Source organism: Zoogloea sp. LCSB751 (assembly GCF_002028455.1).
Lineage (GTDB): Bacteria > Pseudomonadota > Gammaproteobacteria > Burkholderiales > Rhodocyclaceae > Zoogloea.
In genome coordinates this window covers 57,268-109,826 of sequence record NZ_MWUM01000018.1, presented here as the reverse complement: position 1 = coordinate 109,826, position 52,559 = coordinate 57,268, and the positions used below count along the sequence as shown (strand labels likewise).

The following is a 52,559-nucleotide window of genomic DNA, read 5'->3' as shown; positions in this document are numbered from 1 at the left end:
CGGGAGTTCAAGAAGGGGGACACACCGCGGGGCGGGATTCTGGAGAGCGTGCGCTGGGTGGAGAGCTACGAGCGGATTGTATTGACCCAGCAAATCCTGCACAGGTCATGCAGCTAAAGCGAATGCCTCAGCCGGGGTCTTCATCTCCAGCGCCTGATGCGGCCGCCGGTGGTTGTAGAACTGGATCCAGTCGCCAATGACGCGGCTGGCGTGTTGCAGGGTTTCAAAGCGGTGGCGATGGATGCATTGCTCCTTCAACGTTCGGATCATCCGCTCCACCAGGCCGTTCTGCTGCGGGGTGTAGGGCGTGATGAACTCCTGCTTCAGGCCGTAGCTCTTGACCAGCGCCGTGTAGCTGCGGCTGGTGAAGACCAGGCCATTGTCCGAGCGCAGCAGAAACGGCGCCTTCACGCGCCCCAGCGTACCGAAGCGAGCAATCAGGGCCTGTTCCAGCGCACTTTCGGCGGTACGGGACTTGCCGCTGCGTGAGACATGCCAGCCCAGCAGCTCTCGGCTGAAGCAGTCGATCACCAGCGCCAGCGTGGCCCAGCCGTCCCTCCCTGCCCAGACACGGCACAGATCCGTCGCCCAACGCTCGTTGGGTTGGGATGCCCTTGAGCGCCGCGCCTCGATCCGCGGCCGGAAACCGACCGGGCGCTTCCTCACCTGCCAGCCCTGCAGCTGGAACACCCGCTGCACGGTGTTCTTGTTGAACCCAAGCAGATGCGCCACCGTCCGGTAGCCAAAGGACGGGTTGTCCTCAATCATCGCCTTGATCGGTTCGGCAAAGCGGGGCTGCACCTTCGGTGGGGCCTTCACCGACTGGTAGTAAAAGGTGCGGCGGGGCACTTCAAACCACCGGCACAGCTGGCTGATCGAGACGACGACACCTTCTTCCTGCAGTCCCTGGCGGATCGTCTCGATCACTTCTCGTCCTCACCCAGCAGGGACTGCAATTTTTTTCGGGCACGCAGCTCCAGCATCGCTTCCCCGTAGGCTTCCTGGAGTTGCTTGATCTGCTTCTCGTACTGCTCCCGGATGTCCAGCGGGTTGGCACGCAGCGCGTTCTCCATGCCCCGCTTCGCCTCATCGATCCAGGTCTCGATCTCTGAAGGGGGCAGATCGTACGAACGGCTGGCCTCCGCCACCGTCGTCTTCCCTTGCAGGATTTCCATCACCAGCGCGCTCTTGCGCTTGGCTGTCCAACGCTTGATTTCGTCTTCCATCGCCGTACTCATGTGTCGTTCCTTTCAAGGTTAACACCTGAGCAGGGATTTACTGGGTCAATACAGGCCGGAGTTCGCCGGCTGGATCTGGGCGCTGGTCGAAATCGATCCGGCCATGCTCGATGATCAGATCGAACGGGTGAACAGCACCCTGCCACGACGGGTGCTCTCCCGTCTCGATTTACCGGCATGGGCAGGGTAAAACTACCGGTGCCAAGCCGGGCAACGTGGATGCTCAGGTCTTGAATCGCGAAATGCTTGCACGAATCTGCGTTGTCAGCACCTCCATTTCACGTGCCGCATCGGAGGTGGAGCGGGCCTGAACATGGTTGTGCCCCGCTTGCTCGGCAATGGTTTCCACGTTTCGGGCGATTTCCCGATTGGCTGCACTTTGTTCGCGCAGGGCGTCCGAAATCCCAATCACGGCATCGCTTACCTGTATTGCCCCGGTCTTGATATCTGCAATGCGGCCACCGGCTTCAGCAGCAAGGGAAACACCTTGCTGGACTTGTCCTTCCCCCCGGGTCATGCTTTCAACGGCCTTCTCTGCGCCTGTCTGGATATCGTCAACCATCCGGGTGATCTCGGTTGTTGACAGGCTGGTTCTCTCCGCAAGCTTGCGCACCTCATCGGCAACCACAGCGAACCCACGGCCAGCTTCGCCTGCACGCGCGGCTTCGATGGCTGCATTCAAAGCCAGCAGGTTGGTCTGATCCGCTATCTCCCTGATCACGTTCACGATCTGCGAAATCTCCTTGGATTCATTGCCCAGATGCAGCACCGCCTCGGCGGATTTATTGACGGTATCGGCGATCATGGCCATGCTCGAGATGGCCTGATTGATAACCTCACTGCCGGAGTCGGAAACAGTCCCCGAGTTTTCGGCCAGACTGCGACACGATTGTGCATGCTCGGCCACCTGCTGAATACTCGCTGTCATCTGTTCCACCGCGCTGGCCATTAACGTGGCTGACTGACTCTGCGTCCCAGAACTGGCAGCAACGGCATCGGAAGCCATCGAGAGCTTGTGAGCGCTTTCGGCCAGCCCACGAATGCCTGCATCAATTTCCGCGATCATGCTTCTGAGGTGAGTGCTCATGCCATCGACGGAGCGGAGCAATTCACCCACTTCATCCGAAGACTCAGCCTGAATGTGTTGGGTCAGATCACCATCGGCCACGCGCTGGGTCACGGCTAGGGCGCAGCGCAGCGGGTGCGTGATCCAGCGCCGTGTAGCGATCATCATTGTCACCACCAAGATCAGCGTTACGGCAATTGCCGCGATCGCTATCTGAACTTGAAGTGCTCGCACCTCAGAGACAAACTCATCCGAATAGGCACTGGTGGCAACCAACCAACCCCATTTCTCGAAGGGTTGGACCACAACGAGTTTTTCTCGCGCCTCCTTCTCTCCTGCGTTCTGCCACCAGTAGCGGGTGACTCCGTTACCTTTCTCTATGAGGGTACGAGCGACAGGTACTCCGTACTTGTCCTTTACGTCCATCAGGTTCTTTCCTTCGGCGGTGGGATGAATCACCGCCATACCGGGTACGACCGAGGCGTCCAGCACAAAGGCGTAGCCTGTTTCGCCCACTTTTACTGACCTTACTTTTTCCTTCAGGGCTTTGATGCTTTCTGTGAGATCCAGACCCACGAAAGCGATTCCAATCACTTTGCCCGCATCGTCGTTGATGGGCAGATAGCGCGTCATGTAATCCTTGCCGAACAGCGTTGCTTTGCCTACGTAAGGTTTGCCGTCGATTAACAGTCGGTAAGCCGGATGCTTCACATCCAGAGCAGAGCCTGTGACACGCTCTCCTTCCTTGTTCTTCACTGAAGTGGCTACACGGAAGAAGTTATCGCCTTCACGAACGAAGAGGGTCGCGACACCGCCCGTGACGCGGGAGAACTCATCAACCTGAGCGAAGTTGTTGTTGAAGACAACATCCCCTCCCTTCAGAGCTGGCAGGGCTTTGTCGCCTGAGGTGACAGGATGTGCTGAATCAACGCTCATCCTTTTGGGCAGGCTGGCTGAAAATGAGGCGCCCAAGAGGTTGGCGCTTTCCTCAAGGGAACTGGCGTAGGCGCCCATCATGTCGGCAATCTGCTGGTTCGTTAGCCGCAGTTCCTTGATGCCCCGTTGCTCCAGGCTGTCGCCGAGCCAGTAGGTCAGTAGGCTACCCGCGATAACGAAGACGATTGAGATGATGATCGTGAGGGCTGCATTGAGCTTGCCCGCAATGCTTGATCCGAACCCATTGCGAATTGCATTCATGGTTTTCTTTCTATTTTCGATGAACCGACGGTTTCTCATCGGCACCCTAATGCCTGTCTTGAGCGCAGGCTAGAGGGCTTTGGGCCCCAGCTTGGACTGTGTTTGACTTCAATCAAACGGAATCATCTTCATCGATTGCCGGCAACCAGTGCTGGCGGCCGTGGATGGAGATGTGCTCGGCGAGCATTGTCAGCGAGAATTGGGGAGGCTTCGCGTTAGAGCTTGTTGCAGATACCGCATCACGATGCCTGGGGCGCAGAAAGACGGTCAATGACTCGGCAGTGGTTGCCTGGCGTGCGGAGAGCTCAGCAAGTATCAAGGCGACCGCTGAGCTCTTTGGAATCTCTGTGGCGAGTGTGAAGCGGGCTTGTTCGAAGGATTGACGCCGGGGTTCAACTGATGACCTGGGCGGACCGGGCCGGCGGGCCCAGCAGCAGTATTCCTTGGACTTCCGCTCCCCCGCGCCATATAAAAAGAAATGACGCATCGGATTCGAGGCCGTGATTGCCATGAAGCATCGGGATCTGCTCGTTTTGCTTATGACTTTTGCCACGGGGCTGCTGTTGCCCGGGAGCGCCGCTGGATATTGCACGACGCGGGAGCGGATCCAGTTGCGCAACGAGGGGGTGTCGCCGCAGGAGATCGATCGCCTGTGCGGCGTGCCGCCGCAGCAGCAGACGGTGCCCCAGGCTCCGATGCGTTCGCTGCCGCCGGTTCAGCAACGCCTGCCGATGGCTACCGTCTGTGCGACCAGTGCGGGGCCGTGCCCGATGATGGTCGGCATGCCGGTCGGCTCGGCCTGCGCCTGTTACACCCCCTGGGGTGCCGTCCCCGGCATCGCGCGCTAGGGGGCAGAGATCATGGCTGACATCTTCCTGAGCTACGCGCATCCCGACCGGGCACGGGTCGAGGCCCTGGGCAAGGTGCTGTCCGAGCATTTCTCGGTGTGGTGGGACGCGGACCTTGACGCGGCGAGTACCTGGCGTAGCGAGCTGGAGGAACAGATCGACGGCGCGCGCTGCGTCGTCGTGTTATGGACCGAGGCGGCGCGGACCAGCGATTTCGTGCGTTCCGAGGCGAGCCGGGCGGCCCAGCGGCGCACCTTGCTGCAGGTATGCCTGGATGGGGACGGCGTGCCCCTCGGCTTCACCGAATCCCAATGGCTGGACCTGCGCGCGTGGACTGGCGATCCGGCCGACCCGCTGCTGCGCGACAACTTCGTGGTGCCCATCGAGAAGCGTGTGCGCGGCGCCCGCTCTGCGCTGCTGGTCGGCCTGGACGCCTACGCCCACGCCGCCGGCTTCCAGGTGTCGGCCAGCGCATCGGCCAATGTGGATGCACTGCACGACGCGCTCGGCCAGGAGGATGCCCATTTCGAGATCGAGTGCCTGCTCAACCCGGAAAAAACCGCGCTGATGAAGAGCCTGCAGAAGGTCTTCAAGGACGCGCTGCCCAACGACACGGTACTGTTCTACTACTGCGGCCACGCCAAGCTGTCGGCGCGTGGCGACCTGTATCTGTGCCCCAACGATTCGGAGCTGGATTACCTGGACGCCACCGCGATCTCGATGGAGTGGATCGCCAAGCGGGCCCTCAACGAGAGCGCCGCCGGTCAGCTGGTGATCATGCTCGACTGCATTTTCAGCCTGACGCCGGAGGCCAGCGGGCAGGTGGACATCCCGTCGATCCTGGTAGCCAACCTGGGCCAGGGGCAGGGCAAGTACCTGCTGTCCGGCTGCACGGTGACGGACCGGGACGTGGCCGAGAAGGGCGCGCAGGTGTCGCGCATGGTGCGCTGGTTCGTGCACGGCGTGACCACCTTCGAGGCCGACGACGGCGACAGCATCCTCACTGCAGACGAGATCTGCCGCTATGTGCAGGCCCGCATCGACGCCGAGGCGCCCGACCTGAAGGCGATCAGCAAGGGCTTCAACACCAATTCGAGTCGCGGCGAGATCGCCCGCCGCACCGCCGCGGCGCCGACAGCCACCGCGCTGCGCGGCAACCGGGAGTTCTTCCTGGCCATCCGCGGCTGCTTGGACGAGGGGCGGCTGGTGCCGCTGGTCGGCGACGGGGTGTTCGGCAGCGGCCCGCTGAGTTCCTTCCGGCTGGTCAGCGCGCTGATCCAGACCGCCGGGCTCGAGGCCGGCATGCGCATCGACGAGCGCTACCCGCTGGCGACCGCCGCCGAGTACCTGTTGCTGGTCTTCGGCGGTGAGCGCGGCGCCTTCCTCAAACGCCTCACCACGGTGTTGCAGGAGCAGAGCCAGAGCCTGGTGATGACCGGCACGCACCGTTTCCTGGCCGCCATGACGAGCCCTTGGATCGTCGTGTCGGCGAGTTACGACTGGGTCTTCGAGAACCTCCTGGAGCAGTCGGGGCTGCCCTTCACGGTGGTGACCCACATCCTCGGTGCCGAGGACGACGAACTGGATGGCCGCTTGCTGGTGATCCGCCGCGGCGGGCAGGCGCCCGGCGTGGAGGTGAAGCTGGCCGACAACTGGCTGCTGTCCGACCTCGGCGAGTACGGCGACCGCATCATCTACAAGATCGTCGGCTCGCCGTTCGCCAACGCGCTGGCCGATCCGCGCTCGGGCATCGATACGGTGGTGATCACCGAGAGCGACCACGTGACCTTCCTCGGCCGCCTGGAAAACGAGCACACCAAGCCGCCGAGCGCCTTCTCGCGGCGGCTGCAGAAGAGCGCGCTGCTGTTCCTCGGCTACAACCTGGACGTGTGGCATTACCGCCTCGTCGGGCACATCTTCAGCAACGAAGGGCAGGTCAGGCCGCGGCGGCGCTACGCGGTGCGCACGGCGGTGTCGCCGATCGAGGAGCGCTTCTGGGCCCAGCTGGTGGCTGCCGAGGATCGCCTGCAGTCCGACTGTGACGCCTTCGTGCAGACCCTCGGCCAGTTCAAGTAGGAGACGACGCCATGTCCAGCAGGCCGCATGGTGCTGTTCCCGATGATGAGGTCGAACCCTACGTCGGGCTGAAGCCCTACACCGAGGCCGAGCGGGACCGCTTCTTCGGCCGCGAGCGGGACGCGCAGCTGCTCATCAACAAGCTGTTCTCCCATCCGCTGACTTTGCTCTACGCGCCGTCCGGGGTCGGCAAAACCTCCCTGCTGCGGGCGCTGGTGGTCCCCGAGCTGGCCGCCGAGGAGGCTCAGGTGGTCTATGTGGACCGCTGGAGCGGCGCCGACTCCTGCCGAACGGTCGCCGAGGCCATTGCGCCGATCGATGGGGACCTGGGGAGCGCGCAATTGACCGAGGCTGCCAAGCAGCGCCTGGAGCAGGACAGCCGCACGCTGGTCCTGATCCTCGACCAGTTCGAGGAATACCTGCAGCGCTACGCCGGCGGTCTGGGGCAGCTTCCGGCGGCCATCGGCGCGCTGCTGCGGGCTTCCCTCGACGTGCGCGTGGTACTGGCCTTCCGCGAGGAGTTCCTGGCCAGCGTCGATGCCTGCCTGCGCGACCACGTGCTGTCCCTGTTCGCGTCCACCTATCACCTGGAACACCTGGGCAGGGAGCAGGCCGCTGAGGCGATCCGCGCTCCGGTGCTGAAGTGCGGTGGCAGCTGCGACGAGCTGCTGGTGAGCCAGCTGCTCGACGACCTGATGCCCCGCGACATGCCCCGCGCGGGCCGGCGCCTCTTCGACGGCGGGATCGAGCTGCCGATCCTGCAGCTGATCTGCCGACGCCTGTGGCTGGTGGCCCGGGCTGTGGGCGTGCGTGGCCTGCGTTTGCAGGACTACCGGGCGCTCGGCGGGCGGAGCGGCATCATCGCGGTCTATCTGGAGGAGGTCGTACACAACTTCGGCCTCTTCCAGTTTCACGACGCAGCCAAGGTCCTCAAGGCGCTGGCACCGCGCAGTGGCGTGAAGATCGCCTACCCGGTCGAAGCCCTGCAGGCCCAGGCGCGGATCTCGGTGGCGCGGGTCCGGCGCGTGCTCGTGGTGCTGGAGCGGCATCGCATCGTGCGTACCCGGGAAGGCAGCGGTGGGGTGAGCTACGAGCTGCAGCACGACGCCTTCATCGACATCATCCGGCCGTGGGTGGATCGCTACTTCTTGCGGCGAAGGCGGCTTTTCGGGGGGCTGGCGGCTTGTGTGATGGTGTTGGGCTTCGGCATCAACGCATGGCTGTGGCGCCAGGAGCTGCGCCGCGGCGATGCCCGGCGGGAGGCCGCCGAGCTGATCGACCGGATCGATGTGGATACCCGCCAGACGCTGGAGGCGGCCCTCACGCTGGCGCGGAAGGTGGATGACCGCAATGTGCGCAACACCCTGCGCCTGGCCGTCGCCAACTTCCTGCAGAGTCCGGCGCTGCTGCCCCATCAGGGGGTGGCCAACGGGGTGGTCTACAGCCGCGATGGGCGCTGGGTCTTGAGCGCCGGCGACGATGGCGAGGCGCATCTGGTGAACCGGCTCACGCTGGCTGTGGCGGCGCGGGTGAAGCACGGCGGCCCGGTGGTGGCGGTGGCGGCGAGTGCCGATGGGCGGCGGTTCCTGTCCGCCGGGCGCGACGGTGTGCTGCGGGTGTGGGACGAGGCCGGCCGCGACCTGATGCGCTGCGGCGGAGCCGGAGGCGCCGCGTGGGTGGATGCCGACCTCAGCCGGGACGGCACGCGGGTGATCGCCATCCGCGAGCGCGGTGGCGGAGCGCCAGAGCTGTTGCTGGCCCCGGTGGCGGAACCCTGTGCGATGACGAGTTTGTCGGGGCATTTCGGCAACGTCGGGTCGGCGTCCTTCGACGAGCGCGGCGAGCGCGTGCTGTCCTTCGGCAACAACGACAACACGGCCCGTCTGTGGAATGCCACCAGCGGCACGCTGCTGGCCACCCTGACCCATCCGGACGAGGTGCTGTCGGCGAGCTTCTCGGCCGATGGGCGCGAGGTGGCGGTGGCGGTGGCGAACGGGGAGATCTACCGGTGGACCACCCATGGTCATGTAATCGGCCGGCCATTGGAGATCCCGGTGATCGCCGGTCAGCCGCCGGTGCTGCCGACGGCGGCGCGCCACAGTCCCGATGGCAAGCGCCTGGCGGTAGCCGGTTCGGACGGGCAGATTTACCTGTGGACACTGGGGGAGGGCGAGGCGCCGCCGTCCCGGCCACCGTTGCGCCTCGAAGGCATCCACGCGGGCGGTGCGCTCGGGGTGGCCTTCACTGCCGATGGTTCGCGCCTGCTGTCCTTCGGGGTGGACGACACCGTGCGCGTGTGGGACGACCCCTTCGAATTCCGGGCGCGGGAGTTTCGCGGCCATAGCCAGGGCGTGCGTGCCGCGGCGTTCGCTCCGGACGGCCAGCAACTGGCGAGTGCCGGCGCCGACGGTGCGGTGCGTCTGTGGCGCCTGCAGGCCGTGGATTTCCTGACGCCGTCGGGTAACGGCCTGATTCTCAGCAGCGCCGGCAAATACAGCTTCCGGGTGGCCAGCGGACAGTTGTTCGAAACCTCGGTGCCGGAGCAGCTGCGCAGCCTGCTGGGCAAGGGCGAGAACGTACGCACCGCGATCTTCAGCGGGGACGAGTCGCTGCTGGCGCTCGGGCTGACCGACGGCCGCCTGCGCCTGATACGCAGTGCCGATGGGCAGCGCCTGTTCGAGAGTGACGACGCGGACGGACCGATCTTCGCGCTGGCCTTCGACCGGGACGGCCGTCGCTTGGCCAGCGGTGGTTCCGACGGGCACCTGCGCCGCTACGATGTGCGTGCGCTGCGTGCCGACCACGGCGCCATCCCGGCCCACGCCGGGCCGGTGCTGAGCGTGGATATCAGCCCGGACGGTGCGCTGCTGGTCAGCACCGGTGCCGACGGTGCGGCACGGGTGTGGGCCTGGAACGGCGGCAAGCAGCCCCTCAGCACGTTGGAAGGCGAGACCGACCGGGTGCGGGATGCCCGCTTCAGCGCTGACGGCAAGCGCATCATCAAGCGCAACGGCGACCGCATCACCCCCTTCGATGGCGAGGCGTGGGCGCGCTCCGACACGGAGCTGACCGGCTTTGCGTTGAAGCTGCTCGGATCGGGTTCGCCGTGAGCGGGGCGAGGCATCCGGTCATATTCCACAAGGATTTGAAAAAATCTGTTTTGAGATTTAATTAAAATAACAAAAACAACAAAAACGCGTTTAGAATTGGGGCCAGTGAGTTCCCCATGAGACCCGTGACGCGTGATGACTGCCGAGACGATTTCGACACAGACCTGTTCGACCCGCGATGCGGCCCATCTACTCGGCATCAGTGTGCGTACGGCCCAGCTTTGGGTGGAGGAGGGGCGCCTGCAAGCCTGGAAAACGCCGGGAGGACACCGGCGAATCCTGGTTGAGTCCGTTGACCGGCTGCTGCTCGAGCAACGCTGTGCCGGTATCCATACCGCCGTGCCTTTCGGCATGCTGCTGGTGATGGACGACGAAGCGGAGCGCAACGCGCTGCAGGGCCTGCTCGGCAAGCTGTTGCCGGACTGCCTGGTGACGTCCACGTCCTGCCCGTGCGACGGCCTGCTCCGCGTCGGAGAAATGGCACCGGAGATCTTCGTGGTGGATTGGCGTGTCGGCGGGCTGGACGCCGGGAGGATCGCCCACGCATTGCTCGGCCGGGTGCGCAGGCAGCCGATGCTGGTGGTGGTGCTGGTGGAGTCGGATAGGGAGAGGGAGGAGGCTCAGGAGCGTTTGCCGGGGGCTGCGGTGCTGGTGGATGTGCCGGTAGATGGCGACGGTCTGGCCGCGATCGTTCGTACTTTCCTGGGTATCGGGGGACGGCGGCGGCGGCCATCTGCCACCCGCCGGCCGGAGGCCGTGCAATAGCGACGACCGCCACGCCTCCACCCTGCAGTCCGACAATTCTTATGTCATGAATCCGACATCGCCACAGGCCGTCGGCGGCTTTCCTACATGGATTGGCGGCCGCTTCGACCTTTTTCGGGCGTGCGCGGTGGTGGCCCCCCTCTTGCTTCGGGCTCTCCTTTGCCGTGCTTAGTGCGCGTGGCGCGGCGCCATCGCCCGAGGAACATTGTCCATGAAGTTCTATATGACACCCGGCTCGTGCTCGACCGGCATTCATATTCTGCTCGAAGAGGTGGGGGCCGTCTTCGAGGTCTATATCGTCAATCTGCCGGCTGGCGGGCATCTCGAGCCCGACTACGTGGCGATCAATCCCAAGTCGACCATCCCGACGCTGGTGCGCAAGGACGGCAGCCCGGTCACCGAGTTCCAGGCCATCGCCTGGTGGCTGGCCCGTCAGTACCCCAAGCATCGCCTGCTGCCCGAAGGCGCAGACGGCGAGGTGAAGGTGCTGGAAGCGATGGACTACGTGGTCGGCACGATCCACGGCCAGGGTTTCACGCGGATCTTCACGACGCCCAATTTCACGCCCAATCCGGCCGACCACGACGTGGTACGCGCCCGGGGCCGCGAGATCGTCGAGCGGGGCTTTGCGGTGATGGACGCCCAGCTGGCCGGGCGCGAATTCGTCGCCGGTAGCTTCTCGATTGCCGATGCGGCGCTGTTCTACACGGAGTTCTGGGCCGACAAGCTGAAAATGAACCTGCCGCCCAACTGCCGTGAGCACTATCTGCGCATGCTCGAGCGGCCGTCGGTACGCCAGGTGCTGCGCGAGGAGGGCTACCGCGTGTGATGACGCGGCAGCCGGGGCTCACGGCGGCCGTCAATCCGGCCAGTGCCAGGAAGAGACCTGCCGCCAGTCCTCGCCGCGTTGGTGGTCGAGGCCCTGCGCTACCGCGCCTGATGCGCTGCGCACGCATTCCCTATTCTGGTTAATCGTCCTGTCATCTGGGGGCTGCAGCATCGCCGGCGGGGCGGTCTTGCAACGCTCCGCCCGGCCCGCTTCGGGGCCGAGGCATTCGACAAGAACAGGACAGAACAATCATGCGGAAATTCGTAGGGCCGATCATGTGTTCGGCGGCAGCGTTGGCGATGTACGGGTGCGGTGGTAGCGGCGGCAGCGATGTGCCGGCCAAGACCACTTTGGCGGTGATCGGGGATGTGCCTTACGGCGCAACGGCGACGGACACCTCGCAAACCACGGCTCTGCCGGCCTTCCTGAAGGCGCTGGATACCGATGCGGATGTCTCGCTGGTGCTGCACGTCGGCGACATCCATTCCGGCTCCCAGTACTGTACCCAGGCCTACGACGTGACTGTCGCCACCGACTGGAAGGCCCTGAAGAACCCGCTGGTCTATACGCCGGGCGACAACGAGTGGACCGACTGCCACAAGGCCAAGCAGGGCGGCGGCAGCTACAACGCCACCACCGGGCAGATCGACTACAAGGTGGACGCCGGCGGCAATCTGCTGAGCTACGCGGGCGGCGATCCGCTGGCCAACCTGGACCTGGTCCGCTCGATCTTCTTCGCCAAGCCGGGCAAGACCCTCGGCGGCGCAATGGACGTGCATTCCCAGGCCCTCGAATACGACGCCAACTACCCGACCGACAGCGGCTACGTGGAGAACGTGTGGTTCCAGAAGGCCGGCGTGCTGTTCGTGACCGTCAACATGCCCGGCGGCTCCAACAACGACACCGATCCCTGGTATGGCGCCCCGACGATGAGTCCGGCCCAGGCCCAGGAAGTGGCCAACCGATCGGCCGCCAACAAGCGCTGGCTGGATACCGCCTTCAACCGGGCGGTGAGTGACAACGCCATCGCGGTGGTGATCCAGCTGCAGGCCGACATGTGGGATGCGGATGGCAAGTCTGCCAGCCACATCGCCCAGTACAAGCAGTTCATCGACCTAATCGCCACCCGCGCCAAGGCCTTCGGCAAGCCGGTGTTGCTGCTCAACGGGGATTCTCACGTCTATCGCTCTGACAATCCGCTGGTGCAGGGCGCGGCGTGCCTCGTCGAGCCGAGTTCCGGCGCGGCGGCCGTCGCCTGTTCCGACGATGCCTACGCCAACCAGCCGAACGGCTACAACGTGCCGAACTTCCACCGCATCGTGGTGCATGGCAGCACCGTTCCGCTGGAGTGGCTCAAGCTGAACATCGACCCGAACTACGACAGCAAGGCCGCCGCGACGGCGACCCGCTTCGGCCCCTTCAGCTGGCAGCGCATGCAGCCGGCGCTGTAAGCCGGCAAGGCGAGAGCGCCCGCGGAAGGCGCTCTCGCCATCAAGGGCTATTTGGCCGTCGTGCTCGGGGCGACGGTCACGTACTGCCGGTCGCCGCCACGTTGCACCAGCAGGGCCACGGTGCCTGTGACGGTCTTGACGATGGCGCGGGCCTGATCCAGCGAGCTGACCGGTTTGCCGTTGATCGACAGCACCACGTCGCCAGCCTGCATGCCGGCGGCGCGCGCAGGGCCCGTGGCGGATTCGACCAGCAGCCCGGTGGCCGAACCGATGGCCAGGTGTTCGACGGCCTGCAGCGGGCGCAGCTGAAGGCCGAACTGGTGCAGCGTGCTGGTGTCCGGTGCGGGTGCCGGCGGCGGGCTGGAGCTTGCTTTGCCCGCCTCGCCGAGGATCACCGGCAGGCGACGGGCCTGGCCATCGCGCCATACTTCGAACTGCAGACGCTGGCCGGGCCGGGCCATGGTGACCAGGGTCTGCACGTCGCCGGCTGCCGTGATCGGCGTGTCGTCCACGCCGAGAATCACGTCGCTGGGCAGCAGTCCGGCCTTGGCGCCCGGGCTGCCGGGTATCACGTCGAGGATGATGGCGCCTGCCGGCGCCGGCAGGCGGAAGGCGTCGGCCAGCGACTGGTTCACCTCTTGCACGGTGACGCCCAGCATGCCGTGGGTGGCGTGGCCGGTGGCGGCGATCTGCTGCTGGATTTTCAGCGCCAGGTCGATGGGGATCGCGAAGCTGAGGCCCTGGAAGCCGCCGGTGCGGCTGTAGATCTGCGAGTTGATGCCGACCACCTCGCCGCGGGCGTTGAATAGCGGGCCGCCGGAGTTGCCGGGATTCACCGCTGCGTCGGTCTGGATGAAGGGCACGCCGCTGCCGTCCGGCAGGGAGCGTCCCTTGGCGCTGACCACGCCGGCGCTGACGCTGTTCTCGAAGCCGAAGGGCGAGCCGATGGCGAACACCCATTCGCCCACCTGCAGGTCGGCCGGATTGCCGATGCGGACGGTGGGTAGACGGTGGGCGTCGATCTTCAGCACGGCGATGTCGGTCTTGCGGTCGCTGCCGATCACGCGGGCGTGGAACTCGCGCCGGTCGGTGAGCTTGACGACCACGTCGCTGGCGTTGGCGATCACGTGGGCATTGGTCAGGATCAGCCCGTCCTCGCTGAGGATGAAGCCCGAACCCTGGCCGCGCACCGGAATCTGCATGCTGGCGCCGGCACCGCCGAACTCCTGCTGGAAGCGGCGCAGGAACTGCTGCACCGAATCGCCGCTGTCGTCGCCGGGGGTATCCGCCGCGTCGGGGCTGACGGACACCTGGCGCATGCCGCTGATGCTGATGTTGACCACCGCCGGGCCGTAACGCCGGGTGATCTGCGAGAAATCGGGCACGCCGACGATGGCGACCGAAGACGGCGCTTCGCTGGCCGGGGTGGCTGCAGGCGCTGCCATGGCGACGGCGGCGCTGCCAAGGGCGGCAGCAAGCAGGCCAGCCGTTATTGCGGGGGTGATGAAGTTCATGACGGCCTCCCTCCGAGGCGCTGAGCGGACTGCGTGGGTATGAGTGTTGTGGCCGCGATTATCACCTGAAGCGGTGTCGTGGCATGGGCGCTCAGCGTCGACGCCCGGCGATGACCAGCGCGATGCCGCCGAGGATGGCGATGGACGAGTACACCAGGCGCGGCGTGATGGCCTCGCCCAGAAAAACCACGCCACCGAGAGCGGCGATGACCGGTACGCTGAGCTGTACCGATGCGGCGCTGGCGGCGCGCAGCTGGGGCATCGCCATGTACCAGATCACGTAGCCGATGCCGGAGGCCAGCCCGCCCGAGGCGAGGGCGTAGGCGATGCCGGCCATGTCCGTCTGCGCCTGCTGCAGGGTGATGGCACTCAGCGCTAGCGCCAGCGGCGCGGCCCGCGCAAAATTGCCGGCGGTGCTGGCGGCCGGGTCCCTGCCGCCGCGGCCGCGCAGGGAATAGGCTCCCCAGGCCACACCGGCCAGTGCCATCAGCAGCGATCCACCCAGCGGCGGGGCCGACAGCCCGGGCAGGACCAGCGCGACGAGACCCGCGGCGGCGAGCGCCAGGCCGACGGTTTGCAGACGCCCGAGGTGCTCACGGTGCCACAGGCCGTAGCCGATCATTGTCGCCTGTACGGCGCCGAACAGCAGCAGTGCGCCGGTGGCCGCGGACAGGCTGAGATAGGCGAAGGAGAAGCCGGCGGCATACACGAACAGCGCCAGCGCGGAGGGCCAGTTACCGTGGCTGGCACCCGTTGCGCCCCCGCGCAGGCGCAGCAGCGCCCACAGGATCAGGGCCCCCGAACACACGCGCAGCGCAGTGAAGCTGGCCGCATCGATATGGCCGTCGCGCAGGGCGAGCCGGCACAGGATGGAGTTGGCGGCGAAGGCCAGCATGGCAAGCGTGGTCAGGAGTGCAATCCGGATCGGGGGCATGGGCGGGAGTCTTCGGGTGGGTGTGTGGTGCGGCCGGTTGACTTGAGCATCGAATAGCGGCAGCAAGTATGCATGGCCCGCCGCAGATCGGGGAGTGGGGGGAAGGTCGATGGGGATCATAGGAAACGGGCATCGGATCCATTTCATCAATCAATTAGATCAATTCAGTGTCTGGCGATACCATTGGTTCTGTCTCCAGTTCGGCTCACAGGCCTGAACGTACCCAGAACACGAAAGGACACGACCATGCTCGACGCCAATATCAAGACCCAGCTCAAGGCCTACCTCGAGAAGCTCCAGCGCCCGATCGAGGTGGTCGCTTCCCTCGATGGCAGCGCCAAGGCGCAGGAACTGCGCGGCCTGCTCGTCGATATCGCCGAACTGTCCGACAAGGTCACGCTGCGCGACGACGGCACCCACGCGCTGCGCCCGTCCTTCGGCGTGGCGGTGCCGGGCGAGGTGCCGCGCATCCACTTCGCCGGCATCCCGATGGGGCATGAGTTCACCTCGCTGATCCTCGCGCTGCTGCAGACCGGCGGCCATCCGCCCAAGGTGGAGCCGGCGGTGATCGAGCAGATCAAGGCCTTGCCGGGCCGCTTCGAGTTCGAGACCTTCATTTCCCTGTCCTGCCACAACTGCCCGGACGTGGTGCAGGCCCTCAACCTGATGGCCGTGCTCAACCCGGGCGTGACCAGCACGATGATCGACGGTGCGCTGTTCCAGGATCTGGTGAATGAGCGCCGCATCATGGCCGTGCCGACGGTCTTCCTCAACGGCCAGGAATTCGGCCAGGGCCGCATGACCATCGAGGAGATCGTCGCCAAGCTCGACACCGGCGCGGCGGCCCGTGCGGCGGAAGAGATTGCCGCCAAGGACGCCTTCGACGTGCTCGTTATCGGCGGTGGCCCGGCCGGCGCGGCGGCGGCGATCTATGCGGCGCGCAAGGGCATCCGCACCGGCGTGGTGGCGGAGCGCTTCGGCGGCCAGGTGATGGACACCCTCGGCATCGAGAACTTCATTTCCGTGAAGGAGACCGAAGGGCCCAAGCTCGCCGCCGCGCTTGAGCAGCACGTGAAGCAGTACGAGGTGGACGTGATGAACCTGCAGCGCGCCACCAAGCTGATTCCGGGCAAGGTGGTCGAGGTGCAGCTCGAGAACGGCGCGTCCCTGAAGGGCAAGACGGTGATCCTGTCCACCGGTGCCCGCTGGCGCGAGATGAACGTGCCCGGCGAGAAGGAGTACAAGGCCAAGGGCGTGTGCTTCTGCCCGCACTGCGACGGCCCGCTGTTCAAGGGCAAGCGCGTGGCGGTGATCGGCGGCGGCAACTCCGGTGTCGAGGCGGCCATCGACCTGGCCGGCATCGTTTCCCACGTGACCCTGCTCGAATTCGCCGACCAGTTGCGTGCCGATGCGGTGCTGCAGACCAAACTCAACAGCTTGCCCAACGTGACGGTGATTACCCAGGCACAAACCACCGAAGTGACCGGCGATGGCCAGAAGGTGAACGGCATCCGTTTCAAGGACCACGTCAGCGGTGAGGAGAAGCTGGTGGAGCTCGAAGGCATCTTCGTGCAGATCGGTCTGTTGCCGAACACCGACTGGCTCAAGGGCACGGTCGAGCTGTCGGACCGAGGCGAGATTATCGTCGATGCCAAGGGCCAGACCTCGGTGCCGGGCGTCTTCGCGGCCGGCGACTGCACCACGGTGCCGTACAAGCAGATCGTCATCGCGATGGGCGAGGGTGCCAAGGCCTCCCTCAGCGCCTTCGATCACCTGATCCGCAGTTCGGTCGCCTGAATGTGAAACGGCCGCCGGGGTTCCGGCGGCCGCTTGAGCAGATTGATCAGAGCCGGAGCCACAAGCTCCGGCTTTTTTCTGCGTGCCCGGTTCAGGTGTTCAGAGCAGGCGTTCAGGCCGGTGGCAGGATCGCCGGGTAATCGCCGTAGCCGTCCGGCCACGGGGTCAGCACTTCGAAGCCCGTGTCGGTGACGGCGACCATGTGCTCCCACTGGGCCGACAGGGAGCGGTCCTTGGTGACCACCGTCCAGCCGTCCGGCAGCTGGCGGGTGGCGGCGCGGCCGGCGTTGATCATCGGTTCGATGGTGAACACCATGCCGGGTTCGAGGCGCAGGCCTTGACCCGGATTGCCGTAATGCAGGACTTGCGGCTCGTCGTGATAGATGTCGCCGATGCCGTGGCCGCAGTACTCCCGGACTATGCTGAAGCCTTCCCGGTGGGCGACGCTCTGGATCGCATGGCCGACGTCGCCCAGGGTGGCGCCGGGGCGCACCTGATGGATGCCGGCGACCATCGCCTCGTAGGTGGTGCGGACCAGCCGCCGCGCGAGGATGCCGGGTTCGCCGACGCAGTACATGCGGCTGGTGTCGCCGAACCAGCCGTCCTTGATGACGGCCACGTCGATATTGACGATGTCGCCGTTCTTCAGCTTCTTGTCCGACGGAATGCCGTGGCAGATCACGTGATTGACCGACGCGCAGACCGTTTTGGGGTAGCCGTGGTAGCCAATGTTGGCGGGGATGGCCTGGAGTTCATCGACGATGTAGTCGTGGCACAGGCGGTCGAGCTCGTCGGTCGTGACGCCGGGTTTGACGTGCTCACCGATCATCCGCAGCACATCGGCAGCCAGGCCGCCGGCGTGGCGGGCCAGGGCGATCTCGTCCGCGCTGCGGATGGGGACCTGTTTCAGGGCTCTCATGCTGCGGCACCTCCTGCTTCGGCGACCAGGCCGTTTGCGTCGAGGGCTTGCTGTTCGGTCTGGATCAGCAGCTGACAGATCTCGCCGTAGTGCAGGTTGGGGTTCAGCTCGGCCAGCATGCCGATGCGCAGCCAGTGCTCGGCCTGGGCATTGATGGAGCGGCTCAGCGCGCCGCTGGTCAGACGCAGGTTCTCGTGCATCTGCTCGGAAATTTTGACGATTCCCATGGCTTGGATCTCTAATATATGGTTTGTATACGTTTCATATATTATCAGCTTTCCGGCCTGTGCGCCCGTTGTTGGACGCACACCGAACGGACCGGAAGCAGACCCGCCTATCGGATAGGGCAGGGCGCGTGTTTGCGCGTCAGCCGCTGTGCCTCAGTGCCCGAAGACGTCGGCGTTCAGCATCGTCGGATCGGGCCGGTCCAGCGTATCGAGGGCGGCGATTTCGGCGTCCGACAGCGTGAAGTCGAACAGCGCCAGGTTCTGGGCCAGACGGACCGGGTTGGCGGACTTGGGCGTGGTTACGATGCCTTGCTGGACGATCCAGCGCAGGATGATCTGCGCGGCGGTCCGGCCGTGGGCTTCGGCGATGCTGGTGATTACCGGATCGGCGAGCATTGCATTGCCGCAGCCGAGAGGCCGCCAGGCGCCGGTGGTGATGCCGCGTTCCTTATGGATGGCGAGCAGATCGTCGCGGCGGTGATAGGGATCGAGCTGGATCTGGTTGTGGTGGGGCACCAGGCCGGCATCGAAGAGGCGCTGCAGGTGGTCAGGCTTGAAGTTGGACGTCCCGATGGCGCGGACCAGGCCGGCCTCCAGCAGCTTGACCAGACCGTGGAAGGCGTCCACATAGCGGTCCTGGTCCGAGTTCGGCCAGTGGATCAGCAGCAGGTCGATGTAATCGACGCCCAGCCGTTTCAGGCTGGCTTCGCAGGCTTCCCGCGCGCCGGCAACGCTGTGCCACTGGCGGTTGAACTTGGTGGTGAGGAAGATCTCGTCGCGGGGGATGCCCGAGCGTCGAATCCCTTCTCCGACACCTTTCTCGTTACCGTAATTTTCCGCCGTGTCGATCAGCCGGTAGCCGAGGCCGATGGCTTCGGCGACGGTGTGGGCGGCTTCCTGGTCGTTCATCGGCCAGGTGCCGAGGCCGAGGAGTGGCATGGCGACGCCGTTGGCGAGGGTGAGGGTTGGGGCAAGGGTGGTCTGCTGTGTCATGAAGGATTCCTGGCGTGTCTTGTTGGTCGTTTTAAGGAACGGATCGCCCCGTGCTGCGGGGCTCTGCATTGGAGCACCTTCGTCCGCCGATGTTCCGTGAATTGTCGAATCCCGCCAGGACGGGGACTTCAGGCGCCGTAGCCCCGTTCTCCGCCGCAGGGTATTTCAAGGCGCCACAGCGCAACCAGCAGTTCGAGTTCTCGGGCCGCGTCAAAATCGGGCTCGGTGCGCGGCTTGACCCGATCGACCACCTCGAAGACGAAGCTGGCTTCGCCATGGGCCTTCCAGTCTTCGAGCAACTGCGGGTCGCGGTGTTTGCCCTGTCGCAGTTCGAAAACATGCCGGTTGAGCGCGCCCTGGACATTGGCGCTGCCGGCCACCAAGGCGCGGCCGGTGACGAGGTTCCGTACGGCGTAGACGCCGGCACGACTGGGTACGTCCAGGTATTGTTGTTTCAACATGCGTTTTGCTGTGCGTTCTACGGTCATTGCGCGTCTCCGCAAAGGTTCGTCGGGCCTGTCGGGGGCCATCAGGCTTCGTCATCGAAAGCCAGGTGGAGGGCGTGGTTGCGCAGATCCGCTGGCCAGGTATCGGTGCGTTGCATGAATGCAGCCCGGTCGTCCGCGAACAGGGCACGGGCAGTCTCCTCGAAACCGGGCAGGTCGCCAGCCAATGCAGACATGAAGTGATAGGCGCGTTCCTGGGCCTGGCGGCGGACGTCCTGCCCGGAGCTGGCCCGGCGTGCTTCGTCCACCAGCTTGCGCAGGGTGACCGACGCACCGCCAGGTTGGGACGTGAGCCAGTCCCAGTGGCGGGGCAGCAGCGTGACTTCGCGGGCGACGACGCCCAGCCGGGGCCGGCCTCGGCCGCGGGCTTCGAGGCTTGGTTCCGGTTCGGACGTGGCGGGAGCCGTGCTCAACAGTAGGCGGGCGAGCACTTCCGCATCGCTGCCGCGGAGGTCGATATCCACGAGCCTGCCCGTGCTGTCATCGAAGGTGAGCACGGTGCCGCTCCCATCGGCTTCGAGCGCCCGCTTGGCGGCCAGGGCGTTGTCCTGCAGGCTGCCGCCAGCGATGCGTTGCGGGCCGTCGAAGGTGGTGTAGGTCGTGGGGCGGGATGAGGACATGGTCGGGCTGGATGAGTTGGTCTGTCCTTAATATTACCCGGGTTAAAATTAATTGCAAATAAAATCCGGGTATAAATAAACGACGTCGCTCATCCCACTATTGGCCATGTGCTTGGCGGCCTGTCGGCAGGCTAGGTATCGCGGGCAGGGGCCTCCGCGACGAAGCGATAACCGACACCCGGTTCAGTGACGATGTGGTCCGGGTCGGTGGGGTCGTCCTCGATCTTCTTGCGCAGATGCCCCATGTAGACCCGCACGTAGTGGGCATCCTCCGTGTGGGATGGGCCCCACACGGCTTTCAGCAGCTGCCGGTGGGTCAGCACGCAGTCCGGGTTGGACACCACATAGGCGAGGAGGCGGAACTCGATGGGGGTCAGGTGCACCGGCACACCATTTTTCTCGACAAGGCGCTTGCCCAGGTCGACCTTGACCGTTCCGAAGCTCACCTGGCTCTGCCCGCTGCTGCCGGATTTGTAGCGCCGTCGCAGGTGGGCGCGCACGCGGGCCAGCAACTCGGCGGCGCCAAAGGGCTTGGTCAGATAGTCGTCGGCGCCGGCGTCGAGGGCGGCGACTTTCTCGGTCTCGGCGGTCCGGGCCGACAGCACGATGATCGGGATCTCCGACCAGGTGCGCAGCTCGCGGATCAGCTCGATGCCATCCCCGTCCGGCAGGCCCAGGTCGAGGATCAGCAGGTCCGGCTTGCGGGTGCCGGCTTCGATGAGGCCGCGTTTGACACCATCGGCCTCATGGACTTCGCAGCCTTCGGTTTCCAGGGCCAGGCGCACGAAGCGGCGCAGTTGGGCTTCGTCCTCGACGACGATGACGCGGGGGCTCGGCTCGGGCATGGCGGTCTTCCTTTCGATACATCAGGGGGCGCGGTCGTCCTCGTCCTCGACGAGGACAGGCGGTGTGCCGATGGGTAGCGTGAATACGAAGCAGGCGCCGCCCTGGCTGCTCCGGCGGGCGTGCATGCCGCCGCCGTGGGCCTCGACGATGGCCCGGCAGATCGCCAGGCCGAGGCCGACGCCCGGCGTGCTGCTTTCCTGCTCGCCGCGCTCGAATTTCTTGAACAGGTTTTCCTCGCGTCCGGCGGGCAGGCCAGGACCGTCGTCTTCGACGCGGATCTCCATGTGCTGCGCCGTTGCGTGGGCCCGGATCCAGATGTGGCTGCCGGCCGGAGTGTACTTGGCGGCGTTCTCGAGCAGATTGCAGAACACCCTTTGCATCAGTACCGAATCCACTTCCACGAGGGGCAGATCCTCGTCCAGCTCGACCCGGACCTGATGCCCGGCGAGGATCGGGCGCAGGCTCTTGAGGGCGCTGCCGACGACTTCCTCCAGCGGCTGCCACTGGCGGTTGAGCTGGATGCGGCCGGCCTGCAGGCGGGCCATGTCGAGGAGGTTGTCTACCTGGGCATTGATGCGCAGGGCCTGCTCGCGCAGCTGGCGGGAGATGCCGGCCTGGGCTGCAGTGGGCGGCGGCTGGGTCAGGAACATGGAGTCGGCCAGGCCGATCAGTACGCTGAGCGGGGTGCGCAGGTCGTGGGAGATGGCCGACAGCAGGGAGTTGCGCAGCCTTTCGGATTCCATCTGAACGGTGGTGTGCTGGGCGACATCCACATAATGGACGCGCTCCAGCGCGATGGCGATCAGGGACGCGAAGGTGTCCAGCAAGCGGCGCTGTTCGGGTTCCAGCAGGCGGCCAGGGTCGCGCAGTTCGAGGGCCAGCACGCCGCGCAGGCGCATCGGTGCCTTGAGGGGCAGATAGAGCAATGGGCTGGCCGGTAGGGTGTCGGTGCCCTGGCCCGCAGCCTCCGCGTGGTCGAAGGCCCATTGGGCGACGCCGGGGTCGATCTCTGGCAGGCCGGCTGACGCGAACAGCGGAGCCGCCAGGCGGTCCGCCTCATCGGCGAGCACGAACGCGGCGCGGGCGCCCATCTCTGCCACCAGGAAACGTTCCCCTATCTCGGCGATCTGATCAGGCAGCAGCGCACCGGACAGATCGCGGGACATCTCGTAAAGGGCCCGCATGCGGTTCTCGCGGCTACCGGCCACATGGGCCTGATGTTTGTAGCCAGCGGTGAGCTGACCGATCACCAGGCCGACCACCAGCATCACGGCGAAGGTCATCAGGTACTGGACATCGCTGACAGCGAAGGACAGGCGCGGCGGGACGAAGAAGAAGTCGAAGATCGCCACGCTGAGGAAGGACGCCAGCACGGCCGGTCCGCGCCCCAGGCGGACAGCCACCAGCACCACCGCCAGCAGGAAGACCATCACGATGTTGGCCAGGTCCACCAGGGCATGGAGCGGCATCGCGATGAGGCCAGCGAGGCTGCAGGCCGCGGCACTCAGTGCGTAGGCACGCCATGTCGTGCTGGCGCTGCCGGCGGTTGCCACGGCTGGAGGCTCTGCGTCGGGAAGCGTGTGTTCGGTGCGGGCCACCTGGATCACGTCCAGGTCGGGGGCGAGGCGGCCGATGCGTTCGGCGATGCCGCGCTCCCAGAAGCGCCAGCGCCGTGGCGCGCCCTGGCCGACCATCAGGCGGGAGAGGTTGTGGGTGCGGGCATAGCGCACGGCTTCCGTCTCCACCTGGGCGCCGGCGAGGGTGGCCGTGGTGGCACCCAGGTCCTGGGCCAGCCTCAGGGTCTTCAGTGTCCGGTCACGGGCGGCGGCGGGCAGGCGCTGGCGCTCGGGCGTCTCGATGTATACCGCGTGCCACGGGGCTTCGAGGCGCCCGGCGAGGCGGGCGGCGCTGCGCACGATCTTCTCGCTGCCGCTTTCCGGGCCGATGCAGGCGAGCAAGGCGTCCTGGGTCTGCCAGACCGGCGACACGCACTTGTCGCGCCGGTACTGCTGGACGTCCTCGTCCACCCGGTCGGCGGTGCGGCGCAGGGCCAGTTCGCGCAGTGCCAGCAGGTTACCCTTGCGGAAGAAGTTGCGGATCGCCCGTTCCGCCTGGTTGGGCAGGTACACCTTGCCTTCCCGCAGGCGCTGCAGCAGTTCGTCCGGCGGCAGGTCCACCAGGACGACCTCGTCAGCCTCGTCGAAAATCCGGTCCGGCACTGTTTCCCACACGCGGATCCCGGCAATGCCGCTGACCACATCATTGAGGCTTTCCAGATGCTGGACGTTTACCGTCGAATACACGTCGATGCCGGCTGCCAGCAGCTCCTCCACGTCCTGCCAGCGCTTGGGATGGCGGGAGCCGGCCACGTTGGTGTGGGCCAGCTCGTCCACCAGGATCAGGGTGGGCTTGAGCTCCAGTGCCCGGTCCAGGTCGAACTCCGTCAGCACCCTCTCCCGGTAGGGAATCTGGCGGGGTGGAATGCGGGCGATGCCGTCGGCCATCGCCTCGGTTTCCATGCGTCCGTGGGTTTCTACGACGCCGATCACCACGTCCACACCCTGGATGAGCTGCTGGCGTGCGGCGGCCAGCATCGCGCAGGTCTTGCCGACCCCGGCGCTGGCGCCGAAGAAGATCTTCAGGCGGCCCCGCCGGGCGCGGGCCTCGTCGGCTTGTAGGCGGGCCAGCAGGGCGTCCGGGTCGGGGCGGTCGGCGGGGGTAGACATGGCTAGGGTTCCGTCCGTTTGAAGACGCGGCCCAGGGCGGTCCATTTGGCTTCGCGGGGGAGACGCTCGTCGGAGAGTGCCTCAAGGAAGTCCGACAGGCGCTTGGAGCGGGCTACCGCGAACAGCACCAGGGTCAGCGTGCTGGCACTCACCAGCCCTAGCTGGACCAGCTTGTAGGTACCGGGCACCTCGGGAAAATTGAACAGGTTCATGCCGAAGTAGCCGGTGACCACCGTGGCGATCAGGCCGAAGATGGTCACCACGGTCAGGCGCAGCACGGTGCCGGACTGGCGGCGCTGGCTGTCGCTGTCCAGGTAGGCGCTCATCTCGCGCATCTGGTCCTTTACGTGGCCGAACAACTCGTCGTTGCGCAGCAGGCGCGTGGTGCGCTGGAACAGGGCCTGCACCAGCCCCTGCTCGGAAACCTCGTGGAACCAGTAGCGGTGGGTGAAGCGCAGGAAAGCCTCGAAGGATTGGCGGATGCGACGCTTGAAGCGGCGCACGGATTCGCTGTTGCGGATGTCGAGCTCATTCACCGCGCTGGCCAGCCCGTCGGAAAAGGACAGCAGCGCGGCGCGATGGAAATGGGCGATCAGGAAGACCAGGAAATACTGGTGGCGGAAGCGCGCCAGGAAGCCGTGCTCGGGATCGCGGAAGTAGTCGGAGCCGGCTTCGCCCACCAGCACCAGGGCGTTGCCGGTGCAGATGAAGCGGCTGTTGGGGCCGTCGTCGGAATCGGTCCAGAAGCGGTCCTCGCAGTGCAGGCGCTCGAAGCGGATCACTGCCGGGTCCTTGGCCGGCACCGGGTCGCGGGACGGCAGGTTGGCCACGAAGCCGATGCGGATGAAGTCCTCGCGGCTGAGGCTGCGCGGCTCGTCGAGGGCCAGGTAGGCCATCATCGGCATGCGGTAGTACTCGAGCAGCCGGTAGCTCAGATCGCCGTCGCCGCACTCGGCGTCCTGCACCAGCGGGCGTAGCAGGCAGGCCCACAGGGCGCCGACGCAGGGCGTGCGGTGCTCGCAGACGAAGCGCAGGTAGCGTTCCCGTTTCTCCGAGTCGGAGGTGGCGAGTACATGCCCGTCCCGGTCGAGAAGTTCGCTGCGGTGGACGTTGTGCACGCCCTGGCCGCTGCTGTCCCAGCCGGTCGGATAGGCGCGCCCGAAGCGGTAGAGCAGTTCCAGCGCGGTGGCCAGCGGCAGGTCGTCGGCGGCCACCTCCACGTTGAGCATCGCCACGTCGAGATCGAGGAAGAGGTAGAGATCCACGTGGGCGATGCGCAGCGAGATGGGGGCGTCGCCGGGTCTAAGTACGACGTTCAGCCCGGCCACGTCGGTGCGCCGGTACACCGCCATCGGCGCCGAGCGGTTGGGCGGGCCGTCGCCGCTCGCCGAGCGCCCGTCTCCATACAGGAAGCGCTGGACGTAGGGCAGGAAGGCCACGAACTCCTTGTAATGACGCTCCTGGAAGTCGGCCGGGTCGGTGGTGAATTCGTCGTCCACCGGCGCCCAGTGGCCGCTGCCGGTGATCCTCTCGTGGATGCGCGCCACGTTCTCCCCCGTGAAGCCCGGCTTGATCTGGACCGGCCAGACGAGCACGTCGCGGAAATGACGGACCACGTGGTCCGGTTGCGAGAGCATCGCGTCTCCTTTTTTAGGTCTTGTTCTCACGAACGGCGCGCTGGGGCGCGAGACCGCGATTCTCTTCCGTTCGACGAACAACACGCTAGTCCTCGCTCACCTGATGGCGGTCGGACAGGCGTCGGCGCTCCGCGCTTTCAGCCATTTCCGCCAGGATGCGCCGCCGTACCAGCTGGCCGAATACCGCCTTGCAGCTTGGCGAGCAGGTCAGGTTGCGGCGGTGGGCGAGAAGGTGCAGCACACTCGATACCACGTGGCGGGCGCCGCAGACGGGGCAGATGTGCACAGGCATGGCTCACAGGGCCCTTGAAGCGTAGGAGGCCAGACGTGCCGGATGGGCTCCGGGCTTTGCATCGAGGATGTAAACGTTGCACTGGGCTGTCGGACTGATCGCAAGGGCGACGCCGATCGCACCGTCTCCGGCGACGGCCAGGCGCACGGGGCATTCCTGTCCGGCAAGGAATACACGCAAGGTTTCGCGTCCCAGTTGCGAGCCCGGAAAGCCGATGGTGTTGGCAGCATTGTCCGTGCCGGGGGTGGCGACTGCGTATGCGCGGTTCCTGACGACGATGCCGATGCACAGCTCAGCAGGATTGATCTTCATGCTCATCTCCTTCGGTGACAGGGGCCAGGTAATGCTCGCTTTGGGAAAGAACGCCGGCTGCCGCGTCGGGCAGGATCAGCGTGCCGCCGATGAATGGGGTCAGTAGTTCGACCAGAAGAGTTTCAGGGTGTCGGATATCGAGAAGATGGACGGCAGGGATGCCCGCCGCCATTGCGTCGACGATGTGCGCTGGAATGATGGCCAGCGATGCAGCATCGGAAACCGACAGGCGGTGCGCCGGGCGGCCTTCCCGATCCATCGGTGGAGGGCTGTCTCCCAGTACGATCAGCTTCTTGGCCTGCAAGTGCATGGCCAGAGCAGAGGCCAACTGGCTTCCGTCCGTGGGGCAGGCCAAACCATCGGGCGCAACGCCGATCGGACGGATGACGGGCAGTAGCCCGGCATCCAGATACAGGTCGAGCAGCGCTTTGTTGACGGCTCCGGCTTCCAGGCCGGCGTCGCGGCCAAGGGACAGTCTCGCAGGGCGCAATTGCAGCATGCCGTCATCGACGCCGGACAGCCCGGCAGCCCTTGCGCCGTGCCGGTTCAGGAGCGCAACCAGCCGGGTATTGAGGGCACTGGAGCGATGCACGACGATGAGCCGGAGGCCGATCAGCTGGAGCAGCGCGAGGTGGCGGCCGAGGCTGTTCCAGGTGACCGGATCAAGAATGCTGCCGCAGGCATAATCGACCACGAAGAGCTGGTTCCGGCAGGCATGGATGTAGGGCAGCAGTTCGGCCAGCACCTGCGCACGTACGTCGCTTGCAGGTTCGGCCCGGCCTGTGGCCGGGATTGACTCGGTACGCATTACGGATCAGGCCGCGGAGGGCTGCCAGGAACGGAACAGGGCCCTGATTTCGTGCGGGTCGGTGCTGGCATGCAGCGCTTCGCGGAAACGCGGGTCGGTGAACAGGCTGGAGATGCCGGCGAGGATGCCCAGGTGCTCTTCGGTGGCCCGTTCCGGCACCAGCAGCACGACGAAGTCCGTCACAGGCTTGCCGTCCGGCGCGTTGAAGGGCAGCGGCCGTCGTGGTCGGGCGTAGGCAGCATGGGTCTGGCGCAACCCGGCCAGCCGGCCGTGGGGAATCGCCACGCCCTGGCCGAGCGCGGTGGAGCCCAGCGCCTCGCGCTGATCGAGGACTTCGGCCACTGGTACGCGCGCGAGCCCGTGCCAGCGTTGCATGTTCCGGCCGATGGCATCGAACAGCGAGACAGGGTTGGTGACGTCCAGGTCGAGCAGGATGTCTTCCTGAAGCAGGATGTCGGCGAGGGTCAGCATGATCGTGCGTTCCTCCTGTCCGCTCAGAAGCTGCGGGCCACGGACAGCACCGCGATGCCGCGGCCGGCATCGCGGCTGCGCGAACCGTTGGCTGAGCCGTCGCTGGCCATGCTGCTGCTGAAGCAATAGAACTCGCCGTTGCCGCAGCGCCCTTCGGCGGTTGTGCCGACGTAGGCGGCGCCGACGATCCAGCCGGCGAGATCCTTGCTGATGCCGAGCCGCCAGTCGGTGTAACGGCCGTCATAGCGCGAGCCGTCCGCATTCGTGTAAGCGAAGCCGTGCATGAAGAGGCGCCCGACGTGGGCGCCGAACGTGTAGCCCCCGCCCAGGTCATAGGACGCCGACAAGTCCAGGTACCCGGTGCCACGGGTGCCGGGCATGGCGAAATAGTCGGTGACCGCGTGGGAGTACTTCAGCGTGAGGAACTGCCAACTGCCGGCCAAATAGACCTCTCCGTTGTCCACGTTGCCATTGGCCGTGCTGCCGGGACGCCGCTGGTTCACGCTGGGGAAGGCATGGTCGAGGCGCGAGCCGGGGTAGTAGTAGTACAGGCCACCTACGTCGACGCCGAAGTCGCCGAGGGTGGTCTTGTAGCCGCCGTAGAAATCCATCTCGAGGCTGCCTTCGGGATAGCCGGCGCCGCTGCTGACGTTGGAGTTCCAGTTGCCGGCGTAGAAGCCGGACGGGTGGGCATAGTCGAAGCCGCCCTGAACCGCCGGGTGTCCGAAGGTCTGGTCGAGGCCGCGGAAGCGGTAGCTGGAGACGAGCCCGATGTTGGCGGTGAGCGGGGTTGCGGTGGGCGTCGTGCCGTCCGGCTCGGCCTGGGCGGCGAGCGGGCAGGTCGAGATGAACAGCGCGGCGGCGGTGGCAATACGTGTTCTGGCTTGCAGGGAGGACATGGTCGGAGCTTTCTTGTCAGTTCTTGAGCGCGTCGAGCGCGAGGTTGAGTTCCAGCACATTCACGCGGGGTTCGCCGAAGACGCCCCATTGGCGGCCCGCTGTGTGGGCGTCGATGAGCTTCGTCACTTCCGCTTCAGGCAGTCCGTGGGCGCGGGCGACGCGGCCGGCCTGCCATGCGGCGGCGGCCGGGCTGATGTGGGGGTCGAGGCCGCTGGCCGAGGCGGTGACCAGGTCGGCCGGGATCGGGACGTGGTTGGCCGGATCGGCGGCCCGCAGCGCGGCGATGCGGGCCTTCACCGCGTCGGTCAGCGCCGGGTTCAGGGGGCCCAGGTTGGAGCCCGACGATGCGCCGGCGTTGTAGGGCTGCGGGGCTGTGGCCGACGGGCGGCCCCAGAAGTGGGCCGGGTCGCTGAAGTTCTGCCCGATCAGGCGCGAGCCGACCGGTTTGCCGTCCTGCAGGATCAGGCTGCCGGTGGCCTGGTCGGGAAAGGCGAGGTGGGCGATACCGGTCACCGCGACGGGGTAGGCGATGCCGGTCAGTGCGCTGAGCAGCACGAACAGGCTGATGGCGGGGCGCAGCAGGGTTTTCATGGTTCTTCTCCGGTTCAGGCCAGGCCGCTGGCGGCCAGCAGGACGTCGATCAGCTTGATGCCGACGAAGGGCACCAGGATGCCGCCGAGGCCATAGACAGCCAGGTTGCGGCGCAGCAGCGTGGCGGCGCCGAGGGGACGATAGGGCACGCCCTTCAGGGCCAGCGGGATCAGGAAGACGATGATCAGCGCGTTGAAGATCACCGCCGACAGGATCGCCGAGGCCGGGCTGGCGAGCCCCATCACGTTGAGGGCGGCCAGCTGCGGGTAGGTGCCGACGAAGGCTGCAGGGATGATCGCGAAGTACTTGGCGATGTCGTTGGCGATGCTGAAGGTGGTCAGCGAGCCGCGGGTCATCAGCATCTGCTTGCCGGTCTCGACCACCTCGATGAGCTTGGTCGGGTTGGAGTCCAGGTCGACCATGTTGCCGGCCTCCTTGGCGGCTTGCGTCCCCGTGTTCATGGCCACGGCCACGTCGGCCTGGGCAAGGGCCGGGGCGTCGTTGGTGCCGTCGCCGGTCATTGCCACCAGGCGGCCCTCGGCCTGGTACTGGCGGATCAGGGCCAGCTTGGCTTCCGGTGTGGCTTCGGCGAGAAAGTCGTCGACACCGGCTTCGGCGGCGATGGCTGCGGCGGTGACCCGGTTGTCACCGGTCACCATCACGGTCTTGATGCCCATCCGGCGCAGTTCGGCGAAGCGTTCCTTGATGCCGCCCTTGACGATGTCCTTCAGCTCGATGACGCCGAGCACCTGCTTGCCGTCGGCGACCACCAGCGGCGTGCTGCCACGGCGCGCCACCTCGTCCACGCGAGTGGCGACGGCAGCCGGGAAGTGGCCGCCCAGGCCTTCCACGTGGCGGCGGATCGCATCGGCGGCGCCCTTGCGGATCTGCTTGCTACCCAGGTCCACGCCGCTCATGCGGGTCTGCGCCGAGAAGTGGACGAAGTGCGCGTCGAGGGCGTGGATGTCCCGTTCCCGCAGGTTGAACCTCTGCTTGGCGAGCACCACGATGCTGCGCCCTTCCGGCGTTTCGTCGGCGAGGGAGGCGAGCTGGGCGGCGTCCGCCAGTTCGGCCTCGCTCACGCCTTCGGCAGGCAGGAAGGCGGAGGCCTGGCGGTTGCCGAGGGTGATCGTGCCGGTCTTGTCCATCAGCAGCACGTCCACGTCGCCGGCGGCCTCCACCGCCCGGCCGGAGGTGGCGATCACGTTGGCCTGCATCATGCGGCTCATGCCGGCCACGCCGATGGCCGACAGCAGGCCGGCGATGGTGGTCGGGATCAGGCACACCAGCAGGGCGACGAGGACCGTGATGCCGACCGGGCGGCCGGCACCCGACACGTCCACGCTGAACAGGGAGAAGGGTAGCAGCGTTACCGTGACGCCGAGGAAGACGATGGTCAGCGCCACCAGCAGGATGGTCAGGGCGATCTCGTTGGGGGTCTTCTGGCGCTTGGCGCCCTCGACCATCGCGATCATGCGGTCCACGAAGGTTTCGCCGGGGTTGGCGGTCACCCGCATCACGATCCAGTCGGAGAGCACCCGGGTGCCGCCCGTCACCGCCGAGAAGTCGCCGCCGGATTCGCGGATCACCGGTGCTGATTCGCCGGTGATGGCCGATTCGTCCACCGAGGCGACGCCCTCGATCACCTCGCCATCGGCGGGAATCACCGAATGGCCCAGGCCGCCGGCCTCGACGACGACCACGTCGCCCTTGCGCAGGTCGGCGCCCTGGACGAGCTGCCACTTGCCGCCGTAGTGGGGTTCGAGCAGCTTCTTGGCCCAGGTCTCCTTCTTGAGCCCGCGCAGGGACGCGGCCTGGGCCTTGCTGCGACCTTCGGCCAACGCTTCGGCAAAGTTGGCGAACAGCACGGTGAACCACAGCCACAGGGCCACCGCGACGATGAAGCCGGCGGGCGCCTCGCCGTCGCCGATGAGAGCTTGGGCGGCGAGCAGCGTGGTCAGGATGCTGCCGACGTACACCACGAACATCACCGGGTTGCGCCACTGCACGGCCGGGTTGAGTTTGCGGAAGGCCTCGCCGACGGCCGGCAGGGCCAGGGCGGGGTCGAACAGGGTGAAGGTCTTCTTGCTCATGTTGGTCTTCTCCTTGGCTCAGGCGCCGAGCCACAGCATCAGGTGCTCGACGACCGGGCCGAGCGCCAGCGCCGGCACGTAGTTGAGCAGGCCGACCAGCAGCACGGTGCCGATCAGCAGGGTGACGAACAGCGGGCCGTGGGTCGGCATGGTGCCGGCGCCGGTGGGGATGCGCTTCTTGGCCGCCAGGGAGCCGGCCATCGCCAGCACCGGCACGATCACGCCGAAGCGGCCGAACCACATGGCAACGGCCAGCAGCACGTTGTAGAAGGGCGTGTTGGCGGACAGCCCGGCAAAGGCGCTGCCGTTGTTGTTGGCGGCGGAGGTCAGCGCGTAGAGGATTTCCGAGAAGCCATGGGCGCCGGGGTTGGCGATGCCGGCGCGGCCGGCTTCCGCCATCACGGCCAGCGCGGTGCCGAGCAGGACGAGGAGGGGCGTGACGAGGATGGCGATGGAGCTCATCTTCATCTCGTAGGCCTCGATCTTCTTGCCAAGGTATTCCGGAGTGCGGCCGATCATCAGGCCGGCGATGAAGACCGCCAGGATGGCGAACACCAGCATGCCGTAGAGCCCCGTGCCGACGCCGCCGAAGACCACCTCGCCGAGCTGCATGTTGACCAGCGGAACCAGCCCGCCGAGGGGCGTGAAGGAGTCGTGCATGGCATTCACCGCGCCGCAGCTGGCGGCGGTGGTGACGGTGGCGAAGAGGGCCGAATCGGCGATGCCGAAGCGGGCCTCCTTGCCCTCCATGTTGCCGCCGGCCTGCAGCGCGCTGGCCGCTTGATCGACGCCGAGGGCGGCGAGCTGCGGATTGCCCTGCTGCTCGAAGCTCATGGCGGCCCAGGCGGCCAGCACGAACATCAGCGTCATCGCGGCCAGCACGGCCCAGCCCTGGCGGCTGTCGCCGACGACACGTCCGAAGCTGATGCACAGCGCCGCTGGAGTCAGGAAGATCGCCAGCATCTGCACGAAGTCGGTCAGCGGCGTGGGGTTCTCGTAGGGGTGGGCCGAGTTGGCGTTGAAGAAGCCGCCGCCGTTGGTGCCGAGCATCTTGATCGCTTCCTGGGACGCGACCGGCCCCATCGGCAGGGTCTGCACGCGGGTCTCGGCGGGGTCGGTCAGTGCATTGCCCTTGGAGTCCTTCAAGGGCTGGCCGGAGGCGTCGAGGCGGGGCGCGTCGTAGTGGGTGGTTTCGACCGTCGTCACGTCCCGGTAGGGCGAGAAGTTCTGGATCACGCCCTGGCCAGCCAGGAACAGCGCCATCAACACGGACAGCGGCAGCAGCACGTAGGCCGTGGCGCGGGTCAGGTCGACCCACGCGTTGCCCACCGTGGTGGCGCTGTGGCGGGCGATGCCGCGGATCAGCGCAAAGACGACGGCGATGCCGGTGGCCGCGGACAGGAAGTTCTGCACGCCCAGGCCGAGCATCTGGACCAGGTAGCCCATCGTCGATTCGCCGCCGTAGCCCTGCCAGTTGGTATTGGTGACGAAGCTCACCGCGGTGTTGAAGGCGGAATCCGGCGCAACGGCGGCCATCTGTTGCGGATTCAGCGGCAGGACGGCCTGCAGGCGTTGCAGCCCATACACGGCGACGACGCCCAGCGCATTGAAGAGGAGGAGGGCCAGGGCGTAGCGCAGCCAGTTGCTCTCCTCGTCGGCACGGATGCCGCACAGGCGGCAGACGAGGTTTTCGAAGGGGCGGCCGATGCGCAGACGGCCCTCCATGGCGTTCGCGATGTAGATGCCGAGGGGCTTGGCCGTCAGCAGCAGGACGGCCAGGAAGATCCCCAGCAGGAGCCAGGCATGGGAGGTCATGAGAAGTCCTCCGGTTTGAGCAGCGCGGCCACGAGATAGACGAGCAGTGCGATGGCGACGAGGCCGCCGATGATGTAAAGGCCGTTCATTTGCGGCCTCCCAGGCGGTCGCAGCCGACCGCCATGCCGGCCATCAACGCCAGGAAGGCGGCGATGGCGGCGAGGTAGATGAGATCCATGATTTCCCCTTTCGGATCGAAGGAATCGACACCGTCATGCTAGGGATGGCGATATCAAAAGCTTCTAAAAAGGGAAGGGCGTTGTGTAAAGGAGTCATAAATGTCTGTACCGACTTTCCACTGGGATCGTTGGGTTTATGCGAGTGGTGTTAAACGCGTCATAGACCCCGGTGTATTCCCTGCGAATACTCTGGCCCGCGCAATGTTTTCAACCCCGCAGATCCAGCAGAGGAATAATTAAAATGGTTCGGACCCGTCTTGCCTTTCGTCATGCAGCCCTGGCCGTGGCCGTGCTGTCCGTCTTGAGCGCCTGTGGTGGAGGGGGCGGCAGTGCGTCGTCTGTACCGCCCGTCGACACGCCGCAGGTGTGCCTGTCGATGGCCGCCGAAGCCACCTTCCACCCGGCAGAGGGTGGGGCCAGCGAGTGGAACGATGTGCTGGTGGATGGCAGCAACCGGGTCTGGCTCGCCGGTTACGACCGTGGGATCGTCGGGCAGACGTCCATCGAACCGGCCGGCAACGCCCGCGGCATCGTGCGGATGCTGTCGAACACCGGCAGCTTGCAGTTCGATAGCGCTTCCCGGCTGGACTCCGCCGGCGCCGACGCGGCCGAGGCCTTGGCGATGACCGCATCCGGCGTGATCTATGCGGTGGGGCGGACCAGTGGCGTGCTGTCGGGCACCGCCAATCAAGGGCAGTTCGACGTTTTCATGGTTAGTATCGATGGCGCACGCCCCACGGATCCGTGGGGCGTGACTCAGTTTGGTGACGTGTTTCCGCAGCATCCCCGCCGGCTTGTGGCTACCTCGAACAACGACTTGTACATCGGCGGTTACAACGACGATTACATCCCGAGCAATTACGTGGACTCCTGGGCGGATGCCAGTGCCTACCGACTGCGCGCCAGTCGGCCGGGCGATGCCAGCACGCTGTCGGTGGTATGGAGCCATCGTTCGGAAAGCGCCGAGCAGGACTACGCGTCGGGCCTCGCCGTGCTGCCTGACGGCTCCGTCTTCCTGGGCGGTGTGGCGACCAGCGGTAGCCGTGCAGGTATGTTCGTGCGCAAGCTCAGCGCCAGCGGGGCAACCTTGTGGACCGCGCGCTACACCTCTGCGGGTGTCGATAATGTGGCCGTGCTGAAGCCGCTGCCCGATGGCTCGCTGCTGATGGCGGGCTCGGTGGTGGGTTCCTTCAGGGGCGGCAGTGCCGCCGGCAATCAGGATGTCTTCGTGGCGCGCATCAATCCGGCCGATGGTTCCGTACTCAGCAGCTTCCAGGTGGGGACCAGCGGGGCCGAGTGGCTGACCGACCTGAAGGTGGACAGTCAGGGCAACTTCTATCTGTATGGGGAGACCACCGGCGCATTCCTGTCAGCAAAGCCGTCAGCGGGGGCCAGCGACTTTTTCCTGCTGAAGATGCGTAGCGATGGCGCGCTCGTGAGAGCCTGGCAATGGGGAACCGACGGTGACGAGCGGGCTACGTCGGTGGCGCTGGACAGTTGTGGCCGCGCGGTGGCGGTGGGTAGCACGACGAAGGAAGGGCGGCGTCAGGCGGTGCTGTGGTATCCGCAGGGGCAGTAAGCAGAAAAAAGCCCGGCGATATCCTCGCCGGGCTGTAGTTTCAATGCATGTCGGCTGTGGGTTCACTCATATTCTGCCAGCTCATGTTTGTAATAATCAGTGACTTAGAAGCCCTAACAAAAAGACCAACTCCCCCCTGTTCACGATGGTCGAATTTCGTTAACCTCGGCCTTGTTTCTTTGAATAGAGGACATGGCCAAAGCACTTCTCGACGACGATCTGTGGGCCTTGATCGAACCGTTGCTCCCTCCCGCCAAGCCCCGTCGGAACAAATATCCGGGGCGCAAGCCGCTCGATGATCGAGCGGTTCTGACCGGCATCCTGTTCGTCCTGCAAAGCGGCATCCCTTGGGAGATGCTGCCCCAGGAGATGGGCTGCGGCTCGGGCATGAGTTGCTGGCGGCGCCTGCGCGCCTGGCAAGAGGCTGGTGTCTGGGACAAGCTGCATGAGGTGCTGTTGGCCCGCCTGCGCACGGCCGACAAGATCGATTGGTCCCGTTGCATCGTCGATTCTCCCTCCATTCGTGCTGTGGGTGCGGGTCAAAAACAGGACCCAATCCCACCGATCGCGCACGCCCCGGCGCCAATCGCAACGACGTAACCCAACTTTTGCCCTTGGTCGAAGCCATTCTGAATCAATGGAATGGACGCCCCCACCCTAAGCGGAATTCATGTGCCAGAGTGGAAGCGCTGATCAACTACTCAAGTCAAAGAGGCGTCCATCATGAAGATTACGACAGTTGGAATCGACCTGGCCAAGCACGTGTTCCAGGTTCATGGCGTCGATGAGCAGGGCAACACGGTGCTGCGCAAGCAACTCAAGCGCGACCAGTTGAGTGTGTTCATGGCCACCTTGCCGCCGTGTCGGGTGGGGATGGAGGCGTGTGGCGGCGCGCATCACTGGGCACGCAAGTTTGAGGGCTTCGGGCATACGGTCAGACTGATGTCGCCGCAGTTCGTGAAGCCCTACGTGAAGAGTAACAAGAACGATGCGGCGGATGCCGAGGCGATCTGCGAAGCGGTCTCCAGGCCGAACATGCGCTTTGTTCCCATCAAAAGCGTCGAGCAGCAGGCTGTGCTCTCGCTGCATCGGGTTCGCCAGGGCTTTGTTGCCGCACGTACCGCGCAGGCCAATCAGATCCGAGGCTTGCTCGCAGAGTTCGGCCTAGTGTTGCCAACCGGACTCTGCGCGTTACGCAAACAGCTGCTGGTGCTTCTGGATGGCGTGGGTGATCAGGTGCCAGAAGTGTTCCTGCGTCTGGTGCGGCGCCTGCACGAACACCTGGTCGAATTGGACCGGCAGGTGGGCGAACTCGAGGTGCAGATCAGGCAATGGCACCGCAGCTGCACCCAGAGTCAGCGTCTGGAGAAGATCCCAGGCGTCGGACCGCTGACCGCCACGGCGCTGGTGACCTCGATTGCAGATGCCCGCAGCTTCAAGAATGGTCGGCAACTGGCCGCATGGCTGGGACTGGTCCCACGGCAGCACTCCAGCGGCGGTAAGCCGACACTGCTGGGCATCAGCAAGCGCGGCGATGTGTATCTGCGAACCTTGCTGATCCACGGTGCCCGGGCCGCCCTGTCGGCTGCGAAGCGCCATGCAAAGTCGAATCCCTGGCTCGGCAAGTTGCTTGAGCGACGAAATCCGAATGTGGCTGCCGTTGCCCTGGCGAACAAGAATGCGAGAACCGTCTGGGCCTTGCTTGCCCACGACCGGGAGTTTCAGGTCGATTACACGCCGACTCTGACAACCGTATAACCCGCATCACCCAGTGACATCGAGCAGGACGGATACTCCACCGATTGCTCTGGCAATCACGTAGTGATGGCGAAACAGGTAAGACCGTGGTTGGCCAAACCCATCCGGGGCGGCGCACTTCGAGTGCATTGAATCGATCGGGACCCAACCAGCGCATTCCATCAGGGACAGCGGCATTGCCGCAACGAAAGTCCGAATGTACGGCTGCAAGCTTGCTTGATAACCATCATCACCTGAGAGCTGGGCAAACCGGGGGCGTCCATGTACGTTCCGGGTTTCGCGGATATCGCTACGGCCAGCCTGATTGAAGTTTGGCGCGAAGAGGCGGTAAGACGTACATGGTTCCTGTTCGAAGCGAGCCGTACTGACCGGTCGTGTCCGCCGCAGTGCGAGCAGCCCTGATCAAACTTGCCGCACATATGTGCCGGGTGCTGCGCATAAGGGGGACAGGCCGGCAGCAGTGTTGCCCATTGACGGCGGCGCCGTGTGCTGGCCTGAATGGGCATCGAGCCAGGTGATCCATTCCGGCCACCAGGAGCCTTCATGGGTGGGCGCTGCCCGCAGCCATGCCTCGGGGTCGAAATAGCGGCCGTCGCGGGGGCGGGTGAGCACCTGATAGCTGCGGCCGGGTATGCCTGGCGGATTGACGATGCCCACGTTGTGACCGCCGGAGCTGAGCAGGAAGGTAATCGGAACGTCGGCGAGCAAGTGCAGCTTGTGCACCGAACGCCATGGCGCGACGTGGTCCCGCAGTGTGGCAACGCAGAAGATCGGGCAGGTGATGTCCGTCAGGGCTACCGGCTGCGTGCCGACCGGGTAGCGGCCGCTGGCCAGATCGTTGTTGAGGAACAGACGTCGCAGGTACTCGGTGTGCATGCGGTAGGGCAGGCGGGTGCCGTCGGCATTCCAGGCCATGAGGTCGCTCATCGGATGACGATCGCCCATCAGGTAGTCCTTCAGCAGTCGCGACCACACGAGATCACGGGAATTGAGCAACTGGAAGGCGCTGGCCATCTGCGTGGTGTCCAGGTATCCCTGGTCCCACATGATGTCTTCCAGGAAGCTGACCTGGCTGCTGTCGATGAACAAAGCCATCTCTCCTGGCTCCGTGAAGTCGGTCTGTGCCGCCAGCATCGACACCGAGGCCAGGCGCGCGTCGCCGTCCCGCCCCATGGCCGCGGCGGCAATCGCCAGAAGGGTGCCGCCCAGGCAATAGCCCGTGGCATGGATCCCTTGCCCTGGCACCACGGCGGCGATTGCATCGAGCGCCTCCATCACCCCCAGACGCAGGTAGTCATCCATGCCCAGATCGCGACCTTCGCGGCCGGGATTGGCCCAGGAAATCGAGAACACCGTGTATCCCTGGCCCACCAGGTAGCGGATCAAGGAGTTGTCCGGCGAGAGATCGAGGATGTAGTACTTCATGATCCAGGAAGGAACGATGAGGATCGGCTCGGGTCGCACCTGTGGAACGGAGGGGGCATACTGGATGAGTTCGATCAGGCTGTTCCGGAAGATCACCTGGCCCGGCGTGACGGCTACCTCATGCCCTGCCCGGAAGGCCTGTGCCCCCGGCGGCCCGGATTTCGACTGTTGGTGCTGCACATCGGCCATCAGATTACGCAGCCCCTGGATCAGATTGGCGCCACCGGTTTGAGCGGTACGCTCCAGCACCGCCGGGTTGGTCCACAAAAAATTGGCCGGCGACATCACGTCCAGCAGCTGCCTGACAGTGAAGCTGACGACATTCTCATGGTGAGGCGACACGCCGCGCACGCCGGTCGTTGCCTTTTTCCACCACTCTTCGGTGAGCAGGAAGAACTGGCTCAACACATTGAACGGCCAGGCCTGCCAGCCCGGGTGGGTGAAGCGGCGGTCAGGCACGAAGGGATCCAGGCCCAGGGTGCCGGACGGGCGGGGGGATTGCTGCAGACGGTTGGGAAACTGCATGAAGGCTTCGGCAAGCCCTTGGATCAGCTTGGCCTGCTCTGCCGGATTGTGCGAGAGGTGCATGAGCCAGTCTTCGAAGGCCATGGCCAGCGCTGCGGGCGAGATGCCACCTGTCAGATGGGCGAGCTGGGCGTGGGCAAGGCGGTCGAGATTGCTGCCCGGCAAGGGCATCTCGATGGTAGGAACCTGTTTCATCGTGAATCTGAGGAACAACTACACACCCCAAGTGACTGGAACCCGCTCTTGCAGCGAGCGTTCCAGTAATTCAAGCAGAGGCACGGCGTGCTGGTGGAAGCTGACGGCATCGCCTTCATCACTACCGTCCTCGGCTGTCGATTGCCGCATCTTGCTCTCGTCTGTCGCACAGACAGTCACATCTTCTTCAATGGCCTGACGCAGTTTCTTTATGGCGGCGGGTAGCTGTTCCACGGTGACGATGCCCTGCCCGTCGGTACTGTCCTTGCCGAGCACGTAGAGCATCTGCCGGGCGTCCTTCTCGAAGGTGATGAGGTCGCTGCAGGCGGCGGATTTGAAGATGATCAGCATGGTGTGGCTCCTCCATTCGGCAACGGTTCATTGTGACCGTAGCCCACGGGGCCCATCCGTTCGCTAGCGCACATGGAACGCCCGGCGCTGTTGCTCGGAATCACATCCATTCCAACTTTGTACGTTTGCGTACCGACATGCGGATGTTGCGGTAGGAGGATGCGCCGAGGTGTTGCCATGGGGACTACTCTGCCGTTCGCCCATGCGTTCCATCATTCCAACCCTACAAGGAGACATGATGACTACCGAAACCAATGTAGTTCCCGGTACCGACTCCAGCGTCCGTGATGTGCTCGACAAGGCTCAAGCCTGTTATGACGGTACCCGGGACCGACTTTCAAACCATGCTCACCGCGCCGCCGACGCCACCCAGAACTACGTCAAGGAGAATCCCTGGCAGGTGTTGGGTGGCGCTGCCGTCGCCGGCTTTCTGATCGGTTTTCTGCTCAGTCGCCGTTGATCTGCGGCTTCGGCCGGCAATCCTGCCGTCCATTGGATGAACTCAAGGAGTTGAAAATGAACTGGGATATCGTTGAAGGCAATTGGAAGCAGTTCAAGGGCAAGGTCAAGGCGCAGTGGGGCAAGCTCACCGACGACCATCTGGACGTGATCGCCGGCCGGCGCGACGAACTGGTGGGCAAGGTCCAGGAAACCTACGGCGTCACCAAGGATGAGGCCGAGGCGCAGATCAAACGCTTCGAGGAACTCAACAAGGACACTACGCCGAAAAGCCCGTCCTGACCTTGCTGTTGCCGCCCTCATGAGCACGCAGCCTGCCGCCGCGTTGGAGGTCGATTTCGGTGCCATCGTCGAGGCTGCCCCGCTGGGCGTCCTTGTCACGGACGCCGAGGGGCTGTGTGTCCATGCCAATCCCGCCTGTCGACGGATTTTCGGGCTCGTGGAGGCGCAACTGCTGGGCCGTGATTGGCGCAGCTTCATATGTCCGGACGATCAGCCGCGCGTTCTGGCCGAATGGCGGGTGGCTGCCGCAGAGCACCAGTCTTTCCGTGTGGAGGCCCGCCTGCTGTGCGCCGACGGTAGCTTGGCGTGGATACGTCTGAATGCAGCCAGGTATGGCCTGGGGCCGCCATTTGGACATGTGCTGACGGTCGAAGACATCGCGGATCGCAAGTCTGCTGACAGCGTACTGCGGATCGCGGAGGAAGCGCTGTTTGCCGAGAAGGAGCGGGCCCAGGTGACTCTCAACTCCATCGGCGACGCGGTGCTCACGACCGACATTCCGGGCAACGTCACCTACATGAACCTGGTGGCGGAAAGGATGACCGGGTGGTCGCGGGAGGAGGCCATCGGGAGACCTTTGGCTGAAGTGTTCCGCATCGTCGACGGCACAAGCGGAGAAATAGCGGCAAACCCGGCTCATCTGGCCATGCATGAGGATCGCACGGTCGGTCTGGCGGCCGACTGCGTACTGCGGCGGCGGGATGGCATTGAGGCCTCCATCGAGGATTCGGCGGCGCCCATCCATAATCGGGACGGCCAGGTGGTGGGCGCAGTGCTCGTATTTCACGATGTGAGCGAATCCCGCGCCATGGCGGTCAAGATGTTCCATCTGGCCCACCATGATTTTCTGACCGGCCTGCCCAACCGGGCCCTGCTGACGGAGCGCCTGGCCCAGGCCATCGGGCTGGCCCGGCGGCGGCACAAGCAGGTGGGCCTGCTGTTCCTGGACCTGGACTACTTCAAGCACATCAATGACTCCCTTGGGCACGCGGTCGGTGATCAGCTGCTGAAATCGGTGGCGGAGCGCCTGATGAGCTGCGTGCGCGTCACCGATACTGTGTGCCGGCAGGGGGGCGACGAGTTCGTCATCCTGCTGTCGGAGATCGAGCACCTGCAGGATGCCACCCGGGTTGCCGACAAGCTGCTGCAGGTGTTTTCACTGCCGCAGCTGATCGACGGCCACGAACTCCACGTGACCCTGAGTATCGGCATCAGCGTCTTTCCCAATGATGGCGATAACCCGGAAACGGTGATGCAGAACGCCGACACTGCGATGTACCACGCCAAGGCCAGCGGTCGGAACAACTGGCAGCTGTTCCGCGGAGACATGAACACCCGCGCCGTGCAGCGTCAGTTCATCGAAAGCAGCCTGCGCCGTGCATTGCGGCAGGATGAGTTCGTGCTCCATTACCAGCCGCAGATCGACCTGAAATCAGGGGCATTGACCGGTGCCGAGGCTCTGATCCGCTGGCAGGATCCGAAGCAGGGCCTCGTCCAGCCGGCGCAGTTCGTGCCCATCGCGGAGGAGTCGGGCTTGATCGTGCCGATCGGGCGCTGGGTCATGCGGGAGGCGTGCCGGCAATTGAAGGTCTGGCAGGATGCAGGTTTGAGGACGGTTCCGATTTCGGTGAACATTTCGGCGATGGAGTTCCGTCACAAGGGCTTTCTCGAGGGGGTGGCCCTGATCCTTGCAGACACTGGCCTGGCGCCACAGCTGCTCGAACTGGAGCTGACGGAGAGCATCCTGATGCACGACGCCGAAGCCTCGGCCGTGGTCCTCATCGCCCTCAAGGCCATGGGCATGCACCTGGCCATTGATGATTTTGGAACCGGTTATTCAAGCCTCAGCTATCTGAAGCGTTTCCCCATCGATACCCTCAAGATCGACCAGTCCTTCATACGAGATGTCGCCACCAACGCGGATGACGCCACCATTGTCAGTGCGATGATCGGCATGGGCCGCAACCTCAAGCAGCGGGTTGTCGCCGAAGGGGTGGAAACCCTTGAGCAACTGGCCTTTCTGCGCGCCCAGCATTGCCACGAAGGGCAGGGTTTCCAGTTCAGCCATCCCCTGGGGGCAGCGGATTTCGGGGCTTTGTTGGCTAATGGAAAGCACCCGTTAAGTCTGCCGGGTGCTTAGGAGATTGGGGCCCGGCTGCCCGGCGTCGGGGGGCAAAGCGGGCGGCCACGGCTCGATCAACGGGAAGAAATATTGCCGCTTTCATCCGACAGGATGATCTCGACGCGCCGATTCATCTGGCGACCGCTGGTGCTGTCGTTGCCTGCCACCGGATAAGCCTCGCCATAGCCGCGGGCACTGAGGCGCTCACTGCCGATCCCCATGCTTATCAGCCTGTTCATGACGGAATCCGCGCGCCGCTCCGACAGCGCCTGATTATGGCTGTCGCTGCCGGAGCTGTCGGTGAACCCTTCTATCACCGCCTTGCGCTGCGGATTGTCCTTGAGAAAGACGACCAGCTTTTCCATATTGCGCATGCCGCCGGCCTTGAGTTCAGCGCGGTTGGTGTCAAACAGCACATCACCGATGGTGATCACGATGCCGCGGGGCGTTTGCTTGGCGTTGAGAGCCTTGAGCTGGTTTTCGAGCTGAAGGTTCCGGGCCTGGGCTTCGCGTGTATCCATGCGGGCATCGTCGGCGCTGCGGTGCGCCATGTCGGCCTCGGTGGTGCGGGCACTCAGGCGGACCTTGTCGCGGGCGGCCTCGGCGTTGTTCACTGCGCGTTCGGCGGCCTTCTGGCTGCCGGCTTCCCGGGCGATGGCGATCCGCTGCTTGGCCAGGTAGGCCAGGTGATCCACCTCGGCAGGCTTCTCGCCCCGTGCGGCCGCCTCGTTGGCCAGGTTCAGGGCATCGTTCGCCTGCTTCATCTCGCCGCTGGCGAGTTCGCTGACTTCGGAGTTGCCCTGGGCCATCTGGTAGTCGCCACGGGCCTGCTCCAGCAGGGCGTTTCTTGGGGGCTGCGAAGAGCAGCCGGTCAGCGTGGCCAGCGCGATGAGGGTCATCGCGAAGATCCGGTGTTCGGTCATGGTCATTCCTTTTATGCGAGCAATCATTTGTTCTTGCGGTCGAGTTCGTCGCGCAGTACGCGAACTCCTTCCTGCAATTCTCCGGCAGCCTTGCGCGCCTTGCCGGAGCGGGATTTGGCTTCGGCCAGTTGGGCGTCCACCTGGGCCTCCTGGGCCAGGTTGCGCGCGTTGTCGAAGTCTTCCCGCGTCATGGCCAGGCGGGCCTGGTCGAGCTTCTCCCGCGCCATCTGCATCTCGGCGGGGGCCAGCGTAGCCGCGCCGGCACTGTCGGCCCGGCTGACCGCTGCCGCCGAAACGGCCAGTTGCTCGGTAGGTGCCGGGGTGCTCGCACAGCCGGCCAGCAGCATCGACACGCCGACGATCAGGACCGGCAGGGCTTTTCGCCTCATGCCGGGGTTGCACTTTGGCTTGCAAAGCGTCTTCATGGTCAGTTCCCTTCATGGAATGAATCGGGTGATCGGCCTGATCGCAGAGGGTGAGACTCGGTTCTGCGGGGAAATCCGCATCAAGACTCACTGGTAGAGAATGGGCGGGAAGACGCTACATGTCGGTACGCTGGCGTACACGGTGCGGCGCCGATGCCCCTATGTTCGGCGCCAGACAGAGCATCTCCGAGAGCACGCATAAGCTTGTTTCATCGGGTCGATACATTCAGCACGCCAGATCACCCATGCCCGACACCTTCAGGAGCGAACGATGAAAATCAAGCTATCGGTGTTTGGGTTCCGCTTGCGCCGGGAAGGGCTTCGGCGGCCCATACCGGCCGGGCTGGTCGGTCTTTTGTCCTTGATCTGCGGTGCTCGGATACAGGCGGGTGAAGGTAGTCCACCGCTTGTTCGCAGTGCGATGGTCAGCGCACCATCGGAGACCATTGCTTGGATGAGCGGTGGGGTGGGAGAGGCCGATCGCGCCGAGATGCGCAGGTCGGCTGCGGCCTACAATGTGTGGGTGGTATTCAGCGACCGTAGCGGTCACTATCTGGCGAATATTCCGTTCACCGTGGAGGGAACGGGCGGGCGGCGCAGCTATACCGCCGTCAGCGAAGGTCCGTTGCTTTATCTCAAGCTACCACCAGGGGACTACCGGATGTCCGCCCGCATCGACGGTGTGTGGCAGCGCCAGCGTCTCCAGGTCGAGACGACCGGGCAACCCGTGCGGATGTCGTTTGTGGCGACAGGCCGGTGATCGAAGTAGGCGGCGCATGGGTTTGGTCGGGTGCGGAGAGGTGCTTTGCAAAAGCAGACGATTCTCCTTGACCGGGCGCTCCTGGCGCGTTTCCGGGCGATTGCGGCACCCTATTGGTTCAGTGAGGAGAAAGGGCGCGCCCGCGCCTTGCTGGCTCTGCTGGTGCTGCTCCTGCTGGGGCAGGCTCTGTTTGCGGTACTGCTCAACGGGCAGACCGGCGAATTCACCTCCGCACTGGCGGCAAAGGATGGCGCTCGGTTCTGGTTATCCATCGAGCGGTGTTTCGGGGTGCTGGTGTTGGGCGTGCCGGTTTATGCCTTCTACTATTACGTGCGGGACACGCTCGGCCTTCGTTGGCGACGCTGGCTGACCCGGGCCTATCTCGGTTCCTATCTGGGAAACGGCGCCTATTTCCGGCTCGATGCCAGCTCGGGTATCGACAATCCGGATCAGCGGATTGCCGAAGACATCAACACCTTCACCCAGAAGTCACTCCAGTTCCTGCTGGTGCTGGCTGGCGCCGTATTGCAACTTGCGGCCTTCGCCGGCGTGCTGTGGTCCATCTCCCGGGGCCTGGTTCTCTTCCTGGTGATCTACGCCTTCATCGGGACGCTGATCACTGTCGTGCTCTTCGGCAAGGTGCTGATCGGGCTCAACTTCTACCAGCTCAAACGGGAGGCGGATTTCCGCTTCAGCCTCGTGCGCATCCGCGAGAACGCGGAAGCCATTGCTTTCTACGCCGGCGAGAAACTGGAGGCCCAGCAGGTCGAGCGGAATTTCGGCGAGGTGTTCAGCAATTTCAGCAGACTCATCCGGGTGCAGCTTAACCTGAACATTTTCCAGTACGCCTACAGCTTCATGACCATCATCCTGCCCAGCGCGATCATCGCCGACCGGGTCATTTCCGGCGAGTTGGAAGTCGGCCACGCGATTCAGGCTGCGGGCGCCTTCGCGGCGATCCTGGCCGCTCTCACCGTGATCGTCGACAACTTCGAGAGCTTCAGCAAATTTGCGGCAGGAATCGAGCGCCTGGACAGTTTCGCCGGAGTCATGGACGGCCAGGCCGGGGTGCCCATGGACGAGGGCATTGCCATCGTCGAGGATTCCCGGGTGGTGATCGACCGCCTGACCCTATGGACGCCGAACAGGGAAAGGCCGCTGATCGTCGATCTTTCCCTGTCGATCGAGCCGGGGGGGAGCTTGATGATCGTCGGCAGCAGCGGTTGTGGAAAGAGTACCTTGCTCCGCGCCATTGCCGGACTATGGCGTGCCGGCGAGGGGCGCATCGCCCGTCCGGCGGCTGGGGACATGCTGTTCCTGCCCCAGCGCCCCTATATGCTGCTAGGCAGCTTGCGCAACCAGCTGCTTTACCCGCGGCAGGATCGGCCCGTGTCGGACGAGGAATTGCTGGATGTGCTGGCACAGGCCAACCTGCCGTATCTCGCGGCGCGTGTCGGTGGCCTGGACGGCGAACTGGATTGGGCGAAGGTGCTGTCGATGGGCGAGCAGCAGCGGGTCGCCTTCACCCGCCTGCTGCTTCTTTCCCCCCGTTACGTCATCCTCGACGAGGCGACCAGTGCGCTCGATGCAAGCAACGAGGAGCACCTCTACCGACTGCTCGCCGCCAGTGGGATTGCCTTTGTCAGCGTCGCCCATCGTGCCTCGATCCGGCCATATCACCGCCAGGTACTGGAGTTCGGCGAAGCCGGATGCTGGGTGCTGCATGGGGCGCGCGACGGCAGATCGGTTCATCCCCTGGCCTGAGCCGGACGGCAAGGCCAGCGGCTGTGCTCATCAACCGCGGCGCCCGCTGATCACCTGAAGCAGGACGACGACGATGGCGATCACCAACAGAATGTGGATGAAGCCCCCCAGAGTGGTCGAGGTGACCAAGCCGAGCAGCCACAGGATGAGCATTACGATGGCAATGGTATAGAGCATGGCGTCCTCCATTGTTGAGCTTGTGGTCTATCTGTCGGGCGGCCCATTTCCCCGCGGGCGAACAGCGCCAGACTGGTTTTCCTTTTGGATTGCGCCTCCCGTGTCAGGTGGATACCCCCACGGGGGGCCGGTGTTCTTATTGCCCGTAATGCGTCTTGGCCGCGCTGATACAGCTTGCCTTGGCATCGCCTGCAAGGGCATCGCACTTTTCCTTCGCCACGGCATAGGCGGCATCGCGTTTCTCCGTCGCCGCATCCTGGCGGGCGCCGCTGGCTTTTTCATAAGCGGTCGAGTTGGCATCCGAGGTCTTCTCGGCCACCTTGGCGTCGGCCTTTGCAGTTACATAGGCAGCCTTCGCCTCCTTGCGGCACACGTCCTTGGCATTGCCGGCAGCGTCGTCGCACTTTTCCTTGGCAACCGCGTAGGCGGCTTCGGCCTTGGCCAGGCGGACCTCATAGCTGTGCTTGGCGGACGGCTCATACTTTGCCTCGAGTTCGGCCTTGGCGATGCTTTCCCGGCCTTTGGCTTCTTCGATGCAGATATCCTGCGCGTTGCCACTCATGGCCTTGCAGGCGGCCTTGTCGGATTTGTACTTGTTCGATGCATCCTCTTTGCCGGCCTGATATTCGGCCTTTGACAGAGGGGCGCCGATGGCTGCGGCACTGAAGGCGAGGCAGAGGCTGGCAGCGACGGCTGCGAGTTTGAGGTTTTTCATTATTGATCCTTTATGACTACGCATTGATGTGATGCGTCCGGAGACCGTTCAGTGCTTGTGCCCGATACGGTTCTGAGGCGCAGTTGAAGAATGGGGCCTGGTCTCGGCGGGGTCGGTGCGTTGGAACACACAGGCGATGACTCCCGCATTCGCCGACCCTCCTTATGTGCGAGAGCGCACCGACCCACGCAGGTCCAGGCGCTAGGCTTCAAGGGAGGTTTCGCCATGTTCTCTGGCGTTTGCGACGGGCTGCGGATTGGCCTGGCCACGACGTGGAGGACATGCCTGTTTGCCGCCAGCACGGTTGAAGGCTAGGCACTCCGGTCCATCGCCAGCCGTTGCATGGCGAACGGCGGAAGGTTCCCCATGCCAACAGTCCTGCTTCATTACCCGCAGTCTCCTGTCCTTGTGTACGACAACACGCTTTTACTGCCTGGGCGGGTGACCTGCCCGGCGCTCCTCGCAATCGGGGCCTTGTCGCACGCAGTCTTGCCGTGAGCGCGCCGAGCATGCGCTACAGACCGTTGAAGGCCCTGTTCTTCAGCAAGCGCGGCCCCCACGCGTCGGCAGTTGACGAACCCCCGCTGCGGGCGGAACTGTTCAGCGCCGACCAGATGGCCTTGCACGGCAAAGCGCTTGCCGGCTCCCATACCCTTGCCCGTGGACCGTTCGTGCCCGACCGGTTGCTGGCTCGCCTGGCAGACAACGAGCACACGCTCTTCGATGCCTGTCGTCTGCTCACCGAGGCGGTCGCCGATAATCGGCGCATTGCGCCGGCCGGCGAGTGGCTGCTCGACAATTTCTATCTCATCGAAGAGCAGATCCGCATGGCCCGGCGGTTGCTGCCGGAGGGGTACAGCCGCGAACTTCCGCACCTGAATGGCGCGCTGGCCCTGGCCGGGCGGCCAAGGGTGTACGACATCGCCCTCGAGGCCGTAGCCCATGGCGATGGCCGGGTGGACGCGGAAAGCCTGGGCCGCTTCGTTGCGAGCTACCAGAGTGTCGCGCCGCTCAAGCTGGGCGAGTTGTGGGCGATTCCGATCATGCTGCGCTTGGCGGTCATCGAGAACCTCAGGCGGGTCAGCGTGGGGATCGCGGCCGGCTGGGGCGAACGGGGGCTGGCCGACACTTGGGCGGACCGGATGACCGAGGCTATTGAGACCGATGGCAAAGACCTGATCCTGGTCGTTGCCGACATGGTCCGCTCGGAGCCGCCGATGGCCGGTGCCTTTGTCGCCGAGTTGGCGCGCCGCCTGCAGGGACGGGGACCCGCACTGGCCTTGCCTCTGAGCTGGATCGAGCAGCGCCTGGCGCAGTCTGGCCTGAGCATCGCCGGCGTGGTGCAAGCGGAGAACCAGCGCCAGGCCGCTGACCAGGTCTCCATCAGCAACAGCATCGGCAGCCTGCGCGTGCTGGGGGCGATGGACTGGCGGGATTTCGTCGAGAGCCTGAGCCTGGTCGAGCAGACCCTGCGCGACGACCCCGGCGGTGTCTATGTACGGATGGACTTTGCAACCCGCGACCGCTATCGCCACGCCACCGAAGAGATCGCCAAGAAGAGCGCCCTCACCGAGCACGAGGTGGCCCTGAAGGCGGTGGACCTGGCCCGGGCGTCAGGCGCTGGCGACGCAAGAACCGCCCATGTCGGCTATTACCTCATCGATGCAGGCCGGTCTGAACTTGAGCGGGTGGCGGGAACGCACCCCGGCACCGTGGAGAGCCTGCGCCGGACGGCATCCCGCGTAGCCCTGCCGCTGTACCTGGGCGGCATCGCGCTGATCGCAGCGATCGTCAGCGCCGCGTTGCTGTACGCAGCCCTGGCGGCCGAATGGCCGGTCTGGGCGTTGTTGCCGCTCGCGCTGCTGACGCTGCCGGTCACCAGCCAGCTTGCGGTGGCACTGAGCAACTGGCTGGCCACCTTGCTGGTGAAGCCACATTCCTTGCCGCGGATGGATTTCTCGACCGGCATTCCGGCGCAATGTCGCAGCCTGGTGGTGGTGCCAACGATGTTGAGCAATCCGGCGGGCGTCGCAAACCTGCTCGAAGCGCTGGAGGTCCGCTTCCTGGCCAACCGTGACGGCTGCGTGCATTTCGGCTTGCTCACGGATTTCCTCGATGCGCCGCAGGCCTCGCTCCCCACGGACGATGCGCTGGTGGCGCAGGCGCGGGCCGGTATCGAGACCCTCAATGCGAGCTATGCCGCGGAGGGGCAGGACATCTTCTTCCTGTTCCACCGCCCGCGGCGCTGGAATCCGCAGGAGCGCAGCTGGATGGGCAGCGAGCGCAAGCGCGGCAAGCTGGCCGACCTCAACGCGCTGCTGCGCGGCAGCGGGGGAGAGGGCTTTGCGACGATCGTCGGCGACACGGCGATCCTGGCCGGCGTGAAGTACGTCATCACCCTCGACACCGACACGCAGTTGGCCCAGGACGCGGTCCGCCAGTTCGTCGGCGCCATGGCCCACCCGCTCAACCAGCCGGTCTACGACGAGAATAAAGGGCGGGTCGTGGCCGGTTACGGCATCCTGCAACCCCGCGTGGGAATCAGCCTCCCCGGCGCATGCCGGTCGCGCTACGCCCAGCTGTTCGGTGCCGAGGCGGGTATCGACCCCTATACCCGTGCCATCTCCGATGTGTACCAGGACCTGTTTGGCGAAGGCTCCTTCATCGGTAAGGGCATTTACGATGTGGATGCCTTCGAGCGCGCGCTGGGGGGGCGCTTTCCCGACAACCGGATTCTCAGCCACGACCTGCTGGAAGGCTGCTATGCCCGGGCCGGGCTGTTGAGCGACGGCCTGCTCTACGAAGATCACCCGGCCAGTTACAGCGTCGATGTAAGCCGGCGTTATCGCTGGATTCGCGGTGACTGGCAGCTCCTCGCCTGGCTGCTGCCCAAGGTGCCCTGTGCCTGCAAGGACGGTCCCGACGGGGCTGATACCCACCGCCAGACCAATCCGCTGTCGCTCCTGTCTCAATGGAAACTGGCGGACAACCTGCGGCGCAGCCTCGTTCCAGGCGCACAGCTGCTCCTGCTGGTGCTGGGCTGGCTGTTCCTGAAACCATCCCTGCTATGGACGGCGTCGCTGATCGGCATCCTGCTGTTGCCGAGCGTGTGCGCGGCCACCGTCGACCTGCTCCGCCTGCCGGACGAGATGCTGCTCAAACAGCACCTGGCGGTCGTGTTGAACGCCTTGTCCCGTAGGCTTGCGCAACTCGGCTTCGAATTCGCCTGCTTGCCGTACGAGGCCTCCTTCAGCCTGGAGGCCATCGCCCGTACCTTGTGGCGCATGGGGGCGAGCCACCGGAGATTGCTCGAATGGTGTCCGTCGAGCGAGATCGAGCGGGTGCTGGGAACCCAGTCCCGCAATGGCCTGATCGCCTCCTACCGGCGGATGTCGAGCGCCCCGCTGTTGAGCGTGGCGATTGCGCTCGGTCTGGTCGCCGTGGCGCCGACGGCGCTGTGGGTGGCCGGACCGGTGCTGCTGTTGTGGTTTGCGTCGCCGGTGCTGGCCTGGTGGATCAGTCGCCCCCTGGCTGTCCGCCGGGCGGTGCTGACGGCAGAGCAGACGCGCTTCCTGCGCGGGCTGGCGCGGCGCACCTGGTCGTTCTTCGATACCTTCGTCGGCCCGGCCGATAATTGGTTGCCGCCTGACAACTACCAGGAGTATCGGGTTGCCACGCTGGCCCATCGTACTTCACCGACCAACATCGGGTTGGCGCTGCTGGCCAATCTGGCGGCTTACGACTTTGGCTACATCCTTGGCGGCCCGCTTGTCGAGCGAACCGCCCATACCTTACGCACGCTGGATGGGCTGGAGCGCTACCGGGGCCATTTCTATAACTGGTACGACACCCAGACCCTGCAGGCCCTGCAGCCGCTGTACGTGTCGACGGTGGACAGCGGCAACCTCGCCGGCCATCTATTGACCCTGAGGGCGGGGCAGCTCGCTCTTGCCGATGAGCGGATCGTGTCGCCCAAGGTCTTCGACGGCCTCGGCGACACCGTCGCGCTACTCTCCGAGACGCTAGCCCCCGTCGCGGAGAGCCCGCTGACGGCGTTGCGGGCGGCGCTGGACGCGGCGGTGGCCGCGCTTCCAGGCACGCTGCCGGCGCTACGGGAGATTCTTGGTGAACTGACGGCCGATGCCGACGCTGTCGTGGCATACACCGCCAGCCGGCTCGCCAGCGGCGACGCGACCCCTCCCGCGCTGGAGGCGAGCCGCTGGGCGCAGGCGCTGACTGAGCAGCTCCGGAGCGTACGAAGCGAGATCGAGTTTCTGGCCCCGTGGCTCGCACTCGGGAAGCCGCCCGCAGGGCTGGACGACGTGCCGGACTGGCTGTTCGGCGAGATCGGACTGCCGACCCTGCGCACGTCGGCAACGCTCGACCGTGTGCTCGGCCCGTCTCTGCAAGCACGGCTCGATGGCGCGGACAGTGCCGCCCAGCGCACCTGGCTCATTGATCTCCAGCACGCGCTCGCCGAAGGGAGCGCCCGCGCCAGTGAACGCATGGCCGTCATCGAAGCCCTGGCGCAGCAGTGCGTGGCGCTGGCGCAGATGGATTACGACTTCCTGTTCGACGCCTCGCGGCACCTGTTGAGCATCGGCTACAACGTGCAGAACCGGCGCGCGGATGCCAGTTGCTACGACCTGCTGGCCTCGGAGGCGCGGCTGGCGAGTTTTGTCGGCATTGCCCAGGGGGCCTTGCCGAAGGAAAGCTGGTTTGCCCTGGGGCGCCTGCTGACCAGGGCCGGCGGCGAGCCGGTGCTCCTGTCGTGGAGCGGGTCGATGTTCGAGTACCTGATGCCGCAGTTGGTGATGCCGACCTACGAGCGCACGCTGCTCGATCAGACCTGCAAGGCGGCGGTTGCCCGCCAGATCGAATACGGCCGGCAACGCGGTGTGCCCTGGGGCATGTCCGAATCGGCCTACAACACGGTCGATGCCCAGCTGATCTACCAGTACCGCGCCTTTGGCGTGCCCGGGCTGGGCCTCAAGCCCGGCCTGGTCGAGGATCTGGTCGTCGCGCCCTACGCTTCGGTGATGGCGCTGATGGTCGCGCCCGTGGCCGCCTGTGCCAATCTCCGGCGCCTGGCTGCAGAGGGTTTCATGGGCCAGTTCGGCTTCTTCGAAGCCATCGATTACACACCCGCCCGCCAGCGCCGCGGGCAGGCCAGGGCGGTGGTACGGGCCTTCATGGCCCACCACCAGGGCATGAGCCTGCTGGCCCTGGCCTGGCTCATCTTGGATCGTCCGATACAGCGCCGCTTCGAGTCGGAGCGCCTGTTCCAGGCGGTCATGCCGCTGCTCCAGGAGCGGGTGCCGCGGGCCGCCGGCCTGTTCTCCCATGCCGCCGAGCTCTCCGGCTTGCGCGCGCGGGTCATTCCGCAGGCCACTCCGGTGCGGATGTTCAATACGCCGGATACCCCCACACCCGAAGTCCAGCTGCTGTCCAACGGCCGTTATCGGGTGATGATCAACAACGCCGGCAGCGGCTACAGCCGCTGGCGCGACCTGGCTGTCACCCGTTGGAGGGAGGACGGTGCGTGCGACGACCAGGGTTCGTTCTGCTACATCCGCGACGTGGCCAGCGGACTGTTCTGGTCCACCGCCCATCAGCCGACCTGCCACCGGCCGACGGATTACGAGGCGATCCTCTCGGAAGGGCGGGTGGAGTTCCGGCGCTGCGATCCCGTCGAACCCGACGGCGATATCGAAACCTACACAGAGATCGTTGTTTCGCCGGAAGACGACATCGAGCTGCGCCGCGTTCGCCTGACCAACCGTTCGTCCCGCCGCCGGGAGATCGAAATCACCAGCTACGCCGAAGTAGTGATTGCCCCGCCGGCAGCCGACGCCCTTCATCCGGCCTTCAGCAAGCTGTTCGTGCAGACCGAAATCCTGCCGCAGCAGCAGGCCATCCTGTGCATGCGCCGGCCGCGCTCCCCTGAAGAAGCGACGCCGTGGATGCTGCATGTGATGGCCGTGCATGGCGTGGAGGTGGATGCCGTCTCGTGGGAGACCGACCGCGCCCGTTTCATTGGACGCACGCGGACCACCGCATTCCCTCTGGCTCTGAGCGAAACCGGCCCATTGTCCGGCAGCGCGGGGCCGGTGCTCGACCCTATCGTCGCTATCCGCCAGCGCTTCTTCCTCGACCCGGAGCAGTCCACCAGTGTCGACATCGTCACCGGCATGGCTGACAGCCACGACGCGGCGCTGTGCCTGGTCGGCAAGTATCGGGATCGCCATCTTGCCGACCGCGTCTTCGACCTGGCGTGGACCCATAGCGAAGTGGAATTGCAGCAGCTCAACGCGGTGGAGGCGGATGCCCAGCTCTATG

The 52,559-nt window shown here is 65.2% G+C and carries 45 protein-coding genes and 1 pseudogene (1 of these 46 running past the window's edge); 17 read left to right on the top strand and 29 right to left on the bottom strand.

Translation table 11 applies throughout. The features are described 5' to 3' along the window. Nucleotides 1–105 precede the first annotated feature (105 nt). Together B4920_RS18360 and B4920_RS18355 are read right to left on the bottom strand one after the other, a co-directional pair. Complete coding sequence (locus tag B4920_RS18360) at nucleotides 106–927, bottom strand: IS3 family transposase (RefSeq protein ID WP_079436095.1); 822 nt, start codon at nucleotides 925–927, stop codon at nucleotides 106–108. After that, complete coding sequence (locus B4920_RS18355; protein WP_079433682.1) at nucleotides 924–1,238, bottom strand: transposase; 315 nt, start codon at nucleotides 1,236–1,238, stop codon at nucleotides 924–926. Before B4920_RS18355 ends, B4920_RS18360 begins: the two co-directional genes overlap by 4 nt. Before the next feature lie 25 nt (nucleotides 1,239–1,263). Between B4920_RS18355 and B4920_RS31000 the strand changes: the two genes are divergently transcribed. Continuing rightward, entirely contained in the window at nucleotides 1,264–1,428 is a 165-nt protein-coding gene (locus B4920_RS31000; protein ID WP_079436093.1) for a type II toxin-antitoxin system HicB family antitoxin, read from the top strand. Nucleotides 1,429–1,461: 33 nt separating this feature from the next. Here the strand turns inward: B4920_RS31000 and B4920_RS18345 are convergent, their stop codons facing one another. Together B4920_RS18345 and B4920_RS29530 are read right to left on the bottom strand one after the other, a co-directional pair. Next, entirely contained in the window at nucleotides 1,462–3,501 is a 2,040-nt protein-coding gene (locus B4920_RS18345; protein ID WP_161493334.1) for a methyl-accepting chemotaxis protein, read from the bottom strand. Nucleotides 3,502–3,613: 112 nt separating this feature from the next. Beyond that, nucleotides 3,614–4,012, bottom strand: coding sequence for a hypothetical protein (locus tag B4920_RS29530; RefSeq protein WP_161493333.1), 399 nt, complete (start codon nucleotides 4,010–4,012; stop codon nucleotides 3,614–3,616). A gap of 28 nt (nucleotides 4,013–4,040) precedes the next feature. Between B4920_RS29530 and B4920_RS18335 the strand changes: the two genes are divergently transcribed. The 6 genes from B4920_RS18335 to B4920_RS18310 all read left to right on the top strand — a co-directional run bounded on the left by B4920_RS18335 (nucleotide 4,041) and on the right by B4920_RS18310 (nucleotide 12,580). Beyond that, entirely contained in the window at nucleotides 4,041–4,349 is a 309-nt protein-coding gene (locus tag B4920_RS18335; protein ID WP_139379551.1) for a hypothetical protein, read from the top strand. 12 nt (nucleotides 4,350–4,361) lie between these two features. Then, nucleotides 4,362–6,425, top strand: a complete 2,064-nt coding sequence (locus tag B4920_RS18330) for a TIR domain-containing protein (protein ID WP_079436089.1) — start codon at nucleotides 4,362–4,364, stop codon at nucleotides 6,423–6,425. An 11-nt stretch (nucleotides 6,426–6,436) separates the two neighbouring features. After that, nucleotides 6,437–9,535, top strand: a complete 3,099-nt coding sequence (locus B4920_RS18325; RefSeq protein ID WP_079436087.1) for a hypothetical protein — start codon at nucleotides 6,437–6,439, stop codon at nucleotides 9,533–9,535. A gap of 135 nt (nucleotides 9,536–9,670) precedes the next feature. Beyond that, nucleotides 9,671–10,300, top strand: coding sequence for a helix-turn-helix domain-containing protein (locus tag B4920_RS18320; RefSeq protein ID WP_079436085.1), 630 nt, complete (start codon nucleotides 9,671–9,673; stop codon nucleotides 10,298–10,300). A 211-nt stretch (nucleotides 10,301–10,511) separates the two neighbouring features. Beyond that, entirely contained in the window at nucleotides 10,512–11,129 is a 618-nt protein-coding gene (locus tag B4920_RS18315) for a glutathione S-transferase family protein (RefSeq protein WP_079436084.1), read from the top strand. Between the two features lie 251 nt (nucleotides 11,130–11,380). After that, nucleotides 11,381–12,580, top strand: a complete 1,200-nt coding sequence (locus tag B4920_RS18310) for a metallophosphoesterase (RefSeq protein ID WP_079436082.1) — start codon at nucleotides 11,381–11,383, stop codon at nucleotides 12,578–12,580. Nucleotides 12,581–12,627: 47 nt separating this feature from the next. Here the strand turns inward: B4920_RS18310 and B4920_RS18305 are convergent, their stop codons facing one another. Further along, nucleotides 12,628–14,094 (bottom strand): Do family serine endopeptidase, encoded by a 1,467-nt coding sequence (locus B4920_RS18305; protein ID WP_079436080.1) that lies wholly within the window; start codon nucleotides 14,092–14,094, stop codon nucleotides 12,628–12,630. A gap of 91 nt (nucleotides 14,095–14,185) precedes the next feature. Further along, a complete protein-coding gene (locus B4920_RS18300) occupies nucleotides 14,186–15,028 on the bottom strand; it encodes a DMT family transporter (protein ID WP_079436079.1) in 843 nt (280 codons plus the stop codon). A 246-nt stretch (nucleotides 15,029–15,274) separates the two neighbouring features. Between B4920_RS18300 and ahpF the strand changes: the two genes are divergently transcribed. Continuing rightward, on the top strand, nucleotides 15,275–16,825 hold the full coding sequence (ahpF, locus tag B4920_RS18295) for an alkyl hydroperoxide reductase subunit F (protein WP_079436077.1): 1,551 nt from the start codon (nucleotides 15,275–15,277) through the stop codon (nucleotides 16,823–16,825). A 112-nt stretch (nucleotides 16,826–16,937) separates the two neighbouring features. Here the strand turns inward: ahpF and map are convergent, their stop codons facing one another. The 17 genes from map to kdpF all read right to left on the bottom strand — a co-directional run bounded on the left by map (nucleotide 16,938) and on the right by kdpF (nucleotide 32,670). Then, nucleotides 16,938–17,744 (bottom strand): type I methionyl aminopeptidase, encoded by an 807-nt coding sequence (map, locus tag B4920_RS18290; RefSeq protein ID WP_079436076.1) that lies wholly within the window; start codon nucleotides 17,742–17,744, stop codon nucleotides 16,938–16,940. Continuing rightward, nucleotides 17,741–17,971 (bottom strand): ParD-like family protein, encoded by a 231-nt coding sequence (locus B4920_RS18285; protein WP_079436075.1) that lies wholly within the window; start codon nucleotides 17,969–17,971, stop codon nucleotides 17,741–17,743. Before B4920_RS18285 ends, map begins: the two co-directional genes overlap by 4 nt. Nucleotides 17,972–18,124: 153 nt before the next feature. Further along, a complete protein-coding gene (locus tag B4920_RS18280; protein WP_079436074.1) occupies nucleotides 18,125–18,964 on the bottom strand; it encodes an aldo/keto reductase in 840 nt (279 codons plus the stop codon). Nucleotides 18,965–19,092: 128 nt separating this feature from the next. Beyond that, on the bottom strand, nucleotides 19,093–19,425 hold the full coding sequence (locus B4920_RS18275) for a GIY-YIG nuclease family protein (protein WP_216819943.1): 333 nt from the start codon (nucleotides 19,423–19,425) through the stop codon (nucleotides 19,093–19,095). A gap of 68 nt (nucleotides 19,426–19,493) precedes the next feature. Continuing rightward, nucleotides 19,494–20,090 (bottom strand): DUF2239 family protein, encoded by a 597-nt coding sequence (locus B4920_RS18270; protein WP_079436072.1) that lies wholly within the window; start codon nucleotides 20,088–20,090, stop codon nucleotides 19,494–19,496. A 131-nt stretch (nucleotides 20,091–20,221) separates the two neighbouring features. Then, nucleotides 20,222–20,935: a two-component system response regulator KdpE gene (gene kdpE / locus B4920_RS18265; RefSeq protein WP_079436071.1), complete on the bottom strand. Its 714-nt coding sequence runs from the start codon at nucleotides 20,933–20,935 to the stop codon at nucleotides 20,222–20,224. A 21-nt stretch (nucleotides 20,936–20,956) separates the two neighbouring features. After that, entirely contained in the window at nucleotides 20,957–23,662 is a 2,706-nt protein-coding gene (gene kdpD, locus B4920_RS18260; RefSeq protein WP_079436070.1) for a two-component system sensor histidine kinase KdpD, read from the bottom strand. A 2-nt stretch (nucleotides 23,663–23,664) separates the two neighbouring features. After that, entirely contained in the window at nucleotides 23,665–25,299 is a 1,635-nt protein-coding gene (locus B4920_RS18255) for a CorA family divalent cation transporter (protein ID WP_079436069.1), read from the bottom strand. Nucleotides 25,300–25,384: 85 nt separating this feature from the next. After that, entirely contained in the window at nucleotides 25,385–25,591 is a 207-nt protein-coding gene (locus B4920_RS18250; protein ID WP_079436067.1) for a hypothetical protein, read from the bottom strand. A 3-nt stretch (nucleotides 25,592–25,594) separates the two neighbouring features. Beyond that, complete coding sequence (locus tag B4920_RS18245; RefSeq protein ID WP_079436066.1) at nucleotides 25,595–25,903, bottom strand: hypothetical protein; 309 nt, start codon at nucleotides 25,901–25,903, stop codon at nucleotides 25,595–25,597. Further along, nucleotides 25,884–26,711, bottom strand: coding sequence for an acetylglutamate kinase (locus B4920_RS18240; protein WP_079436065.1), 828 nt, complete (start codon nucleotides 26,709–26,711; stop codon nucleotides 25,884–25,886). The genes B4920_RS18245 and B4920_RS18240 overlap by 20 nt, the downstream gene beginning before the upstream one ends. Before the next feature lie 6 nt (nucleotides 26,712–26,717). Further along, nucleotides 26,718–27,182, bottom strand: a complete 465-nt coding sequence (locus B4920_RS18235) for a PTS sugar transporter subunit IIA (protein WP_079436063.1) — start codon at nucleotides 27,180–27,182, stop codon at nucleotides 26,718–26,720. 23 nt (nucleotides 27,183–27,205) lie between these two features. Further along, nucleotides 27,206–28,081, bottom strand: a complete 876-nt coding sequence (locus B4920_RS18230; protein WP_079436062.1) for a TorF family putative porin — start codon at nucleotides 28,079–28,081, stop codon at nucleotides 27,206–27,208. A 16-nt stretch (nucleotides 28,082–28,097) separates the two neighbouring features. Beyond that, entirely contained in the window at nucleotides 28,098–28,673 is a 576-nt protein-coding gene (gene kdpC / locus B4920_RS18225) for a potassium-transporting ATPase subunit KdpC (protein ID WP_079436060.1), read from the bottom strand. A gap of 14 nt (nucleotides 28,674–28,687) precedes the next feature. Next, nucleotides 28,688–30,766, bottom strand: a complete 2,079-nt coding sequence (kdpB, locus tag B4920_RS18220) for a potassium-transporting ATPase subunit KdpB (protein ID WP_079436059.1) — start codon at nucleotides 30,764–30,766, stop codon at nucleotides 28,688–28,690. Nucleotides 30,767–30,784: 18 nt separating this feature from the next. Further along, nucleotides 30,785–32,581 carry a potassium-transporting ATPase subunit KdpA gene (gene kdpA, locus B4920_RS18215; protein ID WP_079436057.1) on the bottom strand — a complete coding sequence of 599 codons (1,797 nt, stop codon included), beginning with the start codon at nucleotides 32,579–32,581 and terminating at the stop codon, nucleotides 30,785–30,787. Continuing rightward, the gene (kdpF, locus tag B4920_RS18210) at nucleotides 32,578–32,670 is read right to left on the bottom strand and encodes a K(+)-transporting ATPase subunit F (protein ID WP_079436056.1); all 93 of its coding nucleotides are present in this window, start codon (nucleotides 32,668–32,670) and stop codon (nucleotides 32,578–32,580) included. The genes kdpA and kdpF overlap by 4 nt, the downstream gene beginning before the upstream one ends. Before the next feature lie 331 nt (nucleotides 32,671–33,001). Here kdpF and B4920_RS18205 point away from each other — a divergent pair, with 331 nt between their 5' ends. The 3 genes and pseudogenes from B4920_RS18205 (at nucleotide 33,002) to B4920_RS18195 (ending at nucleotide 36,097) form a co-directional block, all read left to right on the top strand. Then, nucleotides 33,002–34,339, top strand: coding sequence for a hypothetical protein (locus tag B4920_RS18205; RefSeq protein WP_079436054.1), 1,338 nt, complete (start codon nucleotides 33,002–33,004; stop codon nucleotides 34,337–34,339). 192 nt (nucleotides 34,340–34,531) lie between these two features. Next, nucleotides 34,532–34,968: pseudogene (locus B4920_RS18200) on the top strand (IS5 family transposase); the annotation flags it as partial. A 94-nt stretch (nucleotides 34,969–35,062) separates the two neighbouring features. Further along, nucleotides 35,063–36,097, top strand: a complete 1,035-nt coding sequence (locus B4920_RS18195) for an IS110 family transposase (RefSeq protein ID WP_079436053.1) — start codon at nucleotides 35,063–35,065, stop codon at nucleotides 36,095–36,097. Between the two features lie 402 nt (nucleotides 36,098–36,499). Here B4920_RS18195 and B4920_RS18190 read toward each other — a convergent pair whose 3' ends face one another. Both B4920_RS18190 and B4920_RS18185 read right to left on the bottom strand, forming a co-directional pair. Beyond that, nucleotides 36,500–38,242, bottom strand: a complete 1,743-nt coding sequence (locus tag B4920_RS18190) for an alpha/beta hydrolase (protein WP_079436051.1) — start codon at nucleotides 38,240–38,242, stop codon at nucleotides 36,500–36,502. 18 nt (nucleotides 38,243–38,260) lie between these two features. Continuing rightward, nucleotides 38,261–38,593: a DUF1840 domain-containing protein gene (locus tag B4920_RS18185; RefSeq protein ID WP_079436049.1), complete on the bottom strand. Its 333-nt coding sequence runs from the start codon at nucleotides 38,591–38,593 to the stop codon at nucleotides 38,261–38,263. 235 nt (nucleotides 38,594–38,828) lie between these two features. On the opposite strand from B4920_RS18185, the gene B4920_RS18180 reads away from it, so the two are divergent. Genes B4920_RS18180 through B4920_RS18170 form a run of 3 tightly spaced genes read left to right on the top strand, consistent with a single transcriptional unit; the run spans nucleotide 38,829 to nucleotide 41,474 of the window. Further along, nucleotides 38,829–39,053, top strand: a complete 225-nt coding sequence (locus B4920_RS18180; protein ID WP_216819942.1) for a YqjD family protein — start codon at nucleotides 38,829–38,831, stop codon at nucleotides 39,051–39,053. Nucleotides 39,054–39,109: 56 nt separating this feature from the next. Continuing rightward, entirely contained in the window at nucleotides 39,110–39,334 is a 225-nt protein-coding gene (locus B4920_RS18175) for a CsbD family protein (RefSeq protein ID WP_079436046.1), read from the top strand. A gap of 19 nt (nucleotides 39,335–39,353) precedes the next feature. Beyond that, the gene (locus B4920_RS18170; protein WP_254050983.1) at nucleotides 39,354–41,474 is read left to right on the top strand and encodes a bifunctional diguanylate cyclase/phosphodiesterase; all 2,121 of its coding nucleotides are present in this window, start codon (nucleotides 39,354–39,356) and stop codon (nucleotides 41,472–41,474) included. Between the two features lie 56 nt (nucleotides 41,475–41,530). Here the strand turns inward: B4920_RS18170 and B4920_RS18165 are convergent, their stop codons facing one another. Both B4920_RS18165 and B4920_RS18160 read right to left on the bottom strand, forming a co-directional pair. Beyond that, nucleotides 41,531–42,379, bottom strand: a complete 849-nt coding sequence (locus B4920_RS18165; protein ID WP_079436042.1) for an OmpA family protein — start codon at nucleotides 42,377–42,379, stop codon at nucleotides 41,531–41,533. 23 nt (nucleotides 42,380–42,402) lie between these two features. Next, nucleotides 42,403–42,768, bottom strand: a complete 366-nt coding sequence (locus tag B4920_RS18160) for a DUF4398 domain-containing protein (RefSeq protein ID WP_079436041.1) — start codon at nucleotides 42,766–42,768, stop codon at nucleotides 42,403–42,405. Nucleotides 42,769–43,075: 307 nt separating this feature from the next. Here B4920_RS18160 and B4920_RS18155 point away from each other — a divergent pair, with 307 nt between their 5' ends. Both B4920_RS18155 and B4920_RS18150 read left to right on the top strand, forming a co-directional pair. Next, entirely contained in the window at nucleotides 43,076–43,564 is a 489-nt protein-coding gene (locus tag B4920_RS18155; protein ID WP_079436039.1) for a hypothetical protein, read from the top strand. Between the two features lie 45 nt (nucleotides 43,565–43,609). Continuing rightward, on the top strand, nucleotides 43,610–45,328 hold the full coding sequence (locus B4920_RS18150; protein WP_173862680.1) for an ABC transporter ATP-binding protein/permease: 1,719 nt from the start codon (nucleotides 43,610–43,612) through the stop codon (nucleotides 45,326–45,328). Between the two features lie 30 nt (nucleotides 45,329–45,358). Here the strand turns inward: B4920_RS18150 and B4920_RS28910 are convergent, their stop codons facing one another. Beyond that, nucleotides 45,359–45,505 (bottom strand): lmo0937 family membrane protein, encoded by a 147-nt coding sequence (locus B4920_RS28910; RefSeq protein WP_139379550.1) that lies wholly within the window; start codon nucleotides 45,503–45,505, stop codon nucleotides 45,359–45,361. A 136-nt stretch (nucleotides 45,506–45,641) separates the two neighbouring features. After that, nucleotides 45,642–46,220 carry a hypothetical protein gene (locus B4920_RS18145; protein WP_079436037.1) on the bottom strand — a complete coding sequence of 193 codons (579 nt, stop codon included), beginning with the start codon at nucleotides 46,218–46,220 and terminating at the stop codon, nucleotides 45,642–45,644. Nucleotides 46,221–46,714: 494 nt separating this feature from the next. Between B4920_RS18145 and B4920_RS18140 the strand changes: the two genes are divergently transcribed. Further along, nucleotides 46,715–52,559, top strand: the 5' portion of a protein-coding gene (locus B4920_RS18140; protein ID WP_368664729.1) for a glucoamylase family protein. 3,020 nt of this gene lie beyond the right edge of the window; the window shows 5,845 of its 8,865 coding nt (coding positions 1–5,845); it begins with the start codon at nucleotides 46,715–46,717; the stop codon falls past the right edge of the window.

Excerpts from the sequence above, each read along its gene's own strand:
- B4920_RS18355 (WP_079433682.1), bottom strand. The coding sequence starts at position 1,238 with ATGAGTACGGCGATGGAAGACGAAATCAAGCGTTGGACAGCCAAGCGC.
- B4920_RS18345 (WP_161493334.1), bottom strand. The coding sequence starts at position 3,501 with ATGAATGCAATTCGCAATGGGTTCGGATCAAGCATTGCGGGCAAGCTC.
- B4920_RS29530 (WP_161493333.1), bottom strand. The coding sequence starts at position 4,012 with ATGGCAATCACGGCCTCGAATCCGATGCGTCATTTCTTTTTATATGGC.
- B4920_RS18335 (WP_139379551.1), top strand. The coding sequence starts at position 4,041 with ATGACTTTTGCCACGGGGCTGCTGTTGCCCGGGAGCGCCGCTGGATAT.
- B4920_RS18330 (WP_079436089.1), top strand. The coding sequence starts at position 4,362 with ATGGCTGACATCTTCCTGAGCTACGCGCATCCCGACCGGGCACGGGTC.
- B4920_RS18325 (WP_079436087.1), top strand. The coding sequence starts at position 6,437 with ATGTCCAGCAGGCCGCATGGTGCTGTTCCCGATGATGAGGTCGAACCC.
- B4920_RS18320 (WP_079436085.1), top strand. The coding sequence starts at position 9,671 with ATGACTGCCGAGACGATTTCGACACAGACCTGTTCGACCCGCGATGCG.
- B4920_RS18315 (WP_079436084.1), top strand. The coding sequence starts at position 10,512 with ATGAAGTTCTATATGACACCCGGCTCGTGCTCGACCGGCATTCATATT.
- B4920_RS18310 (WP_079436082.1), top strand. The coding sequence starts at position 11,381 with ATGCGGAAATTCGTAGGGCCGATCATGTGTTCGGCGGCAGCGTTGGCG.
- B4920_RS18305 (WP_079436080.1), bottom strand. The coding sequence starts at position 14,094 with ATGAACTTCATCACCCCCGCAATAACGGCTGGCCTGCTTGCTGCCGCC.
- B4920_RS18300 (WP_079436079.1), bottom strand. The coding sequence starts at position 15,028 with ATGCCCCCGATCCGGATTGCACTCCTGACCACGCTTGCCATGCTGGCC.
- ahpF (WP_079436077.1), top strand. The coding sequence starts at position 15,275 with ATGCTCGACGCCAATATCAAGACCCAGCTCAAGGCCTACCTCGAGAAG.
- map (WP_079436076.1), bottom strand. The coding sequence starts at position 17,744 with ATGAGAGCCCTGAAACAGGTCCCCATCCGCAGCGCGGACGAGATCGCC.
- B4920_RS18285 (WP_079436075.1), bottom strand. The coding sequence starts at position 17,971 with ATGGGAATCGTCAAAATTTCCGAGCAGATGCACGAGAACCTGCGTCTG.
- B4920_RS18280 (WP_079436074.1), bottom strand. The coding sequence starts at position 18,964 with ATGACACAGCAGACCACCCTTGCCCCAACCCTCACCCTCGCCAACGGC.
- B4920_RS18275 (WP_216819943.1), bottom strand. The coding sequence starts at position 19,425 with ATGTTGAAACAACAATACCTGGACGTACCCAGTCGTGCCGGCGTCTAC.
- B4920_RS18270 (WP_079436072.1), bottom strand. The coding sequence starts at position 20,090 with ATGTCCTCATCCCGCCCCACGACCTACACCACCTTCGACGGCCCGCAA.
- kdpE (WP_079436071.1), bottom strand. The coding sequence starts at position 20,935 with ATGCCCGAGCCGAGCCCCCGCGTCATCGTCGTCGAGGACGAAGCCCAA.
- kdpD (WP_079436070.1), bottom strand. The coding sequence starts at position 23,662 with ATGTCTACCCCCGCCGACCGCCCCGACCCGGACGCCCTGCTGGCCCGC.
- B4920_RS18255 (WP_079436069.1), bottom strand. The coding sequence starts at position 25,299 with ATGCTCTCGCAACCGGACCACGTGGTCCGTCATTTCCGCGACGTGCTC.
- B4920_RS18250 (WP_079436067.1), bottom strand. The coding sequence starts at position 25,591 with ATGCCTGTGCACATCTGCCCCGTCTGCGGCGCCCGCCACGTGGTATCG.
- B4920_RS18245 (WP_079436066.1), bottom strand. The coding sequence starts at position 25,903 with ATGAAGATCAATCCTGCTGAGCTGTGCATCGGCATCGTCGTCAGGAAC.
- B4920_RS18240 (WP_079436065.1), bottom strand. The coding sequence starts at position 26,711 with ATGCGTACCGAGTCAATCCCGGCCACAGGCCGGGCCGAACCTGCAAGC.
- B4920_RS18235 (WP_079436063.1), bottom strand. The coding sequence starts at position 27,182 with ATGCTGACCCTCGCCGACATCCTGCTTCAGGAAGACATCCTGCTCGAC.
- B4920_RS18230 (WP_079436062.1), bottom strand. The coding sequence starts at position 28,081 with ATGTCCTCCCTGCAAGCCAGAACACGTATTGCCACCGCCGCCGCGCTG.
- kdpC (WP_079436060.1), bottom strand. The coding sequence starts at position 28,673 with ATGAAAACCCTGCTGCGCCCCGCCATCAGCCTGTTCGTGCTGCTCAGC.
- kdpB (WP_079436059.1), bottom strand. The coding sequence starts at position 30,766 with ATGAGCAAGAAGACCTTCACCCTGTTCGACCCCGCCCTGGCCCTGCCG.
- kdpA (WP_079436057.1), bottom strand. The coding sequence starts at position 32,581 with ATGACCTCCCATGCCTGGCTCCTGCTGGGGATCTTCCTGGCCGTCCTG.
- kdpF (WP_079436056.1), bottom strand. The coding sequence starts at position 32,670 with ATGAACGGCCTTTACATCATCGGCGGCCTCGTCGCCATCGCACTGCTC.
- B4920_RS18205 (WP_079436054.1), top strand. The coding sequence starts at position 33,002 with ATGGTTCGGACCCGTCTTGCCTTTCGTCATGCAGCCCTGGCCGTGGCC.
- B4920_RS18195 (WP_079436053.1), top strand. The coding sequence starts at position 35,063 with ATGAAGATTACGACAGTTGGAATCGACCTGGCCAAGCACGTGTTCCAG.
- B4920_RS18190 (WP_079436051.1), bottom strand. The coding sequence starts at position 38,242 with ATGAAACAGGTTCCTACCATCGAGATGCCCTTGCCGGGCAGCAATCTC.
- B4920_RS18185 (WP_079436049.1), bottom strand. The coding sequence starts at position 38,593 with ATGCTGATCATCTTCAAATCCGCCGCCTGCAGCGACCTCATCACCTTC.
- B4920_RS18180 (WP_216819942.1), top strand. The coding sequence starts at position 38,829 with ATGATGACTACCGAAACCAATGTAGTTCCCGGTACCGACTCCAGCGTC.
- B4920_RS18175 (WP_079436046.1), top strand. The coding sequence starts at position 39,110 with ATGAACTGGGATATCGTTGAAGGCAATTGGAAGCAGTTCAAGGGCAAG.
- B4920_RS18170 (WP_254050983.1), top strand. The coding sequence starts at position 39,354 with ATGAGCACGCAGCCTGCCGCCGCGTTGGAGGTCGATTTCGGTGCCATC.
- B4920_RS18165 (WP_079436042.1), bottom strand. The coding sequence starts at position 42,379 with ATGACCGAACACCGGATCTTCGCGATGACCCTCATCGCGCTGGCCACG.
- B4920_RS18160 (WP_079436041.1), bottom strand. The coding sequence starts at position 42,768 with ATGAGGCGAAAAGCCCTGCCGGTCCTGATCGTCGGCGTGTCGATGCTG.
- B4920_RS18155 (WP_079436039.1), top strand. The coding sequence starts at position 43,076 with ATGAAAATCAAGCTATCGGTGTTTGGGTTCCGCTTGCGCCGGGAAGGG.
- B4920_RS28910 (WP_139379550.1), bottom strand. The coding sequence starts at position 45,505 with ATGCTCTATACCATTGCCATCGTAATGCTCATCCTGTGGCTGCTCGGC.
- B4920_RS18145 (WP_079436037.1), bottom strand. The coding sequence starts at position 46,220 with ATGAAAAACCTCAAACTCGCAGCCGTCGCTGCCAGCCTCTGCCTCGCC.